This window comes from Staphylococcus arlettae (assembly GCF_025560845.1).
Lineage (GTDB): Bacteria > Bacillota > Bacilli > Staphylococcales > Staphylococcaceae > Staphylococcus > Staphylococcus arlettae.
This window is the reverse complement of record NZ_CP094803.1, coordinates 346,029-403,699: the sequence shown is the minus strand read 5'-3', so window position 1 is coordinate 403,699 and position 57,671 is coordinate 346,029. Positions and strand designations below refer to the sequence as shown.

Sequence of the window (57,671 nt, the reverse complement as noted above, 5' to 3'; positions counted from 1 at the left end):
AATGGATACGTTGGATTTATAACTACTCAAAAAAGACTGGTCTCTATGCCCAGTCTTTTTTATTACATTATTTTTCTTGCATAATTTTGTACATACTACGTTCAACACTGTTGGCGTAGATACCTCCAAATTTCAACAAATGTACCATTAATAAATAGAGCTTATAAAATTCTAAGCGTTGTTCTGCGCCAGAAGCTAAGGGCAATACTTGTTGATATGTTTCATAAAAATCCTGATTAAACGCACCAAATACCATAGTAATACCAATATCAAACTCTCTATCACCATATAATGGTGCAGGATCAAATAATGCTGGTGAACCATCTGTTAAAAACATGTGATTGCCCCCCCACAAATCACCATGCAAAAGTGATGGTTCACTGTGATGGTCTGCTAAACTTTGATTGATAATGGCTCTGACTTTGTCATATTGTTCAATATCAGTTGTTTGCCACATCCCTTTCTCTACTAACGCTGCTTTAAGTGGGTCTAAACGTTGCTTCACAAAAATATCACGCCATTGTGTAGACCAAGTATTATCAAAAGAAATATCTCCTCCTTGATACGGTAAATCAAAACCAAATTGACCATCTGGTTGTTTATTTTGATGCATTTTGGCTACTAATCTGGCCAACTCGCTTTGTTGGCCTTCCATTCCTTCTTCCAGAAAACTTAATACTAAATAAGCATCACCTGTTATTTGACCATAATCAATGACCACCGGAGCCTGAATACCAGCTGCTTCAAACTGTTTAAGTCCAGCTATTTCTGCCGCATAAAAGTCTGCACTGCTATTACGTTGTACAAGTAAAAAGTATTGTTCAGTCCTAGTATCAACTTTGTATGCCTCATTGACATCACCACCACTCATAGGTGTCACTGACTCTATATCTGTTATCTTCAACTGTTCTATCCAGTGTTTATCCATCGTACCCCAACTTTCTTTAAAATTACATATATTGATGTTCAATATGCTTTTTGGATTATCAATCTATATAAATGTATTTCACGTTTAACCTTTATTTAAATCATTACTCTATTGTAAAATAATAATAACTTTATTTATTCATCGTAATACTAACATTCTATTTTTCAACATTAATCTTAATCTATTGGAGCGTATATCATGTACAAACTACTAAAACCACTTATCTTTAACATTGATCCAGAACAAGCACATGGCATGACCATCAATGCTTTAAAATTCATCCAAAAACATACTAAATTATTAGCAGCAGTCAAAAGCTGTTTTGATTATCAACACGATTCTCTTCAGCAACACATTGCTGGTGTAAACTTTAGTAATCCTATTGGTTTAGCTGCGGGCTTTGATAAGTCATGTGAAGTCCCTAAAGTCTTAGAAATGGCCGGATTTGGTGCATTGGAATTAGGTGGCATTACACCTAAACCCCAACCTGGTAATCCTAAACCACGTATGTATCGCTTAATTGATGACCAAGCCATAATCAATCGCATGGGCTTTAATAATATTGGTATGAATAAAGCATTAAGTAACTTACGTAAATATGCGTATCACAGTCCCATTGGTATCAATATAGGCGTAAACAAAACAACACCTTATGAGGAACGCTATCAAGATTATTTAAAAGTAATTGATACTTTTAAATTTGATGCTACTTTTTTCACTGTGAATATCAGTTCACCAAACACAGCAAACTTGCAAAACTTTCACGATAAAGATGAGTTTACTGTGCTGTGTAATACATTAACAAAATTTCAAACTACACAGAACATTAAACAGCCTATTTTCATAAAACTAACGTCAGATATTTCAACATCCGAATTAGCACAAATTTTACCAATAATCGTTGATACGTTTGACGGTATCATCTTGGCTAACACTACACAACGACGTGAAGCACTTGCTTCTGTCAACCAAAAAGAAACTGGCGGTTTAAGTGGCAAACCCCTATTTGAACGTAATTTAGCATTGATTAAATGGACTTACCAACAGACGAACGGTGATTTTCCTATTATTGGCACTGGTGGCATCTTTACTGCTGATGATGTTATTCGAATGATGCGAAATGGCGCATCACTCGTGCAAATTTATAGTTCTCTTATTTTTGAAGGTCCGACACTTACTAAAAAAATGAATAAAGCTGTAGCTAACTATTTAAAGCAAAATGACTATCATAACATTCAAGAACTTGTTGGTTTAGATGCACAGTAAGCGCCCCCGTACACTTGAGATAACTCCTACCTCAAGTGTACTTTTTTTAAAGTTATTGTTATATAATTCATGAAACTATTATGCATATACAAAAAGTGGTAAAATGACTTTATATTGATACTTTTATTCTCACAAACTATTTTTACGATGCCACCTAACGTTAGTTAGCAGACCTCTCCTTTATAACTACGTAAATTTGATAAGCAGGAGTGATTTTAATGGAGATTTTAAGAAAAACTACTGAAGATAATAAACCAACATTTCATGTTCGCACAAATTTGGGCTTAATAATTAAAGTTAAAGCAGCACCTGAAATGGATGAAACAGAAATTGCTCAATTACTCGAATACGTTGCCAATGATATGGATAACAAATTAAAAAGTAACATCGAATAACTTAAGCCTCACAAGCAGAGTAACTACCCGTCAATACCACATGCCTTTTTCTATACTATTTTCCAATGTAGATAATTGTTAGATAAACTTTATATCCTGTATGATTTCAAATTTGAAACATTAGAATCTTTTTAATAGGGTATTAACAAGTAAAAGGAGGCAATGACTATGTATAATAATATTTTATTAGCATATGACTTTGACAACTCATTTACAAATGTGCCAAAAGAAATTGAAAGCTTAGCTGCAGGAAGAGACAATGTTTCTGTAACGATATACAATGTAATATCCGAAGCGGAATTACAAAGTTCGGTACGTTACAATAATAAACACTTAGAGGATATTGCCGAAGAAAAAGAGCAGCAATTACACCCATTTATCGATGAGTTAGAAGCTACCGGTGTTAATGTTAACGTAAAATTCAGTTCTGGGCCTATTAAACAAACTCTACTAAAAGAAATTAAAGATTCTGCCTATGACATTATTGTAATGAGTAATAAACGAGATAGAGCGAATTTAGGTAATGTACTTGGCAATGTCACACATAAAATTGCTAACAGCGCAGAGATACCTGTATTAATAATTAAATAACATAAAAAAACTCAATTTTTACAGATCTCCTTCCTATTAATATTGGAAGTTAGCATCTGTAATCATTGAGTTTTTCACTATCAACTAATCTTGGGCTTGAAGATACTGTTCAATCACTTGTAACACACCAGAATCATCATTCGATGGTGCACGGTATTGTGCAACTCTTGCTAACTCAGGGCTACACGATGCCATAGCATAACTGTGTGGTGTCAGTTGCAACATCTCTATGTCATTGTTAGCATCACCGAAAGCTAATAATTCATGGTTCGCTATTCCCCAGTCGTCGAGCAAAGTTTGTATTGCTTTACCTTTATTCACTGATGGTACTAGTAAATCCACGCTATCATTACCGCTTGTTACTGCTCTGACAATATCTGAATACCGTTGTTGTAAATCCTCAGTAATCGTAGTTACTAAATTTGTATCTTGAATGCGCATAGCGACTTTAATAAATGTATCATCAACTACTTCACTAAAATTATCCACAAATGTAATATTTTTATAGTATAACTGTGCATAATCTATAAAGGTTTGATTTGTGCCTTTCAGCATATATGCTGTTTTAATTCCACCTAATATAATATTTTCAATATGGTAAGTTTGTTGTAAATACTTTACTACATTATGTATATCACTATCGACAAAAGCCTCTTTAGCCAAGAGTTCGTTGTTAAAATAAGTTAATGCACCATTTTCAGCGACATACACAATTTTTTGATCTTTACCTGGGAAAAATGAACGCAATTGCTCATATTGATTTCCACTTGCAACAATAAATTTTATTTGTTGCTTTTCCATTTGTTTATATAATTGTTCAAAATAAGCCAGATCATATGTATGATCCGACTTAAAAAAAGTGCCGTCTTTATCGACTGCTATTGCTTTAATCAAGTTTAATCCCTCTTTCCTGAATTATTCAATTGCTGTCATCTCTTTAGCTCATCGCAATAACATTAAAGCGGTGGCCGTCCGGATCACTAAATAGTCCTCCATAATAACCTTCTAATTTAGTTCCTCGTTGCAACACTGTGCCATTTGCTTGGTTTACTAGCGTTAATAGGTCATCAACTTCCGCTTCCGTTGCTACTGATAGTGAAATTAAAGCTCCATCTATCTTTGGAATATTATCAAGACTCGCAGCTTTTTTAAATTGTTGCTGCTCTATTAACATAATAATTTTTCCATCTGCTGTTTCTATGCCTAACATCTTTGCTTGCATTGCTTCATTGTGTTTAATAGTAAAGCCTAGTGCTTGGTAAAATCCTTCACTCACTGATAAATCTGCTACAGCTAAATTCAACCAATTTGATGTAATATTCATAAAAACACCATCCTTTTATCACTTAAATACCCTAAAATAATCATGCAAATCGATTTTTATTACTTTGAAAATAGGGACTAAATGCACACTAAATTAACTTTTTCATGATGATTGGTTGTACCTATAGCTGAACTAAATTACTGACTATCATTCGTAATACGGGCTAAATGCTGAATTTGGCTTAAATTAACTTTTTGAATAAGTTGATTATAACTATTCATCGCAGCTACAGTTTGCTCAGCACCTTCAGCTGTCAAATATATATACATGGCACGTTGGTCTTCTACACATTCTTGTCTATAAACAAAAGCAGGAGTCATTTTTTCTAGTCTGACAATCAACCGAGACATGGCACTTTGACTTAAATCTACTACTTTAATTAAATCATTAATTTTATATTTCTTACCTTTACTGTTATAGATTTCATACAACACATAAAATTCTCTTAGACTTATATCAAATTGTTCTTTTAATACATTTTCGATCATAGTGTCGATATAACGTACGTACTTTGTAATTTCCATCCAGTTATCTATCTTTGTGCTAGCTTGCATAGTTATACCTCCTCTCTCTTAGATTACACGTGTATTTTAGTTCACATTTCTAACATCACTTGTGAATTCATATAATAATTAACTATAACATTATAATAACTTTTATTTATATTTCCAACTGCTATTGTTTTTCATTATAAGGTGCACAAGAAAATTTCACAATTTTCAGTATTGCACAACTTTAAATTTTTAAGTTATAATAACTTATATTCAATAAATGAGGTGGTTTTCTGAGTTTTTATAAATTTATACGAAATTTTACTGGTGATAATACGCCACTAGGAGAACTAGCAGATTTGGTATCTACAGATGCTGATTTTCCAATAAACGTGCAATCAAAAAGTGAAATTTTAGTATATTTTAGCACTTCGCCTTATTATAACAATAAGCATTTAGAAATTGTAAAAAGAGCCTTCTCTATTTACTTTCAAACTGCTAAATCTTAATAGGCAAATCACCATTTAAAGTCTAGAACGTTAAATTCGTTCTAGACTTTAGTTGACTGATATCAATTATTATTAAAATTTACCTATAATAAAACTACTGGCTGTAATAGATGCCAGTAGTTTTTAATATCTTTACTATTTCTTGCTTCGCCACTCTACATCATAAACAGCAAGCAATTGCTGTGTGTATGGATGTCTTTCTGCACTAAACAAATATTTTTTGTGAAAATCATCTACAATTTCGCCATCACGCATGACCACTATGCGTTCTACAGTAGCGGTAATAAACGCCATATCATGAGAAATTATAACCATTCCATGCTGAGTTTCTTCATACTAATTTAATAGTACATTGCTCATTTGTTGTTCTAGTAATACATCTAAATTTGAAGTAATTTCATCACAAATTAATATTTCAGGTTGCAACATTAATGTGCGTAAAATATTAAAGCGTTGTAATTGTCCCCCACTTAATTGATAAGGTTTTGCTTGTAATAACTCTGGGTCTAAATTCAATTGTGTCATTAAATGTTGTAACGTCAAATCAATATTACTATTAATAGATTTATAATATTTTTTAGGTTCTGCAAGTGATTGTGCCAGTGTTAAGTGGGTATTGAAACTTTCAATAGCGTGTTGAAAAATCGGCAACATCGTCAAATTATGTGCATTATACTGTCCCTTGGTTGGCAGTATTAGCCTTAGTAATATATGCGCCAGAGTCGTTTTGCCTGAACCACTTGCGAAACAATATGACTGTCGAGTTGGTATTACTTTATTAGCTACTCATGGATTAAGCATACGTGTGTTATCAAATAAAACAAATATCATTGAACATTTGTTTTCACAGGTACAGTCTTATGTAGTAGAACGAATGTTCCATCGATCTACACCATTCTTAAGAAAGTATTAAGGTGCTACTCATAAAAAGGTTCAAAGCAATTGCTTTGAACCTTTTTATTGTTTAAATTGTCTGTAATAACATAATCACACTCAAGGTCAAAATTACTAATGTTGCTAGATAAATACTTAATTTTTCAGCCTTTGTTGCTGATTTTTCTTCTTTAGAAAACAAACTAAATAACGAGCCATCTCTACCGATTAGCAATGCAATAGAATAACTAAGTAAGACAAGAGATATAATAAATAAAATAATTGCAATTATTACCATCGTTAGATTACCTCCTTGATGTTATTAATAACTAATTTATCATGGATTTATCATTCAAACGACCAATACCCCTTATATTATAGCCACAGGTTGATTTTCTCTTTATCATCATGAGATGATAGTACTTAATATAATAAATTATTTATTTTTTTAGAACGTACACATTGGAGGTATATCACATGACAGTCAATTATATTTACCGAAACACTGTTCAACCATCATGGATTGACCATAACAATCACATGCACGATGCACAATATTATGCTGTATTTAGCGATAGCGTGGTAGCATTCTTTGAAGCGATGGATTTTTCAGTTAGTCGTCGTAAGGATCAAAATATAACTATTTTTAGCTTAGAAGCTCATATAACATTTCTTAAAGAATTAGTCTTAGATGAGTCTTTTTATGTCCAACCACATATTTATGATTATGATGCTAAACGCGTTCATCTATTTTTATCTATGTACAACGCACTAGACGAACCGATTGCTACATACGAAATTATCATGATGGCTGTCAATTATCAAACACGTAAAAGCACGATCTTCCCCGAAGATATTTTAACGACTATTCAACAACAATATGAAACGCAAGCTGCTTTCACTCCACCAAAACAATTAGGTCATGTTATTCAAATACCACGAAAATAAACAAAAGAGTGAGACAGCAATCTAATGTTATTAACAAGATTGTGTCACCTCTCCAAAAGATAACTAACATTGAAAAAAGCAGGATTGACGTACATTTTCAATATAGTCATCTACCTACAATATAAAATTAGGCTGGGTTGAATCAATCATCCCCAGCCTTTTTACTTACTATACCTTTAAACTATAATACAAACTGTCTTTTACAAAAGTCGCAAATTCATCAAATGCTTTATCTCGTGATTTATTGGCGTCAATAATCATCGGCAAATTCAAGTTGAACGTCTGTGCAACTATAGTCCGTATAGCATATTCTTTGTTCACGTCTCTCATATAACCTTGATCAATCAACTTTTGCAATAATGGGGTTAATTGAGCGAGCAAATTTTCAGTAAACAAATTTATGACTATTGTTTGTAACTGTACACTAGTCAGTGCTTCATTGAGTAATACTTTAATTAACACTCTATTGTCATAAATAAATTGTGAACGATTATCGACGAACTTATCGATAAATGTTTTCAAATCATTAGTCAATGTAAGTTCTGTTTTGAACTCGGTAAGCGCTACAGGAATAACATTATTTTTTAAAATAGGTATTAATCCAGCATATAGTAGTGTTTGCTTATTTTTGAAATGTTTAAAAACTGTCCCTTCTGCAACTTGTGCATGCTGCGCAATATCTTTAGTAGTTGTTTTATCATAGCCCTGCTCGCTAAATAATATAACTGCACTTTGCAACACTCTTTTTTGACGTTCACTCAGATGTTCAAGCCGAGGCATAATTGACTCTACTATTGCTTTTAAACTGTTCATGACTATTCACCCTAAACTTTTCTATAACGTTTCATGCCTATGATATTTAATACGAGTAATATAAGGAAAAATGCTAATAATACAAGCAAATTTAAGTATACGTCTTCTAGTACAAATCCTTTAATCATGACATCTTGCATCGTTTGTCCTGCATAGTAAAGTGGCATAATATGAGCAATATAACCTAATATTTTACTCATAGATTCTATAGGAATCAGACCCGCAAACAGTACTTGTGGCACAATAACGAGTGGAATAAATTGAATCATTTGGAATTCTGATGCTGCAAATGTTGATAATAAAATACCAAAGGTTAATGCTACAAGTGCTGTAAGTATAGTTGTTAAAAGAACGACCAAAATTGATCCTTCTACTATAATATTCAGTACATATACTGCAAAAAGTACGACAATTACCGTTTGAATTATACTAAAGATACCGTAACCAATAATATAACCAAATATAATTTGACTACGCTTGATGGGTGAAGCTAGCAGTCGTTCTAATGTGCCTGATGTACGTTCTTTTAATAAACCAATGCCCGAAATTAAAAAAGTAAAGAAAAACACAAAGAATGCAATTAATATCGGATTAATCATATCAAAGTATGTTGAACTTGCTGAACCATATAAGTAATCTGTCTTCATTTCATACGGTTGTACGTTATTTTGAGAGCTTTGACTAGCATCAGTAGCTCCTGCTTGTTGCTGTACATTTGCTAATGCATCTTGCAACTCCTTCGCATTATTTTTCATTTGTGTCATGTTTTGATTAATCAACCACTTTTGATTTAGTGAAGCCAACACTCCCGACTGTGTAGGATTATCATTCGCATATGTAACATGTAGTTGATTGTCTTCAACAGTAGCAAAACCAGTTAAATCGCCCGATTTTATTTTATTAGCAATATCCTTATTATTATCATAATAGCGAATATCTATTCCTTCTTTTTCTACTGCATTAATAAATGTTTTTGGTGCCTCAGCTACACCTAACTTAACACCATTCGAATTATCCGATACGGAAAAAATATAATATAACAATGATAAAATAAGTAACGGTGCAATGATCAATAATGCAAGTGTCCGTTTATCTCTTAGTGTTTGCTTTACAATACGCTTTGCAATGTGTAATGCATTCATCATTATTCCTCCATATTTAAAAATACGCCTTCAATCGTATCTGTATGATATTGTTGTTTGATTTCTTCCGGAGTGCCGGTTGTGATGATACGGCCATGATTCATTAGTACTAACCTGTCGCATTTTGTCGCCTCATCTAATACATGTGTGGTAACTATGATGCTTTTCCCTTGTTCTTTGGCTAGATTTAAATCATGCCATACTGCTTGTCTAAGTTTTGGATCTATGCCTACAGTTGGTTCATCTAAAATTAACACCGCTGGGTCTTGTAAAAAACTAATAGCTAAGGATAAGCGTCTCTTCATCCCGCCTGAATAATGTTTCACCTTTTTATTTAAGGCGTCCTCAAGGTTGACCATTTCACTACAAATTTTCACACGTTCACGAATATGTTTTCGTTTTTTAATATAAATACCTGCAAAAAATTTTAAATTTTCTTTACCTGTCAAATCTTCATATAGTGCATCACTTTGTGCCATATAACCGATATCTTTCAATACCTTCCTATTGGGAATCGACTTTTCATTTATAGTAACCCATCCTGTATCAGTATGCTCCATGCCAAGTATACATTGAATCAACGTCGTTTTTCCTGTACCTGAAGGACCAATTAATCCTACAATTTCACCAGGTTCAAAATTAACATTAATATCTTCTAACACTTGTTGTTTCTTAAAAGCCTTACTCACATTGTTTACTTCAATCAATTAAACTACCCCCTAAAAGTGAGTGAATACTCATTTCTCAGTTACACATTACATTTTTTTAGTAATTAAGTCAAAGGTAATCTTATTTTGACTTAATACTGAGCTGTTGTTATCATTAAGTAGAACGGTCATTCTATCCAAAGGTGTGAAATATGATGTCACAAAAGAAGCAAGATATTTTAACAGCTGCAGAACGTTTATTTTATGATTATGGCTTTAGAGGCGTTGGTTTAAAACAAATCATTCAAGAAGCCAATGTTGCTACAATGACATTATATAATCATTTTGATTCGAAGGATAAATTGGTAGAAGCTGTATTACAACAACGTGAATCTCGCTATTGGCAATATCTTGATAGTCATGTAGCACGTAATCCACAGTACCCATTTTTATCCGCTGTAGAAGCGCATTGTCAGTGGTTAAATGATTATTCCTCTCAAGGCGATATGTTTATTCGAGCGATTGAAGATTATGCAGATCAAGATAACAAAATTGAAAATATTGCTCGTGGCCATAAACAACGTCTACTCAATTATTTGGAAAATTTAGCAACTGAAGCTGGTATTACGAATGGTGAAGACTTAGCAATTCAATTCACGCTTTTATTAGAGGGGACGACTTCTATGACTGCGCTTATTAATGCTAAAAGAGCGACTGCCCAGGCTTTGAGTATGGCACGGATGTTGCTCAATGAAGCATATAAATAATCATTATTTCGAGGTATATGCTGTAATCAGGTGTACCTCGTTTCTTAAAATCTTACATAGAATGAACGTTCTATCTAATATTAATTTAATTATAAGGAGGTAATAACCTGCACTTTTCTAAATTAGTTTTTCCAGGTATAGCCATGATTGCCACTACATATGGACTAGGGCGTTTTAGTTTCGGCTTATTTTTACCTTCCATCACTGAAGATATCGGTATGTCAACATCACAAGCCGGCATCATTTCATCTTTATTTTATTTAGCTTATTGTTTTACGATTATATATGCTACTTTACAAACAGCTACTATTGGTCCTAAACGTATGATTATGCTTGCTGGATTATCTGTTATTGTTGGTTTATTTACTATTGGTATAGCGCCAAATGCGTTAATACTATCTTTAGGTGTCCTTTTTGCTGGTGCTAGTACTGGCCTTGTTTCACCACCTTATGGTTATACTATTTCTTTATGGATTCGTATGACCGATCAAGGTAAAGCCAATACTTGGATCAATTCCGGTACAAGCTTTGGACTAATGTTTACAGGATTAACTGCAATGGTAGTATTTTTAGATTGGCGCGCAACTTATTTTATATATGGTGTTATTGCTGTTGTTGTTTTATTATGGAATTTCAAAAATATTCCACCATTACAACATAGTTTAAATATTTCAACAGGTTCATTTAATATACGTGATATCACATATAGTAAGCGCATTATCCTAGCTTCTTTACTTTTAGGTTTTGCTACAGCACCTTTTTGGACCTTTTCAAAATCCTTTATAGAACAGACAGGTCATTATACAGATTTAGAACTTTCTATATTTTGGATACTTATTGGACTTTTTGGTATTATCGGAGGAGTTTCAGGCGCTATGATTGATAAACGAGGTATACATTTCGCTTATAATTTAGGCGTTATTATGCTTGCTACTTCTTCCTTATTATTAGCATTTACACCTAATATTTGGTTATTGGCCTTTATTTCTTCAGGCTTATTTGGATTTAGTTATATTTATTTAACAGGTGTATTGTTAGTGTGGGGAATTAAAATTTTCGCCAAAAATGCTTCATTAGGTATAGGCATACCTTTTTTATTATTAGCAGTTGGCCAAGTTATAGGGTCATCATTAGCAGGTATCGTCATTGATACCGTAAACTTTCAAAATACATTTATTATATTCAGTATCACTGGCTATTTAGCGTTATTACTATATCCACAAATTAAGGTTAAAGCTAAGCCACAACCTAAAGGCAAATATAACAAGTTACAACAAAGCAATAAGGAAATACTCGACTACTATGAACAGCATAATTAAATACTACTAACTAAATCTACTCTCCATAACTGACTTCCACTACATTTATGATTTGCGTTTTAATGTATTCCAATTTTAATTGCTACTATCATTCACCTAAGTGGCCAACCATAGTTCCGCTTAGGTGAATTCATTTTAATTGAACATGGCTCTTTACTTTATTGTAGTTAAACACTATTACTAGTTAAGTTATAACTCTAACCTTGTTTTTAAAATTTTTCATATTTAATCCCTATCTTTTTAGTATGTTTTATTGATTTATAATTATATTATGTGTATAGTGTGAATTATCAGAATATTTTAAAATTAAGGAGCTTCGTTATGACTAATAATAAATGGAATTTAGATACTTTATCAATTCATGCAGGACAAGAAGTCGATGACTTTTCAAAATCAAGAGCTGTACCTATTTATCAAACTTCAAGTTATGTTTTTGATGATACAAACCACGCTCAAGCTTTATTTTCATTAGCAGAACCAGGTAATATTTATACTCGCATTATGAACCCAACTCAAAATGTCTTTGAAGAACGTATAACGGCATTAGAAGGAGGCGTAGGTGCCCTTGCAACTTCTTCTGGCCAAGCTGCTATTCACCTAGCTTTACTCAACATTGTAGAAAGCGGCGATGAAATTGTTGCTTCTTCAAACTTATACGGTGGAACTTATAATTTATTAAATGTCACTTTTAAGAAGTTAGGTATTACTGTGCATTTCGTTGATCCAAGCAATCCTGAAAACTTTGCACAAGCAATCACAGAAAAAACTAAAGCCGTCTATGCTGAAACTATTGGTAACCCACGCATAGATGTTTTAGATATTGAAGCAGTAGCTCAAGTTGCACATAACAATAACATTCCATTAATTGTTGATAATACTTTCCCTACCCCTTACTTATTACGTCCATTTGAATATGGTGCAGACATTATTGTTCATTCTGCGACTAAATTTATTGGAGGTCACGGCACATCAATAGGCGGTGTTATTGTTGATAGTGGTAAGTTTAACTGGGACAATGGTAAATTCCCTGGCTTAGTAGAACCTGATGCAAGTTATCATGGCATCTCCTATGCTCATGATGTAGGTGCAGCAGCATATATTACTAAAGCACGTGTACAATTATTACGTGATTTAGGTTCTGCCGTTTCGCCATTTAATGTACATGAATTTTTACTAGGCTTAGAAACTTTACACTTACGTTTAGAGCGTCATTCTCAAAATGCATTACAAGTGGCAGAATATTTAGAACAACATCCAAAAGTAAAATGGGTCAATTATCCAGGCTTAACAAGTAATGCTTATTACGATCTTGGTCAAAAATATTTACCAAACGGACAAGGTGCGATACTAACATTTGGTATTGACGGCACAGTTGCTGAGATTGCACAATTTGTTGATGGCTTATCATTATTTTCTCATCTCGCAAATGTTGGGGACTCAAAGTCTCTAGTAATTCATCCAGCTAGTACTACTCATCAGCAATTATCTGACGAAGAACGATTAGCTTCAGGTGTTACAAACGATCTTGTGCGTTTATCTGTTGGAACTGAAAATATCCATGATATTTTAACTGATTTGGAAAACGCCTTAAAAGAAGTTTAATTACTGTTAGATGACTCATTTTACTAAGAGGCTGGGACAATTTTGATTCGTCCTAGTCTCTTTTCATATTGGTATTAGCTAACTATATTGAAAATGCACTACAACTCATTTTTTCAACGCTAGTCATCCTTGCCTGGGTGAGACGACGAAATCATTTTTTCAAAATCAGATTTCTGTCCCATTCCCTTTAGTGTGACGGCACATTGGCTTCAGACAACCAGAAGACTACCCGCAACACATTATAATTTTTTCACTTCAGGCAACCATTTCTTTTTGAATTTATACAAAACCACTGCCATAATAATGTTAATATCTATTGGCTAGGAGGACAGACTATTGAACAGTGAACGCGATAAAATCACCATGACTGTCATTTTACTTGCGGGTAAAATACTACTCTCATCAGGCGCTGAAGTATCGCGCGTAGAAGATACCATGCGTCGTATGGCTATCAGTATGGGTTATTATAACAGTCAAGGGTACGTCATTAATGTTTTTATTAATTTTTCCTTAAGTGAAGATCACGATACACGTATCGTCAGAATCAATAAAAACATTACTAATTTATTGAAAATTTTTCAGGTCAATACTATCTCTAGACAACTCTCTAGTAACACACTGTCTATTTACGAAGCGCATCGTTTACTACAAAATATTGATCGCACCTCTTTAAGTAGTCCGCTTTGGCAAAAAGTAATCGCTGCAGGTATAATTTCTCTCAGTTTTTTATATTTACTTAATGGCGAGTGGATTAACGTACCTATTACACTACTTGCAGGAGCTATTGGTTATTTAATAGTTGAATATATGCAAAGTAAATCATTGACTATGTTTATACCAGAGTTTGTAGGTTCATTCATTTTAGGCTCAATCGTTATTTTAGGTTCTCAGATGATACATACGTACGAGTCGTTAGGACCGACAATGATCGCCTCGGTTATGCCTATTGTGCCTGGTGTAGTCATTACTACAGCAATACAAGATTTGTTTAGTCGTCATATGTTAATGTTTACTGCAAAATTTTTAGAAGCACTTGTAATCGCCTTTGCTATAGGCTCAGGTATTGCAATTGCCTATTTAATCTATTAAGGAGGCCACAAAATTATGATACTATTTTCCTGTCTATTTAGCTTTATGGCTTCTTACTTCTTTGCATTAATATATGATGCTCCAAAAAAATTATTTATACCTGCTGGATTAGCTGGTGCTTGTGGCTATATGGTACATTTTATCTTTAATTTAAGTTTTCAAATGGATACCATTTATACGAGTTTATTAGGTAGTTTGTCCTTAGGTTTAATCAGTCACATATTAAGTCGCTTATTAAAAGCACCTGTTGTGATCTTTATGATTCCCGGCATCATTCCACTTGTACCTGGAAGTCTAGCATTCAGAGCAACTCAAGAGCTAGTAACTTTGAACTTTACAGATGCTGGTAATACGTTTATACGCGCTATTTTAATTGCTGGTTCAATTGCACTTGGTCTGCTAATATCCGATCAATTGTCTAAAACTTTAAACATTAGAAAATATTGGCACATTAAGAAAAACCGCCTGTAATTATCAATATAAAAAGCACAAGTATTATTTGCATAAATACTTGTGCTTTTTATATATTACGTGACATCATACAAACCAGTTAATACATTTGCTTCTAATTTGCTTACTTCTACATTGATAGGTTTATTGGTATTTAAAATGTGTGCTTGCGCATACGTAGTAATGCATTCTTCGTAAGGTAAGGGACTTTGTGTAACCCCACCACCTAAAACAATAGTATACACATTAAAAATATTGTAAATATTAGTGCATAATTGCGCTGTCATTTGCATTATTTCTTCCATCATCGCAGTAATTTCATCATTGTCATTGTTTAAATATAACTTTATAGCTTCTTGGGTCGATACTTCACGCTCTAAAATGGTACTCGCTTTACGACTAATAGCCAAGCCTGAAATTTCGTTTTCCACACAGCCATATTGCTGGCACACCGGACATTGATAGTCACTATTACTTTTGATCATTGTATGTCCAATTTCCCCCATATTACCATCGCTTCCAGCTAATACTTCTCCATTATAGACTAGTGCCATCCCTACACCTGTACTAATTGTTAAATATACAAATGAAGATGTTGTTTCAGGCAACGCTCTTTTTTCAGCACGTATTGCGGCATCAGTGTCGTTTACAAAAGCTGGTTTGAATTCACTACGTGTTGTTATATATGCGCCAGCATCAAAATTTTTATACGCTTGTAGGTTAGGAGGATTTAAAAATATCCCTTGGTGATAATCACACGGACCAGGCATCGCAATATTTAACGTTTGTTGCTCAATTTGTTGATATTTTTGTAGCAATGCTTGTGCATGCTCAAGTATTTGGTCAAATTCTGCCTCAGGACTCTCTGTTATTGTTGGGAAAGTCTGCTGATCTACAACGGTCATGTGTACATCAATGACGCCTACAATAGTTTTTGTTCCTCCGATATCTACGGCTATTCTATACATTTCTTTCTCCCCCTTTAACACTAAACATAACTAACGATCATACTAAAGTTTCCTGTAAAATAAATATCTTGATCTTCAGTAGTTAGAATAAAATGTGCGCCTTTTTCCAAATCAAAGTGTTGTTGTCCTATATACAGTACACCTTCGCCCTCTATTACTGACACTAAATAATAAGGTTGCTGTTTATCAAATGCTAATTGTTGATGTATATCCCATTTTTCTACAGTAAAAAATGTCGTCGCTACTAGTTGTTGATACGTATATTGCTCGTATTGTTCTTTCGGTAACCTCGTCTGCGGAATTTGACGGTCGACATCAATCACAGCTTTACTTTGTTCTAAGTGTAATTCGCGCTGCTTGCCATTACTATCAGTACGTTCATAATCATAAATTCTATATGTAGTATCAGAAGATTGTTGTGTTTCTAAAATCATAATACCTTTACCAATTGCATGCACTGTCCCTGAAGGAACATAGAAGAAATCACCTTTTGTTACTTTAATATGATGAAACAATGTTTCAAAATCACCTTGGTCTAACATTTGATTTAATTCATCTTGGTTGTCTGCGTTAACACCATAGATAATTTCAGCATCAGGTGCGGCATCTAGAATATACCAACATTCTGTTTTACCATTTTCCCCTTCATATTTTTGTGCATAATTATCATCAGGATGTACTTGGACTGACAATTTATCATTGGCATCAAGAATTTTCGTCAATAAAGGAAAATTCTGTTGTCCACTAGCCCCAAATAATGACGGTGCTTGTTCCCATACTTGGTCTAATGTATATCCTTGATAAGGTCCATTCGTAATTACATTGGGACCATTGGGATGCGCTGAAATCGCCCAACATTCACCAGTGTGGTCAAAAGGAATATTATAATTAAAGTTCTTTAACTGTGTGCCTCCCCATATGCGTTCTTGAAATACAGGCTGTAAAAATAAAACCATACTATCCCACCCATTGCTTATATTAGTTTTAGTTACCGATAGATTTTCAACAATTGTTCAATAATTTTAATGTCTGCTGATTATGAGCAACTAAACACATTGACTTAATGTGCCTTTCTACGAATAGTCAAGAAACCTATCTATACTAATGATATTAATTGTAGCTACAATTAATATCATTAGCAAGTAAGCTCCGTTTAGAGTTAATTTGACCAACATGGTCAAAAGTTCTATACTTAGAGTAAAATTACCACTTAACATAATGGAAGTGATTCTTTGCATCAAGCCTTTTACAAACTAGATTCCAAAAAACAACGACAAATTATTAACGCTGCTTTAAATGAATTTGCGCAAAAAGAACCTCATGACGCTTCAACTAATGCTATCGTCAGTGCTGCCAACATTAGCAAAGGAACATTATTTTATTACTTTAAAAATAAACAAAGTTTGTATCATTATTTAATTGACTATGCTTTAGAGTTTGTTCGTGAAGAGTATCTTAATAAAGTTGATATGTCACAGCAAGATATTTTCAACAGAATTCAAGCTATGATGATAATAAAAATGAAAATGTTAAAAAGTCATCCTACTATTATTAATTTTTTAAGTTTACCTATCCTTGCAACTACGCACAACGAACTTAGCGACGACTTAGTAACCAAAATTAAACAATTAGAACAACAAAGTTATGATGTAATGACTGAAAATATTGATTATAGTTATTTCAAAAATGACGTAAATCCAACCCACGCCTTACAGTTAATTCAGTTTATGATTACGGGTTACAGTGAATCCGTCAAACAGCACCTTACTGTCGACGATATTACTAATAATAACTACACATACTATTTTCATGAATTCGAAGTATATTTAGCGGAAATGCGCAAATTATTTTATAAATAAATGAGGTGTCACAAATGACTGTACTTAATATCACTAACTTAACCAAACGCTTTGGCAAGTTTAAAGCATTAGACGGTATAGATTTAAAATTACAACCAGGAGAAATTTTTGGTTTTATTGGACCTAACGGTGCTGGTAAATCAACAACATTACAAATCATTTTAGGTGTACTTACACCTAGTTCCGGTAATATTGAAATCTTTGGCAAAGATGCTCTAACAGAAGTAGTGACCATACATGAACATTTGGCTTTTGTTCCCGGTGATGTCAATTTATGGCCTAATTTAACTGGAGGAGAAGTTATAGATTTCTTTTTAAGTTTGCATAAGCATGCCAACTACGCGAAAAAAGAGCGTCTCATTGAGCAATTCGATTTAGATATTAGTAAAAAGTGTGGCACATATTCCAAAGGAAATCGTCAAAAAGTAGCATTAATTGCCGCATTAAGTATCGATGCTGAACTCTATATCTTCGACGAGCCAACATCTGGGTTAGACCCGTTAATGGAAGATGTATTCCAATCATGTATTAAAGAAATTAAAGCTAATAATGGTACTGTATTATTATCTAGTCATATTTTAAGTGAAGTTGAAAAACTATGTGATCGTGTCGCCATTATTCGGAAAGGCAAAATAATAGAAAATGGTACTTTAGCTGAGTTACGCCACTTAACACGTATGAACTTCATCGTTGAAACATCACATAATTTACATGATCTTCCTAATATAGCAGGTGTGCATAATATACAACAATCTGGTTCACGTTATTCGTTTGATGTTGATTCAAATAAGTTAACGCCTCTTATTCAATATTTGAGTCAATTTACTTTGACATATTTAGAAAGTAAGCCACCAACGTTAGAAGACTTATTCCGCAGACATTATGGTGACACAATAGAAGAAGGTGAGTAGTCATGCGCCAATATTTCAACAAAACATTACACTTAACACTGTTTTATTTCAAACGTAATTTAGTAACTAATGCACTATGGGTCATTAGCATCGCATTATTAACATTAATTATTCCACCTGCTTTTAAAGCGATGTACCCAACACAACGCGAATTAAATACTGTCATTCCCATGCTAGATAATCCTGCAGTAAAAACAATGTTAGGCCCGATAAAATTAGATGACGTTAATATAGCTACTGTTTTTGCGCATGAAATGCTTTTATTTACAGCAATTGTAGTAGCAATAATGAACATTTTATTTGTTGGACAACAAACACGAGGTGATGAAGAGCGAGGACGCCTCATATTATTAAACGCCTTACCTATAGGTAAACACGCTCAAATAATGAGTGTTATGTTAAATATTATAATATTAAACCTTGCTCTATTTATACCTATAGGTAGTGGTTTACTAGTTATGTCAGGAGATGGCTTTTCAACAATCGGCTCTTTACTTTATGCACTGAATTTAAGCGCAATTGGAGTGCTATTTGGTTTTCTTACATTAGTTGTAGCCCAACTTGCAACAACCGTCAGTGGGACTACTGGTATTACAATTGGCATTTTAATGTTGTCCTATTTTATAAGAGCCATTGGCGATGGTTTAGATAATGATTTGTCTTTGATGTCACCACTGGGCTGGTTGTCGAGAACATTTCCGTACGCTGAAAATAATTGGAGGCCACTCGTTTTCATAATGATACTAGTACTTATTTGTTTACCAAGCGCAATGATATTAAAAATCAAACGAGACATTAACTCAGGTTATTTACCCGAAAAATCTGGTCACACTCATCTTAAACGTTACATGAAATCACCATTGGGTTTACAGATGCGTTTACAACGTACTCTACTCGTCTCCTTTGCATGTGGACTGTTTTTACTTGGTTTATCATATGGCTCAATCTTTGGTACTTTAGATACTTTTTTTGAAGACAATCCATTATTAAAACAAATGCTAAACGGCAAAGGCGATAATTATGCAGAACAATTTTTGCCAACATTAATGGTAGTCATGGCTATGGTTGCGACAATACCAACGCTAATTTCATTGTTTAGATTCAAAACCGATAACCAACATGGATACACCCTTATGCTATTAGCCAATCCAATGACGCGTCTTACTTATTTTAGTTCTTATATTATTTTAAGTATTATTAACGCCATTATCATGATTTTTTTAGCAAGCTTAGGACTGTATATAGGGCAATATTTTGTCATGGCTCAACCCTTATCTTTATTCTCAGTCATAACTTCAGGTGTCATTTATATTCCTGCTATTTTAACTTTTGTAGCTTTAGGTATTTTAGTATTAGGTGTCTCCAACAACTTAACATCAATTGTTTATGGCTATCTTGCTTATTGTTTTGTAGTCGTCTATTTAGGTAATTTGCTTAATGTGCGAGAATGGCTGAAAAATTTAACACCTTTTCATCATATTCCACAAATACCGATAGATGATTTTACAGTACTACCCTTACTTATTTTAATCATTTTAACAGTATTCATAACTGTTTGTGGTCTCTTACTATTTCAACGTAAAGATTTATAAACGTTGTCAAAGTGCATAGAACTGCCAATATCACTAAAAAACGTAGTATAACACGAACCACTTATGCTACGTTTCTTTTTGTTTCACATGGAACAGTGACGCAGCACTACTCCTTATATTCACCTTACACATTTTAGTAGAAAGAGGATATTTTTAGAGAATTCATCACAATTTTTATTGAAGTTCGTTACATCTTAATTTTTTGGGGTAGAAAGAATATAATTCCAATAACTGATGTGAATCGTTATTCACATGCAAACACTAGTGTCATCCAGTAAAAATACATATTTTAGGAGTGTTTTTTATGCGTATTTTAGTATTAGGTGCAGGCGGCATTGGCGGATATTTCGGAGGTAGGTTAGCTGAACAAGGCAAAGATGTTACCTTTTTAGTCCGTCCCAAACGTAAAGCATCGCTTGAAAAAAATGGTTTAGTACTTAATAGTGTCAATGGTAATTATGCTTTTCAACCAAAATTAATAACGGCACAACAAGATGTAGCACCTTTTGATATTGTCTTATTGTCTTCTAAAGCCTATCATTTAGAGCAATCTATAGAAGATTTGCGACCTTTTGTTGGACCAAACACTGTCATTATCCCTTTACTCAATGGTATTGCTCATATTGCCACACTCCAACAAGCTTTTGGGCACGACCGTGTTATGGGTGGATTATGTATCATTGAAACAACGTTAGATCCATTAGGTGAAGTTAGTCATACAAGTGATTTTGACCAACTTATTTTCGGTGAACTTGATGGAGAAATGTCAGAACGCGCGCAACACATTGCCGATGCTTTTGCTGATACGAAAGCAAAATTTATGTTAAGTGAACACATCAAACGTGATATGTGGCATAAATATTTGATGATTACTGTACTATCCAGTGTCACTACCTTAATGCATGCACCAATTGGCCCTATACGTGATAGTGAAGGTGGTAAACCTTATATCGAGGCAATGTATCAAGAAGTGGCCAACATTATGCGCGCACATCAAGCACCTATCTCAGATGATATAGTAAAAAATTATATGAAATCGTTAGATAATTTATCTTATCACTTTAAAACATCCATGCAACGTGATATGGAACGTGGGTTAAACATTGAAGGCCAACATATTCAAGGCTATATTTTATCATTGGCTAATCAATATGATTTTCCTGCACCATTATTAACATCTGTATACCAAAATCTAAATGTCTATAATGAAATGCTCTCATAGATTAGCATAATATCTATAAAACTATAGTACAATTATCGACATAAAGCTTCATTTTTTCTATTTCTTGAGTTGTTTGACTCATTGATTGATTCAACATAATAACTACCACTGATAATTTATAAATTATAGTATTGTCAGTGATTTGACCGACTAAAGGCTAATGCAGTGCCCGCGGAAAGCGTACATAAAAAGAGATACTCATGTGAGTATCTCTTTTTTATTATGCCTCTTTTTGATTAGTACGTTTTTGAATCAACATTGAAATTACTGCTAAAATGACAATCAACACAACAATGCCAATTACACCTAAATATTTGGCTACATTCCCAAAAATTATACCTACCGCTAAAAAGTCAGTATCTGAGAATGTTGTGGCTGCACCACCTAAGTCACCTAAGAAAGGTAAGAACAATAATGGTAAGAACGTAATGAGCAAGCCATTTAGTGCTGAACCTGCTACCGCGCCTCGAATACCGCCACGTGCATTACCAAATACACCTGATGTTGCTCCTAAAAAGAAGTGTGCAACAACGCCTGGTAAAATAACTACACCACCAAATAAAAACAAGACAAACATTCCTATTACACCAACAATGAAACTTACAAAAAAGCCAATTAACACGGCATTTTGTGCGTATGGAAAGACGATTGGACAATCTAATGCTGGTTTTGTATTAGGTACAAGTTTCTCTGAAATACCTTTAAATGCTGGTACAATTTCAGCTAAAATTAAACGTACTCCAGTTAAAATAATAAATACCCCGGCTGCAAATGTAACACCTTGTATTAATGAAAATACAATGAAGTTTTGCCCATCACTAATATCTGAATGTACAAATGCTGGTCCAGCAAATAGTGAAGCTATAAAATAAAGTAAGGTCATCGTAATTGAAATACTAATCGTACTTTCTCTTAAGAAACCAAGACTTTTCGGAAAGTTAATGTCTTCAGTTGATTTTGATTTTCCTTTAAATAACTTACCGACTTCACCTGCAGCCCAATAACTAAGTGTCCCAAAATGTCCTAAAGCTACTTGATTATTACCGGTAATTTTTTGCATCGTTGGATGCGCTAAGGCTGGTAATATGGCCATAATTAAACCTAAAATAATCGCACCAATCACAACTGTTAATGTACCTGTAATTTTGCCGACAGATAATAAAATTGCTAAAAATGCTGCCATATAAAACGTATGGTGCCCAGTTAAAAATATATACTTCAAATTGGTAAAGCGTGCAATTAATATGTTCACAATCATTCCAAACACCATAATCAATGCTGCTGTCGTACCATATTTTTCTAACGCAATAGAGATAATTGCTTCATTATTTGGTACTACCCCTTGCACGCCAAAAGCGTGTTGGAATATTTTTCCAAAAGGTTCTAATGATTGTGTGACTACACTAGCTCCAGCACTTAACACTAAAAAGCCTAATACAGTTTTAATTGTTCCTGATGTAACATCAACTGCTGATTTCTTTTGTACGATCAGACCAATTAATGCAATCATTGCAACAAGAATAGCAGGTTGACTTAATACATCTACAATAAAATCTAATATTGCTTGCATAACATCCCCTCCAATCAATGGTTTATAATTTACCTAGTTCTTGCAATTTATCATTTAATTTAGTTTGTAGTTCTTCTTTATCTAAAATATTGTCTAAAACCAGTACGTCACCTAAATTTTTAGTGTTTTCTTCTAAGTCACGACCACAAATAAATAATTCGGCCATATCTGGGCTCGCAGTCATAACGTCACTATGCTCAACAGTAATATCTGTAGGTGCATTTAAATTTTTCAAAGCCTCTTGTGCATTCATTTCCACCATAAAGCTGCTACCTAATCCATGACCACATACTACTAAAATTTTCATTTTCATCATTCTCCTTTTAATATATTAATAATCTCTGTATTATTTTGTGCTGATAGTAATTCTTCGACTGTTTGCTTATCGCCTAAAATTTGTGCTAATTGTTTTAATATTTCTAAATGTGCTGTATTATCGACAGCACTTAGTACAAAAACTAACGACGCAAAATGTCCTTCTTCTGAAAAGTTAATATGCTGATTAAGTTTTAGTAAACTCAATCCAACTTTATGCACATGTGAATCGGGTCGTGCATGCGCAATTGCAATTTCAGGCGCAATCACAATATAGGGCCCTAATGATTCCACACTGTTAATCATTGCCGTAATATAAGGTTGGTCAAAATAGCGTTGATTTAACAATGGTTGTGCTGCAATATCTATAGCTTCAGACCAATGCTCCACATGATCTTTAATTTGCACTTTATCTGACGTTAAAATCTCTAAGGCCATTTAGCAATATCCTCCTTAATACTAATTTGCTTGATAGCTTCAATAATTTGTGGCTTATCTCCTTGTAATAAATGTGTTCTCGTAGTTTCATCCATAATTAATTCGCTTAGTTGTCGCAAGGCATTCAAATGTATTTGCGGTTGCTCGGTGGCTAACGTAATAATTACGTTTACCGGATCATACTGTTCATGGTCAAACTTAATACCTTCTGCAAAGTGGACGATACTAAATCCGACACCTTGGCGTACATGTTTATGTTGCGCATGTATTAACGCAATATGTGGACTAATAACCATATACGGACCAAACGCATCTAATTGATTGATAATATCTTGACCGTAATTTATATCTACAATTGATTTGGCAACTAATATGTCTACTGCTTGTTGAATTGCACTATTTCTAGTTACTTTTGGCTGATGAGTGATGATGTGCTCTTTAGGTAAGACATCCTGCAAATCAGGACCTAACATTTTGACATCATTGACATATTTTTCTCTTGAGGCATTAATAATTTCGTTCAATTGCATGCGATCTTCTTGAGTTAAAAATGGACTAACTCTAACTATCGGAACAGATAATTGTGTCACCTCTACTGTCGAAATCACATAATCTATACGCTCATTGCGTAGCTGTGAATCATCGATTTCGTATACTGAGTATGCATCAATTACCTCTAACTCTGGATATATATTTTTAAGCTTACTTTTTAATAATTGCGATGTCCCGATGCCAGAACCACATAACAACACTACTTTAATTGCTGGCTTTGTACTTGATGATAAGCGCTCAATTGCGGAAGCAAAATGAATAGTAATATAAGACAACTCATCCGCTTCAAATTCAATATTATATGCTTGTTCAATCAACCAGACATGATGTTTTAAAGCTTGAATAATATTCGCGTATTGCTGAGTAATTTCATCATTCAAAGGATTTTTATGAGTCAATTTAAATTTCATCCTATGAATGGCAGGTCGCAAATGAACGACTAAACCATCGAGTAATTTATTATCGGATAATAAATTAACCCCTAGTTCACCACTCATAAGTTCGACTAATTGATGCGTTAATATTTCTAATTCATCAGCATCTTCAAAGACATCATTTTCTGCGACACTTTTGGCCCCAAGTAAATGTAATGTAATAAATGCAGATTCACTAGGTGGAAATTCAACTAAAAATGCGGACTCTAATTTGTTGGTCAATGCTCTAGCAATACGAAACTGTTCAGTTTGTATTAACTTGTCATATTCTATTGTTGGTATTTCAAAGACATCTTTACTACGTGTGCGATGAATGGCAATTAAGATATGATAAATCAATCCATCAATCGCACTTTGAACCAAATGATAATTATTTTCTGACAATGTAGAAATGACTATTAACCGAATTTGTTTTAATTCATCATTAGAAAATAATTGATTCCCCATATAATGCGTATGGGTTTGAAAATATTCATGGACCCGCGCCGCGTATGCTTTTCGAAAGTTGCGTTCTTCCCCTTCAATGACAAAACCTTTATTCTTTTTATATACGAGTGATAATCCATTATTTTCCACCCAATTTTGAACTACCTTTAAATCTTCGACTATCGTTCTCCTAGACACTGAGACCATTGCCGCAAATGTTTGTGAGGATGTAGGTTCAGATGATTCAAATAATTTTAAAGTAATGTAAAGTATGCGTTCACTTTTATCATAATGAAGTGTCGGTCGCACAGCAGATTGAGTTAATTTAGCATTAGTCACATTCAATTTCGTCATTTTTACACCCTTGGACTTGTTCCGTTCAATCTTCAAGTCTAAGTCTGATGCTGAAGCTTCAATCATTTCTAAATCATATTGAATTGTACGATTCGTCACTTTTAATTGTGCTGCTAAATCATGAATTGCTATAAAAGATGCTTGTGCCACCACATAATCTACAATTTTACGTTGCCTCATACTTAACAATTCAATTGCCTCCTCACATATTTATTGTAACCGTTTTCTTAAGGGTGTAGATGTGTAATCTCATTCGCCATCTAATCCGAAAGAGTGCACATCTATAATTAAATATTATTCTAATAAAAAAGGAATAAGATAGTAATCAAATGTTAACATTTGATTAACTATACTTATCCCTTAAGAATCATTATTTAATATTGAACTTTCTACTCTACATCTCTAATGACATTTAAAAATCTTTGTAATTGTGTTGTTTGTGGATGGTTAATGATTTGATCTGGTGCACCTTGCTCCCCAATAACTCCATCATGAATAAAGGCGATTTTATTAGACACTTCTTTAGCAAACTGCATTTCATGTGTAACAATCACCATAGTCATACCTTCTTGCGCTAAATCCTTAATAACTTTTAAGACATCATTTACGAGCTCAGGATCTAGCGCAGAAGTTGGTTCATCAAACAACATAACTTTAGGATTCATCGCTAATGCACGAGCGATTGCGACACGTTGCTGTTGCCCACCAGATAATGCTAATGGTCGTTGGTCTTTTACTTCAGTTAATCCCACTTTTTCCAATAGCACAAGCGCTTGTTGTTCCGCTTCTGGTTTTTTTAATTTTTTTACAGTCACTAAACCTTCCATGACATTTTCAATTGCTGTTTTATGTGGAAATAAATTATAACTTTGGAATACCATACCTGATTTTTGACGTACCGCAATTTGTGATTTTTTGTCGTCATTTTTATAAGTTATCCCATCGACATACGCTGTTCCCTCAGACGGTAACTCTAAGGCGTTGATCATCCGTAGTAAAGTTGTTTTACCAGAACCTGAACGTCCAATCAGTGTTACCACTTCTCCTTGTTCCACCGATAAATCAATACCATTTATGACTGATTTAGTCCCGAATGCTTTATGAATGTTATTCAATTCAATCATGTACGATACCCTCTTTCTAGGTAAGATTCATAGTAGTTTTGTACGATTGAAATGATAAAACATACAACCCAGTACAAAATAGCAACTAAAATATAAATAGTTAAATATTCATATGTTGTAGATGCAACTTCTTGAGCCTTCCTGAACATTTCAGCAACTAGGATAAATCCTAATAAAGACGTATCTTTGATTAAACTTAAAAATGTATTACCTAAAGCTGGTACTGACACACGAATGGCTTGAGGTAAAATAATGCGTTGAACTGTCTGTCTATAATTCATTCCTATAGAATATGCCGCTTCCGTTTGGCCTTTTGGAATAGATATAATGCCTCCTCGAATTATTTCTGAGGCATAAGCACCTACATTTAAGGATAGTCCTATAATTGCTGCTACAACAGGTGCTAAAGTCCATTGATTCTCTGAATTGTTCGTAATTAACCTACCTAACTCCGGAATTCCATAAAAGATAATAAATAATTGTACAATCATTGGCGTTCCACGAATAATTGAAATGTAAAAACGTGCAATACCTCTCAACACACGACTTGTGGATATTCTCATCAATGCAGTAAATAATGCAATGATTAACCCTAATACAAATGTTACTAAAGTTATTGGAATCGAATATTTCACAAGACCTTCCAGCATAGGTGAAAATGCTTGCCCTGCTGCGTTTAATGCATGTTGTTGTTCATCATTAAGGTTTAGAAACATCTTCGCCAAACCATTTCTTACTTATTTTCGATAGTTCGCCATTATCTTTTAATTTTTTAACAGCTTTATTCACTTCTTTGATTGTTTTGTCATCTTCTTTTTTACTAAATGTAAATGCAGACTGACTCTTTTCTGCATCTCCTTCAATTGCTTTCACTTTTGCATTTGGTTTTTGTTTTTTATAGTCTAAATATGAAATATTATCATTAAACGTACCTTCAACACGTTTAGATTGTAATAAATCCATAGCTTGGTTAAAACCATCTACTTTCGTAATTTCAGCACCTTTAGATTTCGCTAATTTTCCATAATTTGATGTAAATGTTTGTGCTAACTTTTTACCTTTAACGTCATCAAAAGATTTAATCTTTTTATTATTTTCATTTACAACCAACACACCATGTGAATATGTGTATGGCTCAGAAAATTTATATTTCTCTTTACGTTCTTTGTTAATACCTACTTGGTTTGCTATAACATTAAAACGCCCTGAATCCAAACCAGCAAACATTGAGTCCCATTGTGTTTCTTTAAATTTAACTTTATAACCCATTTCTTTTGCAACTGCTTTTGTCACATCAATATCGTACCCAGTTAATTTATCATTCTTATCGTGAAATGAGAAAGGTGCATATGTTCCTTCTGTACCTACGACAAATGTTTTATCCTCACTTACGGTTTTCGTATCACTTTTCTTATCAGATGATTCATTGCCACAAGCTGTTAACGTAACCGCAATAATCACTGCAACTAGACTATAAAAAATCTTCTTCATCACAAAACCTCCATCCTTATTATTCTAATCGGAATAAAGATAGTTTAGACCCATACCCACAATTAGTCAACTACTCAGTATTCATTTATTCATTTATTTTACAATCGCCTGTGACTTAATATCAGCAACACAGTGAGACGCAAATGTTAGAGAGGTGTTATTTCCGCAATAAGAACGCACTATCAAATGATTCTCACATTGTATAGTGCGTTTAAAATAAAAACTATGATTGTTGTATCGTTTGATATAGTTCTATAATATTTTTGCTAAGTCATTAAAAGAAGCAATGCAAGCTGTATCAATTACCTTAAATAACCTTACCTTATTAATTGATGCACCAAAATTTATTTACACGGCCTATTTTTAATAATGATATTACATCGCAAATACTAGAAGAATATAACCATCACAAACATCTGTATGATAAAAGTAATGACATTAATTTCGAAATTGTTCCTTATCACGAATTAAACGGAGCTAGAGGTGCTGCAACCTTGGCAATACATCATTACCTTATTTGGTCTCACCGCTAGCTCCTTTATTTTAAGATGTCGTAGGTATATTGGTATCGTAATCAACTTCAAATCCCATATCTTGAATCATGTCAAAATCAAGCTGATTAGGTTGTCCACCTGTTATTAAATAGTCACCTACAAATATTGAATTAGCTACTAACAATGCTGTAGGTTGCAATGATTTTAAATTCACCTCGCGACCACCAGCTATACGAATTTCTTTAGTTGGATTAATTAAACGAAACATCGCTAAAATTCTTAGACATTTCAATGGGGTTAACTCATCCATTTCTCCAAATTTAGTACCTTTAATAGGATGTAAAAAATTAATTGGAATACTATCGGCATCGATTTGTTTTAGTGCAAAAGCCATATCAATACGATCTTGATGGCTCTCCCCCATACCACAAATCACACCTGAACATGGCGAAATTTGATTTTTCTTCATAAGTTCGACTGTTTGTACACGTTGTTCATACGTATGGGTAGAGACCACTTCGCTGTGATAATGCTCACTAGTATTTAAGTTGTGATTATAACGATCAACTCCCGCAGCTTTTAAACGTTCTGCTTGTTCCTCATTTGCTAAGCCGAGACACGCACAAATTTTTAATTGCGGATGTTTTTCCTTAATACTTTCAACGGTATGTGCAATATGATCCACTTCTTTATTACTCGGCCCTCTACCACTCATTACGATACAGTATGTCCCAATTTGATGATTATTGGCAGCTTCTGCACCTCGTTCTATTTCTTCCTGTGACACTAGCGCATAACGTTGTTTTTGTTTCATATCTCGTGATTGTCCGCAGTAACCACAGTCTTCTGGGCATATACCACTTTTGGCATTTAATATCATATTTAATTTCACTTTCTTACCATAAAAATGCTGACGTAATTTGTATGCTTCATGAACCAAATCCATTGTATCTATTGCGTCATCTTGGTATAGTTCATAAGCTTCAGCAGCAGTTATGTGTTGACCTGCTAATATTTTATGTGCTAATTCCATACTATCCCCCCTAAATATGAGAATAGTATATCATAAATGTTAACCATTTAATTTATAAAGTTAACATTTAATTTAAATAGTTTTTCAACATGAACTCAATTAACTCATTCTGCTATAGCTTTAATTATGATTTAAGTATGCATTTTCACTACGAGACGTGCAGCTTCCCCACGGTCTAAACGATCAAAACCTTCATTAATATCATCCAATGTTATGACATCTGTTAATAAAGTATCCACTGGTAAACGTTGTTGATTATATAAGGGAGTGGGACAGAAATCTGATTTTGAAAAAATGATTTCGTCGTCCCACCCCGGCAAGGATGACTAGCGTTGAAAAAAGCTCGGTTTGAAGCGAATTTTCAATGCAGTCAGCTACTGCCAATATGAAAAGAGACTAGGACGAATCAATGTTGTCCCAGCCTCTTTCGCTATATTTTATACATTTAACTGAATATTAGATTGAGTTACTACTTAAAAAATGTCACCTAAAGTCACAGACAAAATTGACTTAATAGAATGCAACCTGTTTTCGGCTTGGTCAAAAACAACTGAATGATCGCCTCTAAATACTTGGTCAGTAATTTCCATTTCGGAAATGCCAAATTGCTCATATATTTTTTGACCTACTTCTGTATTTAGATCGTGAAAGGCAGGTAAACAATGCAATACGATAACATCTGGATTCATTGTAGTTGTTAGCATTTTTTCGTTTACTTGATATGGCAATAATTGTTCTATACGTGACTGATATACAGATTGGTCATCGCCCATAGAAAACCACACATCTGTATAAATCGCATCCGTTTGAAAAACAGCTTGTTGCACATCCTCAGTAATTAATATTTTGCTACCTGACTTATTAGCATGGTACTGCGCTAATTCTTGTATTTTAATATCTGGTTGCAACGTTTTAGGTGCTGCAATGTGAACATTTATTCCTAAAATTGCACCTGTCACTAATAAATCTTGAGCTACATTATTCTGTGCATCGCCAATGTAAGTTAAAGTTTTGTCTTCGAATGTGCCCCACGTTTCTTTTAATGTGAAGAAATCCGCTATCATTTGCGTTGGATGCCATTCGTTTGTAAGACCGTTCCACACTGGTACTCCTGCATGGTTAGCCAATGTTTCAACATCTTGTTGATAATAACCTCTAAATTCAATGCCATCATACATTCTACCTAATACTTTAGCAGTGTCTTCAGTAGATTCTTTAACACCTAAATGAATATCACCTTGACCAAAATATTCAGCAGTTGCTCCTAAATCACATGCAGCAACACTAAAAGCAGCACGTGTTCGCGTCGAAGGTTTTTCAAATAATAACGCCAAATTTTTTCCTTTTAAATAAGGGTGTGGGATACCTCTGTTTTTCTTTTCTTTCAATTCACCTGTAAAGTCAATCAAAGTTAACAATTCATCCGCAGTAAAATCTGACGTTTTTAAAAAACTTTGTCCTTTAAAACTTTGCAATTTGTTTAATTCTGTTGTGTACGCCCCAACTAGATCACTCTCCAATATCCTAAGATTATATTTAATACTAAACGGGATAGCGTGAAAAATCAAGTATAAATATACTAAAATTTGCATATATTTAATATAACAATTAATCCATTACTAGTTTAAAATATTGCAAATAACATCAAAATACTGTAATAAAAGCTTTTATAAATAACGACACCAACTATAATAGAGTTAATTTACACGTTTTTATATACATCTTTAATCAGACTTTTTCTAATTCATTACATTTCAATTATCTTGCTAAAAAATAGTACACAAAAAAAAGTGACGTGATTCCTAAATAGTTATTGTGGAATCACGTCACTGTTATTGTTTTATTTACTATGTCTCAAACTTGTCATTAAGATATTTCTTCTTTTAGTTGTTTGCCTCCGGATCTTTCTTCTGGTGTTTTGAGGAAGCGAGTCATAATAGCACTTGCAGCATATAATCCAAATAATAAATACATCATACCTTGTACACCTATAGCATCGTAAAATAATGCTACTAAACCAGGTCCAACAAATACACATAGTCCTGCGCCTAAGTTTAAAATAGCCATCGCAGGTCCTTTATCACCATCTCCAACTAAAGATGGTACAAGTGCTGAAATAGGTACAAAGCCGGCTAAACACATTCCCCATAAAAATCCAACTAGTCCAACTATAAAGACATTACCTGTGAACATTTCTGGTATAAAATATAAACCTAATGTGAAAATGGCACAACCAATTCCTCCGATATAGGAAATGGTATTTTTCCAACCAATATTATCACTTAATGCCCCAAAAATAAGATTAAAAATAATATTTGCGACAAATATAGTTCCCCAAATATTTAACCATGTCGTCGTTTCAATACCTTTAGTCGATAAATATATAGGTAAAAATAGTGGAAATGCATACTGTGCAGCTTGATTAATAATACGCACGATACATGCTACTGCAACTCGCGGTTCTCTTATTAGAATAGTAATTCCTGCAAGCATTTCTGATATATGTGCTTTTGCTCCGCCTTCTCTTTCTTCTAAATTAAATTCATCTTTATTCACGAAAACAGCTAAGAATGTACCAATTAAAACCCAAATAATCGCTGTCCATAATGTAGCAAAGTGACCAAATACGTTAATTGCAAATGATGAATAGTATGCACCTAGTACACTTAACCCACCTGTAAATACAAACCAAAACCAACCTACAGCAGCACCTAAGCGTTTTTGTGGTGAACGATATGCTACCCAAACTAAAAATGAATATGCAAATAATGGATAACCAAACCCTCTAATTGCATAAGATGGTATCATAAGTTCATAATTTAATGCAGGTATTGCAAACCCTACAAATATCGCATGACCAATAATATAAAGTCCTGTTCCTAACAGCATTACTTTCCGTGGACCAAAACTTTCTACTAACACTCCAGATAGCCAAGAACCAATAGCAATTGTAACACCATATGATGTCGTTAATATCGCGGTTTGATGAACTGATAATCCTTGATCTACTAAATATGGACTAATCCATGCAAGCTCTAATCCATCACCCATCATAAAAATTAATACACCGATATACCCCCATAATAGTGTCGGTGGCATTCCCACCTTCGCCAATTTGTTATTCATACTAACACATCCCTTTATTGTATATTATTCATTTACGTAGTGTTGGAACGCACTATGCAATTCCACACCAGTAACGTCATTCGTTACTCTCACTATAAATTAAGCAACCTAAAAGAAAACGTTTTCATTTGTTAGTGTAATTCTATTGCATTTTTTCTTATAATGCAAATTTATTTTCATTTATTTTCGTTTATTTTCACTTTCTCTTTGTTTTACTATTCACTTAGCATAAAACTATACCATTTAGACATTATAAAGAGAGTGGGACAGAAATTTGATTTTGAAAAAATGATTTTGTCGTCCCACCCCGGCAAGGATGACTAGCGTTAAAAAAAAGCTCGGTTTGAAGCGCATTTTCAATGCAGTCAGCTACTGCCCATATGAAAAAGAGACTAAGACAATCAATATCCTCCCAGTATCATCACAACATAAAAACCATTGTTGTTAATTTATATAGTCGGTCTTTGTGCCCGACTCTGGAAGAAAGTACGCACAAAAATACTGCCAACAAAGTTAAAAACTTTGTCGGCAGTCTGAGAACACTATATTTATACAGATAGTACTTCCATCAAATTAATTACTTTATTGATTTTTCAAATTGACTGTACAATTGTTGGGCCTCATTATCATCAGACAACCCATAGACATTCATTCTACCATCTTGAAATAAAGTACATTGCACGTGGTCATAAGAGAAAATTTTGGCAAATGGATTTGCTTTAATAAACTGACCTGGTAAATACTGAGCATTTTTAAAAGCAGATGCTTCAAACCTAAACAAGTAAGTATTACCACACAACGCTTCAATACGCTGTTGCATTGGTTTATTCAATAGTTCATATTGTTGGTTTTTACAAACAGGACAATTGTGGTCTCTCAATGTTGTAACATTAATACCTTGATGATTAAGTTTAAATGTATCTACCGTCAGTAATTTACCAGAAAACCCAACACCAGCAGCATAGCGCACTAATTCACTCACTTCCAAACTCGCCACCTGTGTCACTACAGTTGGTAAAACACCATTAACGGCACAACTTTCTGCTGTGTCAGGGATAGTATTTAATAAACATTTTAAGCACGGTCCTTGAAAATCAATACCATAAACCGTCCCTTTACTTCCTACGGCAGCACCATAAATCCATGGTATTTGATGCTTATGACATGCCTCATTAATCAGATACCTAATACGAAAGTGGTCCATACCATCAATTACAACATGTGGATTAGTATCTTGTAATATCCCTTCTATATTCGTAGTAGTCAGTTCACAGTCATAGGACTCAACAGTAACTGAGCTATTGATACGCTGTAAGTGGCGTTCAAGTGCCACAACCTTTGGCAACACTTGTTCAGCATCTTGTTCATTATACAAAGTTTGACGGTGTAAATTAGACAACTCTACAATATCCATATCAATAATAGTTAACTTGCCAATACCCATACGTGCCAACATTTCCGCAACATGACTACCTAAGGCACCCACACCAACTATCATCACATGCAGCGCCATTAATTGTCGTTGCCCTGTTTCACCAAATTGTGGAAAACGCAGTTGTCTTTCATAACGTTCAATCATAAAAAGCCAATACCTTCTGTAGGACTAGAAGCTTGCGCTGTATAACGTATTGGAATACGTCCCGCTTCATAACTTAAACGACCAGCTGCTATCCCATAACGCATCGCTTCAGCCATTTTCACCGGATCTGTAGCACTTGAAATAGCTGTATTAAGCAAAATAGCATCTGCACCAAGTTCCATAGCATGGCATGCATCTTTTGCCGAACCAATACCAGCATCAACAATTACCGGCACTGTTACTTTTTCAATAATATAACGTAAATTTAAAGGATTATTAATACCTCTCCCCGTACCAATAGGTGAAGCCAGAGGCATAACTGCATGAACCCCTAACTCAACTAATCGTTTGGCTAACACTACATCATTAGAGATATAAGGACATACAATATAACCTTTATCCAATAAAATTTTACAAGCTTCATATGTTTCAAGTGGATCCGGTAATAATGTGTCATCATCCCCTATCACTTCTACTTTAATCATGTCACAAACACCTGCATGCTGGGCAATTTCAGCAATACGTACTGCTTCGGCTGCAGTATGTGCACCAGCAGTGTTAGGAAATGTAATATATTTTGATAAATTTACGTTAGCTAATGGATTAGGTAATTCCTTATCATATAAATTCATTCTTCTTACTGCAAACGTTAATACTTCAGTTTCAGAAGCTGTAATCGCTGCTGACTGTATTTGTTCATTATCAAATTTCCCAGTACCTAATAATAAGCGTGACTTCAATTTAAATGGACCTATTTCTAACATATTTAACCGCCTCCTACGAATTCTAATAGTTCTAATCGGTCTGATGATTTCACCATCTGATTGTGAAACTGTGCTTGTTGTATTAATTGTTGATTGTGTTCAACGACAACTCTATTCTCATCTATTTCTAATTCCTTGAGTATTGCAACAATGGATAATTCTTGTTCAAAATGAAATGTATCGCCATTAATAATAACTTCCACTCGTACAACCTCCTAATTTAAAATCATTTAAAATTTCAGGTTTCACACCACTTTTCAACCACAACGCAATGAGTTCACCTACTACCGGAGACAACAAAATACCATTGCGATAATGTCCAGTAATGACAAATAAGCCCTGTTGTATCTCATCCATGACCGGCTTTTCTTGATTGGTATACGGTCTGACACCAGACCAATGCTTTATAATAGTAGCATTCCCCAATGCTGGCACGTATGTTAGTGCTTGGTGTAACAAGCACTGCATTCCTCCGGCAGTAACATTTACGGAATAATCATTAAAATAACTAGTCGCACCAATTAAATAACGCTGTTTCATTTTAGGTACTATATAACAGCCATCAGTAAAAAATAATGTAGTAGCTAATTGTATATCCCGTGATTCGAATAACATCACTTCACCTTTGACACCAGTAGGTTCATGGGCTTTCAGCTGACCATTCAACAAATAATGACTCCATGCTCCACCAGCTACGATTACTTTTTGAGCTGCAAATTTACCTTTATTAGTACAAACACTATAACCTTCATGGCCTGCTTGGATGTCGGTGACTTCTGTAGAAAATATACGTTCTATATGACGTTTGTGTAATGAAGCTAATAATGCTTTTGTATAACGATTAGCATTGATTTGATGATCATCTGGAATATGAAATGCTGTATTTGTTGGAAAAGAAATATCATAGTTTCTATATTGTTGTATGTCTTTATTTGTCAGTAATCGCACTTGCGGATTATGTTGCTGTAAAAATTCATATTGCTCTAGCACTTGATGACTATGTTGTGCTTCAGCCGCTATTTTCAACAATCCACTTTGTCTATATTCAATATCGATACCAACCTCTTCAGCTATACTATGTGCTAATGGTTCAAAATATTGCTGAGACTTTAACGCTAAACGATATAAAGCACTATCACTATTAAATTCATTTTGTGCACCGAGCATACCACCTGCTTTATAAGAGGCATGTTTTCCCGGTATATCACGATCTATAACTGCTATACGATAAGCTTCGCTATTCAAAGCACGTGCAATGGACATCCCCATTACACCTGAGCCAATAATTAGTACATCATACATGATTACGCCACACCTCACTCAAAGTTTTTAATGTTAACTGTGAAGCTTCGAGAAATAAGTTAATACCACTTATACCATAGAACTCAGTTGATAATTGTTGAGCCGTATTTTCATTAATACCTCCGAGCGCTACTACTGGTATCGGTAATGCTAAAACTGCTTGAATCTCTTTGTTCTTTCTAGGGATTTGACCTGGTTTAGAGCTTGTAGGAAATATATGGCCAAACAATATATAATCAACATGATGTTGCAAGGCAAATTGTGCACTATCGACATTGTGTGTCGACACACTTACCACTACATTAGGAAACTTTTTCTTAATCGTCTGTATTTCTCTTGCTCGTTCTGAGAAATGAATCGCGCTTAATCCACATTGTTCTAATACATAAATATCGCTATGTATAGCTATTTTAGAACGGGAAATTCCATACGTTATAGCTAATTGTATCCATCCAATTAACTCAGTAGATGTCATAGGCGTACGCACTATCAAATAGTCTATATATGGCATCACTCGTTGATAATGTACGATATCAGCATGTGTTAAATGTTTATACTGTGTAATAGCAACTAACAAAAAAGACACCTCAATAAAAAAAACGTTATTTTTCTGGGTAGAAAAATAACGTCTATATCACAAAAGTTAGTCATGTTATCAACGCCACTTTCCTACGCCAGTATCAACTGGATCAGGTTCCAGGAATCCCAAAGTTCACTACTTTAGTCTCAGCCTTTTCAAAGGCACTTCCAGTGGTCTCTAATCTATATAATTTTAATATTACTGTTTCAACAATGCATTGTTATTGTTAATTTAACCTAATCATTAATAAAATGCAAATCCATTTATCGTTGCTTATTGCTCCTAATGCGTTATTTCATTGTCTCGTGCTTCACTTATCATTAGTAATTGTTCCGTTAGTGATTGGCTTTGTGTATAAACTTGACGATAAATATCAAAATATCGCTTATACTGCTGATGATTGACACTATCAGGATGAAATTCTTTGTCATAAGTTACAAAAACACGACTACATGCTTCCATACTATCAAACCAGTTAACACCTGTTGCTGCAATAATAGCTGCTCCCATACTCGGACCTTCTTCATGACTTAATTTGCGCATAGACGCATTAAAAATATCTGCTTGTAACTGCAACCAAAAATCACTTTTAGCTCCACCTCCAGTAGCAGTAATATGTGTTAAAGACTTGCCATTTTCTCGTAAATATAATATTGACTCATACAAGGAATAGCTAATCCCCTCAATCACTGCACGTGCCATGTCACTACGTGTATGCAAACTACTAAGTCCAATCCAACTCCCCCTAATATACGCATCACCATGAGGTGTACGTTCGCCTGAAAGATATGGTGTAAATAATAAACCGTTAGCACCTATAGATGATTGTTGAGCTAGTAACAAAATATCATCAAAGCTAAGCTCTGGTGCTAGTGTTTTTTGGAACCATGCCAAACTATCTCCTGCAGCTAAAGTTACCCCCATAATGTAGGATACATGCGGTAAAGCATGTTGAAATAAGTGCATATTTTGACCATAGCTTGCAGCATTCGCTTCACAAGTCAAAATCACACCAGAGGTTCCAATACTACATAACGTATCATGAGGCTTAACTACACCTGAACCTAATGCAGCACAGGCGTTATCACCACCCCCTGCAAATACTTGAATATTAGTATTCAAACCGAGAGACTTTGCTACATCCGGCTTTACATTACCTACATATGATTCTGCTGAAGTTAGATCCGGAAAGATCTGAGCATCTATGCCAAACAAGGCTCCAGTATCATATGACCATTGTTGCGTTTTCGGGTCTAATAATAAAGTGCTTGAAGCATCAGACACTTCCATAGACAATACTCCAGTTAATTTAAAACGAACATAGTCTTTAGGTAATAAAAACTTATAAGTTCGTTCCCAATTGCTAGGTTCATATTGTTTTACCCACATCATTTTAGTTAAAGTAAAGCCTTCTAGCACAGGATTACCTAGCACATATTGTCCTAAGCGTTTTTTGATAATTTCACACTGCTCAGTCGTTCGTGTATCATTCCATAAAATGGCTGGTCTAATTGCTTCACCATATTGATCGACAAGGACTAAACCATGCATTTGTCCTGAAAACGACATTCCTTCTACTTGTACTACTCTCATACTTTCCATCTCACTAATGGTCTGCAATGTATCTTTAGTGGCTTGCACCCATTCATCTGGGTGTTGTTCACTAAATCCTGCTTGTGGGTGTAGCGTTGTAATTGGCTTATTGGCACTGGCTAACACTTGTCCTTGTTGGTTAACCACAATTGTTTTAACTGCACTCGTACCGATATCTACACCGAGTACTACTTTTTCCATGTAACCTCTAACCTTTCTTTTGTAAATTGACATTGTCGTCACCTAAATTAATACAGTAATCTCCACTATTTGGCAACTGCTTAAATTTCACTACTTGTTACTTCTTTTTTACTATTATAGTTGCGCTAAAAATGAATTTAAGACCTCCCGGAGTCTAATTCAATTTAGACTATCAGTGCTAACAAGGACTTCACCCTTACAACTAAAATTTTCAAATCATCATTTATCGAGGTTCATAATAAACTGTTGTAAAAACTTTTAATCCGTTTTCATTTTGTATAATTATATTAATAAATCTTTCATTAAGTCTTTTTGCTTATCAAACAATTGTTATAGCTGTATAATTTATATAGTTTGTCAAAGGAGTGATATATCATGAGTACATTTTCAACTGATGAAAAAGTACAAATATTATCTGATATTGTAGCTATGAATACAGTTAATGATAATGAAATTGAAGTATGTGAATACTTCCAAAAATTATTTCAACAACACGGCATTACATCAACGATTGAAAAAGTGGATGAACGTCGTGCCAATTTAATTGCTGAAATCGGTGAAACAGGACCTGTTATTGGTATTTCAGGTCATATGGATGTAGTTTCCGAAGGTGATCGTAGTCAATGGAGCTATGAACCATTCCAATTGACGGAAAATGATGGTTTCCTTTATGGTCGTGGTGCTGCAGATATGAAATCAGGTTTAGCTGCACTTGCCATTGCCCTAATAGAAATCAACAATAGCAATACTTTAAACTACGGGAAAATTAGATTTCTAGCGACTTCGGGTGAAGAAATGGAACAACTCGGTTCTCAAAGTTTATATGAACAAGGTTATATGGATGATGTAGAAGCTTTAATCATCGCTGAACCATGTCAAAACATGTTAGTTTATGCACATAAAGGCTCTATGGATTATCGTATTACATCACATGGTGTGTCTGCACATAGTTCCTTACCTATCTTAGGTAAAAATGCTATTAAACCATTAATTGAATTTATTCAAGATATCGATACTACATCAACACAAATAGCTAAAGAAGTTAAAGGCACAGCATTTGATTTTTCTAATATGATTTCTAAATTTAGTCAACAGTTACCACAAGCCATACAAGCAGCTCAAGTAGAAGAAGTATTAAGTGGACTTGTTGTAAGTAATACATTGATTAAAGGTGGCGTACAAGTAAACTCTATCCCAGAATCTGCTGAAGCTGAGTTTAACATTCGAACTATACCAGAATATGACAATAATCAAGTTAAACAATTATTCAACAATACTTTAGCAAAACATAATGAATCAGGCGCTAACTTGGTCAGTGATTTATACCTTGATTTAGATCCAGTATTAACCACAGGCAAAAATAATTTGATTGATACTGCTAAAAACATCGGAGATCGTGTGTTTGATACAGATTTACAAGCTGAACCAACTGTAGCTGTCACAGATGCCTCCAATTTATTAAAAAGTAAAGATGAATCATTCCCATTGCTAGTATTTGGCCCTGGTGAAAATCCACATCAATTAGATGAATGTGTAAGCAAAGACAAGTATTTAACATTCATTGACTTTTACATCGAATTATTAACAACTTATAGTCAAAAATAAATGCTCCCCAAACAAGCGCTCACTAAATTGGAGCGCTTGTTTTCTATATCAATAGTTAAGATTTTCTCACGTTAATGCTTCTTAACAAATAAAAGAAACTGGGACAATTGATTCGTCTCAGTCTCTTTTCATGTTAATGTATTGTTGTTCCAACGGTATCACCTTTGTGCACTTTTTCCACAATGTGTGTTTCCGAACCTGCTGCAATAACTACTTTTTGACAGCCGTGTTGAATTGCTAATACAGCATCTTGAACCTTTGGAATCATCCCACCATAGATTTCTTTTTGTTCAATATATTTTTGAATATCTTTAGCATTGAGTGACGCCTGTACTTTTTCGTCAATAAGCACCCCTGGAATGTCGCTTAAAATATAAATTGGCGCTTCTAAAACTTCGGCTATTTTATATGCTAAAGTATCTGCATTAATGTTGTACTGTTGTTTTGTACCTTGTTTCAATCCTATTGAAGCAATAACTGGAATAAATTCTGATGCTAGCACATTCAATGCAGCAGTATTAATATTGATCGGTTCACCAACAAAGCCATATTGTTGATGTAAAGGTTCAATATCAAACAATTGGGCATCTATACCATTAAGTCCAAGTGCACCTTGTCCTTGTACATTAAATTTACTTACTAATTCAGGATTCACTTTCCCAATTAGTGTCTGACTCGTTATGCTTAATACTTGTTCAGAAGTTACGCGTAACCCATCTTTAAATTCAGGTGCTACATCATTATGAGCTAAAGCTGTATTAATAAAAGGTCCTCCACCGTGTACGATTATTGGCTGATAACCTTGTTGTTTTAACCTATAAATATCTTGGATAATTGAATCATCTAAATTCGTTAATGTACTACCGCCTATTTTAATTACAATATAACTCATTTCATCATCCTCACGTTCTATATGACGCATTTATGCGCACATAATCATAAGTCAAATCACAACCGTAAGCAACAGCGTTACCATGACCATCTCCTACTTTAGCTTCAATGACAATATCATCTTGCTCAAGCTTTGCTTTCATCGTAACTTCATCAAAGGCTACTGACATTCCTTGATGAACAACGTCTGTATCACACAATGAAACATAAGTGTCATCTGGTTCAAATTGATCAGAAGCATAACCCATAGCTGCAACAATACGTCCAAAGTTGGCATCTTCACCATGTATTGCTGTTTTTACTAAATTAGATGACACGATACTTTTCGCTATTTTACGTGCATCGATATCGTCAACGGCTCCATTTACTTTGGCTGTAACTAACTTCGTTGCACCTTCACCATCTTTAGCAATTTCTTTTGCAAGATATTGGCAAACATAATGCATTGCTTCTTGGAATTCTTGCCAATCTGGGTGTTCAGTAGTTAATGGAGCGTGATTCGCTTGGCCATTAGCCATACACAGCACCATATCATTTGTACTTGTATCGCCATCAACGGTAATCATATTAAAAGAATCATCAATCGTCATTTTTAAACTTTGGCTTAATGTTTCACCATCAATATTAGCATCAGTAGTTACAAAACCTAACATAGTGGCCATGTTAGGATGAATCATACCTGAGCCTTTGGCTGTTCCGCCAATAGTAACGGTTGTGCCATCAATTTCTACTTGAACAGCTAAATTTTTAGTACATTTATCTGTAGTTAAAATAGCTTCATTAAAATACTCACTATTATTATATTGTTCTTTTAATACATTCTGTGTTCCATGATAAATTTTATCCATAGGTAAAAATTCACCTATCACGCCTGTGGAAGCAACTCCAACATTGGTCGGTAAAATTTTCAATTGTTCTGCCACCCATTGTTGCGTATCTTTAGCATCTTTCAGCCCTTGTTCACCTGTACAGGCATTGGCATTAGCAGAATTAACTACGATGGCTTGTAATGTTTGATTTTGAGCTATGCTTTCTTGTGTCACGATCAAAGGCGCAGCTTTAAAACGATTTAACGTATACACACCAGCAGCTTGCGCTTCTGTAGTAGAAAAAATCCATCCAAAATCATTGTTATGTTTTCTTAATCCTGTGTGCATGCCACCAGCAATAAATCCTAGAGGTGAGCTGACATCACCTTCAAAATCTACACTTAATTTACTTTTTACTTGTACATTATTATAGTCTTCCATCCCATCTCTCCCATCTATGGATATACTGGCAATTGATTCAATCCTGTAGCTGAATCAAGGCCAAAAAGTTTGTTTAAATTTTGAATTGCTTGACCACTGGCACCTTTTACTAAATTATCGATGACTGACACGATAATTGCTTGGTTACTTTCTTCATTGACATACACACCTATATCACAATAATTACTACCTGCTACCTCTTTTGTTTTTGGAAATTCACCAATGTCTCTGATACGTACAAATGGTGCGTCTGAATAATAACGTTGAAATTGTGCATGTAATGATTCGGTAGTAGTATGTTCTTTTAATTGAACATAAATCGTAGATAAAATTCCTCGTGTCATCGGCACTAAATGTAGGGTAAACGTTACCGCTATTTTTTCATCGGCAAGCTGTGTTAAATATTGTTCAATTTCCGGCTTATGCTTATGTTTTCCTATAGCATAAGCACTGAAGTTTTCATTCATTTCTGAAAAGTGAACATGTTGGGCAAGTGATCTTCCAGCACCGGAAACACCTGTCTTAGCATCTATGATAATAGAATCATTATGGATTATTTGGCTATCTACTAATGGATGTAACGCTAATAAAGTAGCCGTAGGGAAGCAACCAGGATTGGCAATCAATTGTGTATTTGTAGCGTCAACTGAAGACCATTCTGCAATGCTGTATTGCGCTGTATCCAAAGCTGATTGTGGTGCTGCTGTTTCTCCATAAAATTGTTCGTACACAGCTCTATCTTTCAATCTAAAATCACCTGATAAATCTATGACTTTAATGTTTTGCGCTAAAAACTTTGGCGCTAAGTGTTTGCTAATGTTTGATGGCGTAGCAAAAAACACAACATCACATGTAATATTTTCATTTTCTAAAGACTCAAAACGATAGGGTAAATGGTTTAAGTGAGGAAAGGTTCCAGATACGAGTTCTCCTGCCTTAGAATGTGAAAAAATATATTTAATTTTTACACTGGGATGATGTGCTAGCAACCTTATAAGTTCTACCGCACCGTATCCACTTCCGCCTACTATACCAACTTCAATCATTTAGTTCAGTCCTTTCAGAATATTCCGTCTTTTAAGTTCGTTTATTTTTGTAATACTTCAGTTATGACATCGATAACTTTAGTAATTTCTGTCTCATCAATGACTAATGGAGGAGAAATTCTAATAATATTACCTTGTGTTTCTTTGCATAACACACCTTTTTTAATCATCTCTAAACAATAAGGTTGTGCATTTTCTGTCAATTCGATACCGATAAACAATCCTCTGCCTCTCACGTCAGCGATAACATCACTATCAATCAACTGTAAGTTGTTCAGTAACTGTTGACCTAACGTCGCTGAATTTTCAATAAGTTTTTCTTCTATTAATACATCTAAAGCTGCAGTAGACACTGCACATGCCAGTGGATTACCACCAAAAGTCGAACCATGCGTTCCAGGTGTTAACACATTCATCACTGTCTCATCTGCTAAGACTGCTGAGATGGGGTATAATCCTCCACCCAATGACTTACCGAGCAAGTATATATCAGCTGTTACACCTTCCCACTCCGTTGCAAACATTTTACCTGTACGACCTAGACCAACTTGAATTTCATCTGCAATAAATAAAATATTATGTTCATCACAAAGTTCACGTACTTGAGCAATAAAGTTATCAGATGGAATATTCACACCACCTTCTCCTTGAATAGGCTCTAAAATAATTGCAGATGTATGTTCATTAATTACTGATTTTAGCTGTGCTACATCACCGAAATCAATGTAATGCATGTTATCTAATAAAGGTCCAAAACCTTGCTTATAACTTTCTTGCGATGATAAAGACAATGCTCCTAATGTTCTGCCATGGAAATTACCGTTCATTGCAATAATCTCACTGCGTCCTTCTGGCACACCTTTAACATCTTCGCCCCATTTACGTGCAATTTTTATCGCAGTTTCTACTGCTTCAGCACCTGTATTCATGGGTAATACTTTATCTTTATTAGCTAATGTACAAATTTTTTCTTCCCAAACACCTAAATTGTCACTATATAAAGCACGAGAGACCATCGTTATCTGTTCGCTTTGTTCTTGAAATGCTTTGATGATTTTGGGATGGCAGTGCCCATGGTTAACAACTGAAAATCCTGAAATACAATCAATGTACTCATTGTTTTCAATATCCCAAACTTTCGCACCTTTACCTTTGGATAGAACTAGATTCATTGGACTATAATTGATCGAACTATACTTATCTGTATGTGTAATTACATCGTTCTTTAAATCGTTCATCAAAACCCTCTTTCTTTATATTTATTCTTAAAAACGAATTAATATTCGTTATCATACACCTCGACTGTTAATAAGTCAAATTAAATTACAGCTTCTTTTCTGTTATTAATCCTGCTACTCACTATTATCAAATGTTTACCATTTGTCATTATTGCAGCTTCTTTTTAACTTTTGTGATAGATTTAATATTTCAAAAAAACATGGCAACTGCAATTTTTTAAAAGATTCCTATACTATCCAACCATACAATGGGTTGTGCCACACATAATTTTCTAAATATTGTTAATATTCTGAAAAAATAAGTATAACATACTCTCAAACTATTACAACTGTTGTTAACGTAAAATTACATTCAAATTTACATACACAATTTATGCAAGTTTCAAGATAATAATAAATCCGACAAATGAACATATGCTATTTGCCGGATTTATACATGAGTTATTTCATACTTCTATTAATATTTACTTTGAGGTTGTTGAGTCTAGTTGTTGTTCTGCTTTTAATTGTGCAGTCATATTTTTATTAAATTTTTTTGCACGTTTAAAATAGATGCTTTCAAAGTAACTCGTCGTACCTAATTTATAGAAGATTAAAGCTACGATTATAATAACTACAAAATCATATGGATAATGTATTAAGTTTAATCCTTTAAATTCCTTACTACCTATAAACGATAAGAAGGCTAAAGTAATTAAATACACAATAATCCATAAACTACCACCGATTTGTTTTTTCGTGTTTTTCCAATTCATTTTGTATTCATAAAAGAAATAAATTGGTAAACCTAATATAATAATGAAAATAACTTGAGCTGTAGTTGGCCACATCGCCCAATAAATTGCTAATGAAGCTAAGACGAATGAAAATGGTGCCATAAATTTCAACATGGTTGCTCTAAATGGTCTATGCATTTGCGGCGCCATTTTACGTAATGAAATAACCGTCGTAGGTCCAGTTAAATACGCGACTAATGTTGCAGTTGAAATTACACTGGCTAATACTGCCCAATCACGGAATAAAGTTACCATAATCATACTTATAACAGCATTGAATATTATTGCAACACGTGGAATTTTGTACTTTTCATTCATCTGTCCTAAGAATTTCGGTATATGTCCATTTTTTTCCATTGCACGTAACACACGACCTGTAACGGCCACAAATGATACACCAGTACCAAATGGTGAAACCACTGCTTCAATATAAAGTAAAATAGCTAGCCAATTCAATCCAAGTAAAATAGCCATATCAGCAAATGGTGAGTTGAAATTAATACCTGCCCAACCATTGCCGTGGAGCATATCGCTTGGCATTGATGTAATAAAGGTACTTTGCAACACTATGTAAAGCACTGCACTTAATGTTAATGAAATGGCAATTCCTCTAGCAATATTCTTTTCTGGTTTCTCTATCTCAGAACCCATATTAATGATAGTTTGAAATGCATTAAATGAGAAAATAATTCCAGAAGCTGTTGTAGCTGCAAATATTGGCCCACTGCCATAAGGCATAAATGTACCAACTGAGTGCCCATAATTGCCAGTATCGAAGCCAGAAATCATTAACATGATAATTGTTAATAATGGGACACCTAATTTAAACACCGAAATCAGACTAGTGAATGAGGTTAATAATTTAACAGACCAATAATTTAATAATGAAAATATGATGATAATAACGAAGACAGCCAATAAGCCAATATTACTTATTGAGCCTCCTTCCATTAAATTGCCCATAAACTTAGCCCAATCCCAAGGCCATGAACTCATATACTGTACTGCAGAGACTGCTTCAATCGGGATAATTGTTACAAGGGATACCCAATTGGCCCAAGCTGCAATAAAACCAAGCAAAGAACCATGTGTATATTGTGCATAGTTACTCATACCACCGGATTGAGGGAACATCGTGCCAATTTCAATATAGTTATACGCTATTGAGCCAATAACCGCAAAACCGATAATCCACGAAATAATTGCTGCGGGACCAGCAATAGAAGATGCTTCCCACGCACCAAATAACCAACCAGAACCAATAAGTGATCCTAAGCCTAGTAGTACGAGTTGCGCTAAATTAATCTTATTACTCTTATTCTGTTTTTCCATACAAACTCCTATAACATTTTTTGTCTTTTATACTCATCTTTATTCTTGTTATACACAATATACATTTTATTGTATAGTCGATCATTATACACTTATTTAAAAACCAGTCAAACTGCTAAAAATATATAACAATAATTGTATAAATATACTTTATACAGCTAATTGATGCATAATCGTTTTTTTGAATTAACTTCGTTTATGCTATACGTACAGTCAATAAATCGGCACTTGCTTATGTAACTTATTTATTCATAAATTTTATAATTTCTATGCTTTCCACTGAACAATACTTTGTCTCATACAGCCCTTTATAACAACATTTAACCGTTTACATAATCATATAAATTATAAATTTGGTACATTTTTCTCTATAATAATATTTTTTACACTTTGCGAGTGATATATGCATTTTTTCTCACGAAATTAGCCTTTATTTTGTACGATTTAATGTAACAAAAATACGCTGCCGTAAAATACTACATGCTACGAATAAGCATAAAAAAGAAGAGCAGAGCAATCTTATTTTCAAAAGATTACTCTGCTACCCCATATTTATCTACTTTTTAATATGCTAAGCCATTACTGAGGCTTATCTTCTTCTGTCCACCATAGTGCATCTTTAGGATTCTTAATAACTTCTTCATACTCTGACTGACTTTCTACATTCGGATATGCACCACGTAATGATTTATTTGACGTTGACTTGAACATAAAGCCAAAGATTAATAAACCAATAACATTAATAGCTACTAAGTAATAAGATGGTGCAATTTGTTGGCCAGTTGTTTCCACTAAAGTTGATAAAATGAATGGCGTTAGGCCACCAAAAATAGCAGCACCAATATTATATACCAATGATAATGTTCGCAATCTTACTTTAGTATGGAACATACTTGGTAACACTGAAGGCATAACACCTTCAAACGTTGACATAAACAGTGCAATAATAAAGAGACCTATAATTACAACTGGAATGGATGGTATAGTCATTAGCCAAAATGCCAAAATTGAAAATAAGCTAAATCCTGCAAGTCCAAACATCGTTGTACGTTTATTGCCCACTTTATCACTATACCAACCAAAGAAAAAGACTGCTGGTATCATGAGTGCCATGGTTATCGTACTTAATATAGATCCCATCGTACCACCTAGATTAATTGTGGTATTTAAAAATGATGGCATATATGACAGCACCATGTAGTTAGCAACATTTAAAAATGCTACACCAGTAAAGCACACAATAACGTCTTTCCAATAATATTTGAAGATATCTAAATAAGAATATTCTAATTCTTCTTGTTCTTCTAACGTAGATTCATATGCCGGACTCTCATCCAAACTACTACGCAGAATAATACCGACAATACCTAGTGGAGCTGCAATAATAAACGGTATTCTCCAACCCCAATCAGCCATTTGTTGGTCTGATAATAAAGCATACATTGTACCAGCTAATATTGCTGCCAAAATATTACCTGCCAAGGTACCGATTTCTAAGCCACTTCCTAATTTACCGCGAGTACTATCAGGTGAAGACTCAGCAATAAAAGTCATGGCGCCTGCATACTCTCCTCCTGTTGAAAAGGATTGTATCATTCTAACTACAAGTAACAAAATAGGTGCCCAAATGCCTATTTGATCTTGTGTTGGTAACAGACCTAACATCAACGTAGATGCGGCCATTAATAAAATTGTAGTAGATAATACAATTTTTCTACCATATTTATCTCCAAGGTGGCTGAAGAAAATACCACCTATTGGTCTTACTATAAAAGCAAATGCAAATACTGCAAAAGTTGAAATGATTTGCATTTCTTGAGGTAAATTACCAAAAAAGTTTGCACTAAGTATGACTGCCAACTGGGCATACAAACCAAAGTCAAACCACTCTATTGCATTACCAATCCCCGTGGCAACGACTGTTTTTTTGGCTTTACTTGAATCAACGTGATTCACGTTTTCCTTTTTGAATTTCACACAAAAACACCCCTTATTTGTATCTACCTTTACAAATAACCTATTCAGATAAATATAAACACCAAATTAGAAATTTTAATTTTACACACTTTTGCTAAATTAAAATATCTTTCGTTATTTATGCACTTAAAGTTAATACTAAGTTGCTAAAACACTAATCATAAATAAGTTCATTAAAGGGTTAAGCAACTTAATTCACTTTTTTTTAGCGTGGTATAATAAAGTAGTTATATTTAACTTGGAGGTGCAAACATATGAAACAACTTTATTTTAATCATGACGGTGGCGTGGATGATTTAATTTCATTATTCTTATTATTACAAATGGAAAACATTAATCTTATTGGTGTAAGTGCAATTGGCGCAGATAGTTATGTAGAACCTGCAACGAGTGCATCCCAAAAAATTATCAATCGCTTTTCAACTACACAGATAGATGTTGCCGCTTCTAAAGAACGTGGCAAAAACCCATTCCCTAAAGATTGGCGTATGCATGCCTTTTTTATGGATGCTTTACCTATTTTAAATGAACCTACCGCTTCACAGTCTACAATACTTGATACCGACGCCTATCAAGATATTATTGACAAAGTAAGTCAATCTTCTGAGCCTGTAACCTTATTATTTACTGGACCATTAACTGATTTAGCTAAAGCTTTAGCAGTAAATCCAACTATAGAACACAATATTGCACGTTTAGTATGGATGGGAGGCACATTCTTATCAAAAGGTAATGTTGAAGAGCCGGAACATGATGGCAGTGCCGAATGGAATGCTTTTTGGGACCCTGAGGCTGTAGCTGCAGTATTTAATACTACTATTTCAATTGATATGGTTGCGCTTGAAAGTACCAATCAAGTACCGTTAACACCTGCTATTCGACAACAATGGGCCGACGAACGTCATCATATCGGGGTTGATTTCTTAGGAGTTAGTTACGCAGCAGTTCCACCACTAACACATTTCCAAACAAACTCTACTTACTTTTTATGGGATGTATTAACAACTGCTTATATTGGTAAACCTGAATTAGTACATCAATACACTGTGAAAGCCGCTGTTATCACTGATGGTCCTAGCCAAGGTAAAATTTACCAAGATGAAACTAACGGTCGAGAAGTAGACGTTGTTACTCATGTTGATCATGATGACTTTTTCTTATATATTACTGATTTAGCTAAAAAAGTTACACACTAACTTACAACACACATAGGAAGCGCTACAAAGACCTAGTGTTATTAAAAATTTTGTCGTCTCAATCTCTTGCTTTAAACATAAACGAACCTTAGGCTACTCTCACCTAAGGTTCGTTTAATATTGAAAGTTTTTTGGCCAATTACAGAAGAAAGCCCACTAGCCAAAGACACTAGCCTAAGGCAACGCCTACGGAAGTCTGTACAAAAAATCTGCCAATAAAACCGAAAACTTTGTCTGTATCCTCTTGTTTTATTGTCAGTAAACAGACCTTAAACATTAGTACTCCAAAAGATTTTTCTATATATTAGCAGTAATTTGAGCCGACTCCTGCGGGAATAGCACTAGCTGAAGACTACAGGTTGAAGCAGTGCCCGCGGAAAGCGTGCACAAAAACTGCTAACAAAATCGGTTTTCACTACATCCACTGAAATGATTCCTAGACACCTCTCGCTCACCTTTATACTGTCAATAACTTGTTGGAGTTAAAAACTGTTCATCTATAATCGAACGTGTATGTTGTTGTAAATGCGCTACAGACATATCACTATCTTCTTTAAACTGTACAGAATGTTTATCTGCTAACTTAGTTGGATATCGATGTAACGGATATACAGCAAAATTATATCTGCTATCGCTATTGCCAGGGTCTACAATTTCATTATGAATGACTAATGATTTCCACCGTACATCCTCAATCGACACCCCTTTAGGACTTTTGTTAATATCAAAATTCACACTTCCACCAAGGATATTTTTCTCGTCACCTGTTTCTTGGCCATTAAGAAAATTTCCCAGTGAATAGGCTACCAAAGTACGCTGACCATGCTTTCCTTCAACCCATTCCATTGGTTGTATAACGTGAGGATGCATACCTAAAACAACATCAACACCTTCATCTGCAAACAATTGTGCATAATACCGTTGCTTGTTACTAGGCTTACTTTTGCCTTCTTTGCCCCAATGCGCGGATACAATAATTACATCACTTAATTTACGCGCTTTAGCAATATCACGTTTAATCACCGCTTCATCGAAATAATTAATATGATAAGGCGCTTTACGCTTTAGACCATTCGTACCATATGTATAACTCAGCATAGCAACTTTAATACCTTTAACTTTTTTAATTGGAATATTATTACGATCTTCGGACGACTTAAATGTACCAGTGTACATTGTACGATGACGCTTCCATAAATCAATTTGATGTTCCAATCCAGCTACTCCTTGATCTAAAGCATGATTATTAGCCCCATTAATAAGATTAAAACCACTTGCTACTACATTTTGTGCTAACTGGCTTGGTGTATTAAAACGTTTAAAACCTGAAAATGCTTTATCATCTCCACCCATAGGAGATTCTTGATTAATATACGCTATATCTGCTGATTGAATATACTGTTCTACTGGTTTATACATTTCACTAAAATCAAACGTACCATCTTGTTGACGCGCATCATTATAAACTACAGGATGGATTAAGTTGTCACCTACTGCCACAACAGAGGTATGTTTGTCCAAATATTTCAGTTCATTTAACGTTGTATAACCAACACACAAAAATAAAATAATCACTAAACTGAACGTTAGTCTATATTTCTTCATTTTATTATCCCCTTATATATGTGTGATTATAATAATGAATTAAAAAAAGTAATCATAAAAACATAAGTTTGTTTAATATGATTACTTTTATTATATTATTCTAGAATCGTTTGACTCTCTTTTTCATGCAACATTTGAGTTATTTGATTATATTCATTCATCACAGCTACTTTAGGAACATGTGACTGGAGTTCTTCTTCATTCAGAGCAACATAGGTCATAATAATTACAACATCATCCACTTCAACCAAACGTGACGCAGCACCATTCAAACAAATCTTGCCACTACCTCGTTCACCTTCAATAACATACGTTTCAAAACGCGCACCGTTATTATTATTTACAATCGCTACTTTTTCATTAGGTAAAATATCCACAGCTTCTAGTATATCTTTATCAATCGTAATGCTGCCTACATAATTCAAATTAGATTCTGTCACTCTGGCTCTGTGAATTTTAGCATTCATCATTGTTCTAATCATTAAGATACCTCTCCTATTATAATATTATCGATCAAGCGTGCTGTAGAAAATTTCACTGCTAAAGAAATAAAAATACGTCCTGATATGTACTTTTGTTCCTTTAATTCTGGATAACTGTATACAGCAACTTCTTCTACATTACCACTCGTATGAGAGGTCAAACATTGTGTCACACCTTTTATGAGCACGTCACTGCGACGTTCACCTTCATCATATAATTGCTTAGCATAGCACAAACTTTTGTATAAATGTACTGCTTCTTCACGTTCTTGAGTAGTAAGATAAATATTGCGTGAACTTTTAGCTAAACCATCTGCTTCCCTAATAATATCAACACCTACAATACGAATATTATGATTAAAGTCTGCTACCATTTTTTCAACAATAGCTAATTGTTGGGCATCTTTTTTGCCGAAGTAAGCAACATCTGGTTGAATAATATTAAATAATTTATTTACCACTGTAACGACACCATCAAAATGACCTGGTCGTTGTGCACCTTCTAACACTGTAGCAAGTCTACCTACTTTTAACGCTACACCTAATTCAGCTGGATACATATCATCAACTGATGGATAAAACACATAATCCACACCTACAGTCTCTACTAAACTGACATCTTGTTCAATTTGCCTTGGATATGCATCAAAATCTTCATCAGGCCCAAACTGTAAAGGATTTACAAATACACTCGCAACAGTGATATCTTGCTCTCTCACAGATTGTTGCATCATGGTTAAATGACCATCATGTAGTGCACCCATTGTAGGTACAAAACCTATAGATTTATTTGATTTTCTTAATTGTAGCATTAACGATTGCATCTCTTGAATATTTGAAATAACTTGTGTCATTGTTCTACTCCTCGTCCCAAACTTTCTTTTTGTACGTATGTTCAACTGATGGAAATTCATGCTTTTTCACTTCTGTATGGTATTGTTGCAATGCTTCAACACCTATAGCAAAATCACCATATTGTTTGACGAATTTAGCATGTCGGTCTACACCATAATTTAAAACATCGTGATAGACCAATACTTGCCCATCTGTACCAACACCTGCACCAATACCGATCACCGGAATAGTCAAAGTCTTACTAATTTTACGTGCTAAGTCACTAGGCACAGCTTCTAACACAAGCATAATTGCGCCAGCTTGTTCCATGCGTTGTGCATCAGCTACTAACTGTTGTGCTGCTTCAGTCGAAGCACCTTGCATTTTATAACCCATAATACCGACACTTTGTGGTGTTAACCCAAGATGGGGTACGACTGGGATGCCTAATGCTTTACAACGTATAATAAATGATTCAATATGTGCACCTTCAGCTTTAATCGCATGTGCCCCACTTTGTTGATATAAACGAACTGCATTAGCTATATCTTGGTCTGGATTACTGCCCACCGTCCCAAAAGGCATATCAACAACGATAAACGTATTCGGTGCGCCTCGCTTCACAGCTTTACTATGATGTATCATATCGTCTAAAGTAACTTGAACTGTACTGTCATAACCAAGCACTGTCATACCTAAAGAATCACCGACTAATATCGTATCAATATGCGCTGCTTCTACTTGTTTGGCACTTGGATAGTCATAGGCAGTGAGCATAGATATCTTTTCCTTATTTTGTTTCATTGTTAATAAATCACTTATAGTTTTAACCATCATTTAACCCCATTTGTTATAATATTAGCAATAGTATATAAAAATCATACCCAAAAAGGAAGTAGTAAGATATGACAAAATTTGCTGTAATTGGACCAGGTGCTGTAGGTTGTACTATCGCTTATGAACTCAAAAAATCTTTTTCTACTGTAAGTTTATTAGGACGTCAACATAAGACGATCAATTATTACCCGGGAGATAATAATGTAGCACAACCGCTAAATGTCACACCATTAACCGAAGCTAAAGGTAAGGTTGATGTTGTATTTGTTGCTGTCAAAACGTATCAATTAGATTCTGTAATGCCTCATATACAACGGATTTGCTCCTCTAATACACTTGTAATTTTAGCGCAAAATGGTTACGTCAATACAGATAGTTTACAGCTACCGCATATCTATCAAGCAGTAGTCTATATTAGTGGCCAAAAGCAGCACGATAACGTGTTGCACTATCGAGATGAAATACTTCATATTCAAAAAGATTCACATACACAAGCACTTGCACGACAACTTCAACATACACAACTCACTTTAGTTTTAGAAGACGATATCACTACTAAAATTTGGTATAAATTGCTTGTTAATTTGGGTATTAATACAGTTACTGCGTTAACACAAACACCTGCCAAAGTATTACAAACTGAAGAGGCTAAACAATTATGTCGTGACTTATTACTTGAAGGTGTACAAGTTGCTAAAGCTGAAGGCATTCAGTTACCTCAAACTATTGTTGATGACATCTTTTCTATTTATAATGGTTATCCTGATGAAATGGGTACAAGTATGTATTATGACTATTTACACTCACGTCCTATAGAAGTAGAAGCCATACAAGGTTTTATCTTTCATAAGGGAATTAAACACAATTTAGCAATACCTACAATTCGTACAACTTATAAATTACTTCATACCTATCAACAACATGTTAAGTTATAAAACATAAAACTATTTATATTAACAATTTACATTGTCACTTATAAAAATGGGTTCGAATCCAACCATTTCTATAGACATACAAAAAAGAACTTGGAACATTATTCACGTTCCAAGTTCTTTTTACTGTACAATTATTTTTATAGTTTTGGCGCTATTATTTAATAGTTCCTGCATCTTTATCACTTACACCATGTTGATAATAATCAATATACTCAGGTGCTAATAATTCTTTGCCACGAATAATATCTGCTGCTTTTTCTGCCATCATCAATACTGGCGCATGGATATTACCATTTGTTGTACGTGGCATGGCTGATGCGTCCACAACACGTAAGTTTTCCATACCATGTACTTTCATTGTCTCAGGATCAACTACTGACATTGGATCTGATGCTGGGCCCATCTTCGCACTACATGAAGGGTGTAATGCTGTTTCACCATCACGTTTAACCCAGTCAATAATTTCTTCTGGTGTTTGTACTTCTGGCCCAGGTGAAATTTCACCACCATTATATTTATCCATAGCTGATTGATTTAAAATGTTACGCGCAACTTGAATTGCTTCTACCCATTCACGCTTATCTTCTTCTGTTGATAGGTAATTAAAGATAAATTCTGGTTTTTCAAATGGATCTTTTGACTTAATTTTTAAATGTCCACGTGAGTTAGAGTACATTGGTCCTACGTGTACTTGATAGCCGTGTGCAACTGGTGCTTTTTGACCATCATATCTTACAGCTATTGGTAAGAAGTGGAACATTAAGTTTGGATAATCTACTTCGTCATTCGAACGTACAAAACCGCCACCTTCAAAGTGGTTAGATGCTGCTGCACCTTTACGTGCAAATAACCATTGCATACCAATCCAAGGCATTTTTAGTTTATTTAAACTTGGTTGTAATGAAATTGGTTCCTTACTCTTATGTTGTACGTAAACTTCTAAATGGTCTTCAAAGTTTTCGCCTACACCTGGTAAATCAATACGAGGTTCAATATCCATAGATTTTAAGAACTCTGCATCACCAATTCCAGATAATTGTAATAATTGTGGTGTATTGATGGCACCACCTGATAAAATAACTTCTTTTGCATTTATCGTTTGTTCTTTGCCATTACGTTTAAAGGTAACGCCAGAAACTTTATTATTACTTTCAAAGTTAATTTTCGTAACAAATGCACGTGTTAACACATCTAAGTTTTTACGACGCATTGCAGGGTGTAAGTATGCTCTTGAAGCTGACACACGACGGCCATTACTTACGTTACTATCGAAAGGTCCAAAACCTTCTTGACGGTAACCATTCACATCTGGTGTCTTATTATAGCCCGCTTCTACACCAGCGTCGAAAAATGATTGGAATAATGGGTTATCTGCTGGTCCACGTCTTAATTTTATCGGACCATGATGACCACGATATTGATCGTCTTTTGTTGCACCAAATGTATTTTCTAATCGTTTGAAATATGGTAAGACGTGTGCAAAGTCCCAGCCTTCCATACCTTCTGGTTCTGCCCACTTTTCATAATCAAGTGGATTACCGCGTTGATAAATCATACCGTTAATAGAACTTGAACCGCCTAACACTTTACCTCGGGCATGTCCTACTTTACGACCATCCATAAATGGTTCTGCATTTGTTTCATAAATCCAGTCATATAGTTTATTACCTGCTGGATACATTAACGCTGCTGGCATTTGAATTAATAAATCCCAAAAATAGTCACTACGTCCTGCTTCTAACACTAATACATTTTTCGATTTATCTTCACTTAAACGTGCGCCTAGTACTGATCCAGCACTACCGCCACCAATAATTATATAATCATAAGATTGTTTCATGTGTGTAAAAACCTCCTAAGTTTGTCTTAATTGTGTGCTTATTTACCAAACCAATTCACTGGTTCTGGATTTGTATTACGTAATATATGTTTTTCTTCTTGATATTCTGCTAGTCCTGCTTTACCTAACTCTCTACCAATACCTGATTGTTTGTAGCCACCCCAAGGTGCTTGTGCAAAATATGGATGGAAATCATTAATCCATACCGTACCCATTTTCAACTTACTAGCAACGCGTTCTGCTTTACCTACATCATTCGTAAAGACGCCACCAGCTAAGCCATAAATAGAATCATTAGCTAATTGGATCGCTTCTGCTTCTGTATCAAAACCTTCAATTGTCACTACAGGGCCAAAGACTTCTTCTTGCACGATGCGCATTGATGTATCACAGTTCGTGATTACAGTTGGTTCAAAGAAGAAACCGTCTTGTAAATCTTCACGCTCTGGACGTTTACCACCAATCGCAATCGTTGCGTTCTCGTCTTTTGCAATTTCCATGTAGTTTTCAATTTTCGTTCTATGTTCTGCAGAAATGACTGGTCCCATTTCTGTTGTTTCATCAAAGCCATTACCTAATTTGATATTTTTTACACGTTCGATTAGTGCTGCTTCAAATTTATCTTTGATATCGTTATGCACAATAATTCTAGAACCTGCGGAACATACTTGTCCTGCGTGGAAATAACCACCATTTAAAGCTTGATCCACTGCTAAATCAAAATCAGCATCGTCAAAGATGACGT

General features: G+C 34.4%; 59 protein-coding genes and 1 riboswitch (2 of these 60 cut by a window edge). Of the genes, 19 read left to right on the top strand and 40 right to left on the bottom strand.

Annotated features, from left to right (window positions below):
- Positions 1-22 carry the 3' portion of a DUF896 domain-containing protein gene (locus MUA37_RS01825; protein WP_002508821.1) on the top strand. Its footprint begins 209 nt before the window's first position, so only the last 22 of its 231 coding nucleotides appear in the window; its start codon lies off the left edge, out of view; it ends in the stop codon at positions 20-22.
- Between the two features lie 45 nt (positions 23-67).
- Here the strand turns inward: MUA37_RS01825 and MUA37_RS01820 are convergent, their stop codons facing one another.
- Positions 68-928: a fructosamine kinase family protein gene (locus tag MUA37_RS01820; RefSeq protein WP_142019343.1), complete on the bottom strand. Its 861-nt coding sequence runs from the start codon at positions 926-928 to the stop codon at positions 68-70.
- Between the two features lie 198 nt (positions 929-1,126).
- Here MUA37_RS01820 and MUA37_RS01815 point away from each other — a divergent pair, with 198 nt between their 5' ends.
- The 3 genes from MUA37_RS01815 (at position 1,127) to MUA37_RS01805 (ending at position 3,180) form a co-directional block, all read left to right on the top strand.
- Complete coding sequence (locus tag MUA37_RS01815; protein WP_262624780.1) at positions 1,127-2,194, top strand: quinone-dependent dihydroorotate dehydrogenase; 1,068 nt, start codon at positions 1,127-1,129, stop codon at positions 2,192-2,194.
- A gap of 218 nt (positions 2,195-2,412) precedes the next feature.
- The gene (locus tag MUA37_RS01810; RefSeq protein WP_002508824.1) at positions 2,413-2,589 is read left to right on the top strand and encodes a hypothetical protein; all 177 of its coding nucleotides are present in this window, start codon (positions 2,413-2,415) and stop codon (positions 2,587-2,589) included.
- A gap of 168 nt (positions 2,590-2,757) precedes the next feature.
- A complete protein-coding gene (locus MUA37_RS01805; RefSeq protein WP_262624779.1) occupies positions 2,758-3,180 on the top strand; it encodes a universal stress protein in 423 nt (140 codons plus the stop codon).
- Between the two features lie 84 nt (positions 3,181-3,264).
- Here MUA37_RS01805 and MUA37_RS01800 read toward each other — a convergent pair whose 3' ends face one another.
- The 3 genes from MUA37_RS01800 to MUA37_RS01790 form a co-directional block, all read right to left on the bottom strand.
- Positions 3,265-4,074, bottom strand: coding sequence for a Cof-type HAD-IIB family hydrolase (locus MUA37_RS01800; protein WP_262624778.1), 810 nt, complete (start codon positions 4,072-4,074; stop codon positions 3,265-3,267).
- A 43-nt stretch (positions 4,075-4,117) separates the two neighbouring features.
- The gene (locus MUA37_RS01795) at positions 4,118-4,504 is read right to left on the bottom strand and encodes a VOC family protein (protein ID WP_103388194.1); all 387 of its coding nucleotides are present in this window, start codon (positions 4,502-4,504) and stop codon (positions 4,118-4,120) included.
- A 137-nt stretch (positions 4,505-4,641) separates the two neighbouring features.
- A complete protein-coding gene (locus MUA37_RS01790; RefSeq protein ID WP_002508828.1) occupies positions 4,642-5,058 on the bottom strand; it encodes a transcriptional regulator, SarA/Rot family in 417 nt (138 codons plus the stop codon).
- A gap of 230 nt (positions 5,059-5,288) precedes the next feature.
- Between MUA37_RS01790 and MUA37_RS01785 the strand changes: the two genes are divergently transcribed.
- Positions 5,289-5,504, top strand: a complete 216-nt coding sequence (locus MUA37_RS01785; protein WP_262624921.1) for a sterile alpha motif-like domain-containing protein — start codon at positions 5,289-5,291, stop codon at positions 5,502-5,504.
- Between the two features lie 135 nt (positions 5,505-5,639).
- Here the strand turns inward: MUA37_RS01785 and MUA37_RS01780 are convergent, their stop codons facing one another.
- Positions 5,640-5,819 carry a hypothetical protein gene (locus tag MUA37_RS01780; RefSeq protein WP_135024606.1) on the bottom strand — a complete coding sequence of 60 codons (180 nt, stop codon included), beginning with the start codon at positions 5,817-5,819 and terminating at the stop codon, positions 5,640-5,642.
- Between the two features lie 21 nt (positions 5,820-5,840).
- Positions 5,841-6,197, bottom strand: a complete 357-nt coding sequence (locus MUA37_RS01775; protein ID WP_262624920.1) for an ATP-binding cassette domain-containing protein — start codon at positions 6,195-6,197, stop codon at positions 5,841-5,843.
- Between the two features lie 34 nt (positions 6,198-6,231).
- Here MUA37_RS01775 and MUA37_RS01770 point away from each other — a divergent pair, with 34 nt between their 5' ends.
- Complete coding sequence (locus MUA37_RS01770; protein ID WP_133173731.1) at positions 6,232-6,417, top strand: hypothetical protein; 186 nt, start codon at positions 6,232-6,234, stop codon at positions 6,415-6,417.
- Between the two features lie 51 nt (positions 6,418-6,468).
- Here the strand turns inward: MUA37_RS01770 and MUA37_RS01765 are convergent, their stop codons facing one another.
- The gene (locus MUA37_RS01765) at positions 6,469-6,675 is read right to left on the bottom strand and encodes a hypothetical protein (protein WP_002508830.1); all 207 of its coding nucleotides are present in this window, start codon (positions 6,673-6,675) and stop codon (positions 6,469-6,471) included.
- A gap of 179 nt (positions 6,676-6,854) precedes the next feature.
- Here MUA37_RS01765 and MUA37_RS01760 point away from each other — a divergent pair, with 179 nt between their 5' ends.
- Complete coding sequence (locus MUA37_RS01760; protein WP_002508831.1) at positions 6,855-7,325, top strand: thioesterase family protein; 471 nt, start codon at positions 6,855-6,857, stop codon at positions 7,323-7,325.
- A 168-nt stretch (positions 7,326-7,493) separates the two neighbouring features.
- On the opposite strand, the gene MUA37_RS01755 is transcribed toward MUA37_RS01760, so the two are convergent.
- From MUA37_RS01755 to MUA37_RS01745, 3 genes are read right to left on the bottom strand one after another with little or no spacing between them, the layout of a single operon-like run.
- Positions 7,494-8,138 carry a TetR/AcrR family transcriptional regulator gene (locus MUA37_RS01755; protein WP_021459633.1) on the bottom strand — a complete coding sequence of 215 codons (645 nt, stop codon included), beginning with the start codon at positions 8,136-8,138 and terminating at the stop codon, positions 7,494-7,496.
- Positions 8,139-8,149: 11 nt separating this feature from the next.
- Positions 8,150-9,280, bottom strand: coding sequence for an ABC transporter permease (locus tag MUA37_RS01750; RefSeq protein WP_021459634.1), 1,131 nt, complete (start codon positions 9,278-9,280; stop codon positions 8,150-8,152).
- A gap of 2 nt (positions 9,281-9,282) precedes the next feature.
- Positions 9,283-9,987, bottom strand: coding sequence for an ABC transporter ATP-binding protein (locus tag MUA37_RS01745; RefSeq protein ID WP_103388199.1), 705 nt, complete (start codon positions 9,985-9,987; stop codon positions 9,283-9,285).
- 155 nt (positions 9,988-10,142) lie between these two features.
- Here MUA37_RS01745 and MUA37_RS01740 point away from each other — a divergent pair, with 155 nt between their 5' ends.
- From MUA37_RS01740 to MUA37_RS01720, 5 genes are all read left to right on the top strand, one after another.
- Positions 10,143-10,694, top strand: a complete 552-nt coding sequence (locus MUA37_RS01740) for a TetR/AcrR family transcriptional regulator (RefSeq protein ID WP_002508836.1) — start codon at positions 10,143-10,145, stop codon at positions 10,692-10,694.
- Between the two features lie 107 nt (positions 10,695-10,801).
- Positions 10,802-12,013, top strand: a complete 1,212-nt coding sequence (locus tag MUA37_RS01735; RefSeq protein ID WP_262624919.1) for an MFS transporter — start codon at positions 10,802-10,804, stop codon at positions 12,011-12,013.
- A 321-nt stretch (positions 12,014-12,334) separates the two neighbouring features.
- Positions 12,335-13,615 carry a homocysteine synthase gene (locus tag MUA37_RS01730; protein WP_262624777.1) on the top strand — a complete coding sequence of 427 codons (1,281 nt, stop codon included), beginning with the start codon at positions 12,335-12,337 and terminating at the stop codon, positions 13,613-13,615.
- A 336-nt stretch (positions 13,616-13,951) separates the two neighbouring features.
- Positions 13,952-14,704, top strand: a complete 753-nt coding sequence (locus tag MUA37_RS01725; protein ID WP_002508839.1) for a threonine/serine exporter family protein — start codon at positions 13,952-13,954, stop codon at positions 14,702-14,704.
- A 15-nt stretch (positions 14,705-14,719) separates the two neighbouring features.
- Positions 14,720-15,175: a threonine/serine exporter family protein gene (locus MUA37_RS01720; RefSeq protein WP_002508840.1), complete on the top strand. Its 456-nt coding sequence runs from the start codon at positions 14,720-14,722 to the stop codon at positions 15,173-15,175.
- Between the two features lie 56 nt (positions 15,176-15,231).
- Here the strand turns inward: MUA37_RS01720 and MUA37_RS01715 are convergent, their stop codons facing one another.
- Positions 15,232-16,122: an ROK family protein gene (locus tag MUA37_RS01715; RefSeq protein ID WP_232198701.1), complete on the bottom strand. Its 891-nt coding sequence runs from the start codon at positions 16,120-16,122 to the stop codon at positions 15,232-15,234.
- Between the two features lie 20 nt (positions 16,123-16,142).
- Positions 16,143-17,078 (bottom strand): mannose-6-phosphate isomerase, class I, encoded by a 936-nt coding sequence (gene manA, locus MUA37_RS01710; RefSeq protein ID WP_262624776.1) that lies wholly within the window; start codon positions 17,076-17,078, stop codon positions 16,143-16,145.
- A 276-nt stretch (positions 17,079-17,354) separates the two neighbouring features.
- Here manA and MUA37_RS01705 point away from each other — a divergent pair, with 276 nt between their 5' ends.
- The 4 genes from MUA37_RS01705 to panE all read left to right on the top strand — a co-directional run bounded on the left by MUA37_RS01705 (position 17,355) and on the right by panE (position 21,706).
- Complete coding sequence (locus MUA37_RS01705; protein WP_262624774.1) at positions 17,355-17,981, top strand: TetR/AcrR family transcriptional regulator; 627 nt, start codon at positions 17,355-17,357, stop codon at positions 17,979-17,981.
- 14 nt (positions 17,982-17,995) lie between these two features.
- The gene (locus MUA37_RS01700; protein WP_002508844.1) at positions 17,996-18,892 is read left to right on the top strand and encodes an ABC transporter ATP-binding protein; all 897 of its coding nucleotides are present in this window, start codon (positions 17,996-17,998) and stop codon (positions 18,890-18,892) included.
- Between the two features lie 2 nt (positions 18,893-18,894).
- Complete coding sequence (locus MUA37_RS01695; protein WP_262624773.1) at positions 18,895-20,484, top strand: ABC transporter permease; 1,590 nt, start codon at positions 18,895-18,897, stop codon at positions 20,482-20,484.
- 304 nt (positions 20,485-20,788) lie between these two features.
- The gene (gene panE, locus MUA37_RS01690; RefSeq protein WP_002508846.1) at positions 20,789-21,706 is read left to right on the top strand and encodes a 2-dehydropantoate 2-reductase; all 918 of its coding nucleotides are present in this window, start codon (positions 20,789-20,791) and stop codon (positions 21,704-21,706) included.
- Between the two features lie 220 nt (positions 21,707-21,926).
- Here the strand turns inward: panE and MUA37_RS01685 are convergent, their stop codons facing one another.
- From MUA37_RS01685 to xylB, 16 genes are all read right to left on the bottom strand, one after another.
- A complete protein-coding gene (locus MUA37_RS01685) occupies positions 21,927-23,276 on the bottom strand; it encodes a PTS ascorbate transporter subunit IIC (RefSeq protein WP_262624772.1) in 1,350 nt (449 codons plus the stop codon).
- A 22-nt stretch (positions 23,277-23,298) separates the two neighbouring features.
- Positions 23,299-23,583, bottom strand: a complete 285-nt coding sequence (locus MUA37_RS01680) for a PTS sugar transporter subunit IIB (RefSeq protein ID WP_002508848.1) — start codon at positions 23,581-23,583, stop codon at positions 23,299-23,301.
- A 5-nt stretch (positions 23,584-23,588) separates the two neighbouring features.
- Entirely contained in the window at positions 23,589-24,029 is a 441-nt protein-coding gene (locus tag MUA37_RS01675) for a PTS sugar transporter subunit IIA (RefSeq protein ID WP_142019331.1), read from the bottom strand.
- Positions 24,020-25,975, bottom strand: coding sequence for a BglG family transcription antiterminator (locus MUA37_RS01670; RefSeq protein ID WP_316965047.1), 1,956 nt, complete (start codon positions 25,973-25,975; stop codon positions 24,020-24,022). Before MUA37_RS01670 ends, MUA37_RS01675 begins: the two co-directional genes overlap by 10 nt.
- Positions 25,976-26,184: 209 nt before the next feature.
- The gene (locus MUA37_RS01665; protein WP_262624770.1) at positions 26,185-26,919 is read right to left on the bottom strand and encodes an amino acid ABC transporter ATP-binding protein; all 735 of its coding nucleotides are present in this window, start codon (positions 26,917-26,919) and stop codon (positions 26,185-26,187) included.
- Positions 26,916-27,635, bottom strand: a complete 720-nt coding sequence (locus MUA37_RS01660) for an amino acid ABC transporter permease (RefSeq protein WP_002508854.1) — start codon at positions 27,633-27,635, stop codon at positions 26,916-26,918. Before MUA37_RS01660 ends, MUA37_RS01665 begins: the two co-directional genes overlap by 4 nt.
- The gene (locus tag MUA37_RS01655; protein ID WP_262624769.1) at positions 27,619-28,410 is read right to left on the bottom strand and encodes an amino acid ABC transporter substrate-binding protein; all 792 of its coding nucleotides are present in this window, start codon (positions 28,408-28,410) and stop codon (positions 27,619-27,621) included. Before MUA37_RS01655 ends, MUA37_RS01660 begins: the two co-directional genes overlap by 17 nt.
- A gap of 543 nt (positions 28,411-28,953) precedes the next feature.
- Entirely contained in the window at positions 28,954-29,937 is a 984-nt protein-coding gene (gene bioB, locus MUA37_RS01650; protein ID WP_107373770.1) for a biotin synthase BioB, read from the bottom strand.
- A 473-nt stretch (positions 29,938-30,410) separates the two neighbouring features.
- On the bottom strand, positions 30,411-31,412 hold the full coding sequence (gene argF / locus MUA37_RS01640) for an ornithine carbamoyltransferase (RefSeq protein WP_002508858.1): 1,002 nt from the start codon (positions 31,410-31,412) through the stop codon (positions 30,411-30,413).
- A 391-nt stretch (positions 31,413-31,803) separates the two neighbouring features.
- Complete coding sequence (locus MUA37_RS01635; RefSeq protein WP_262615495.1) at positions 31,804-33,063, bottom strand: MFS transporter; 1,260 nt, start codon at positions 33,061-33,063, stop codon at positions 31,804-31,806.
- Positions 33,064-33,640: 577 nt separating this feature from the next.
- Positions 33,641-34,639, bottom strand: coding sequence for a ThiF family adenylyltransferase (locus tag MUA37_RS01630; protein ID WP_232198710.1), 999 nt, complete (start codon positions 34,637-34,639; stop codon positions 33,641-33,643).
- Entirely contained in the window at positions 34,639-35,406 is a 768-nt protein-coding gene (locus MUA37_RS01625) for a thiazole synthase (protein ID WP_002508861.1), read from the bottom strand. Before MUA37_RS01625 ends, MUA37_RS01630 begins: the two co-directional genes overlap by 1 nt.
- A 2-nt stretch (positions 35,407-35,408) precedes the next feature.
- Positions 35,409-35,609, bottom strand: a complete 201-nt coding sequence (gene thiS, locus MUA37_RS01620; protein ID WP_002508862.1) for a sulfur carrier protein ThiS — start codon at positions 35,607-35,609, stop codon at positions 35,409-35,411.
- The gene (gene thiO / locus MUA37_RS01615; protein ID WP_002508863.1) at positions 35,593-36,708 is read right to left on the bottom strand and encodes a glycine oxidase ThiO; all 1,116 of its coding nucleotides are present in this window, start codon (positions 36,706-36,708) and stop codon (positions 35,593-35,595) included. Before thiO ends, thiS begins: the two co-directional genes overlap by 17 nt.
- Positions 36,701-37,285, bottom strand: a complete 585-nt coding sequence (locus MUA37_RS01610) for a thiamine phosphate synthase (RefSeq protein ID WP_262615492.1) — start codon at positions 37,283-37,285, stop codon at positions 36,701-36,703. The genes thiO and MUA37_RS01610 overlap by 8 nt, the downstream gene beginning before the upstream one ends.
- 72 nt (positions 37,286-37,357) lie before the next feature.
- Positions 37,358-37,467, bottom strand: a riboswitch (TPP riboswitch).
- Between the two features lie 103 nt (positions 37,468-37,570).
- Positions 37,571-39,082, bottom strand: coding sequence for a xylulokinase (gene xylB / locus MUA37_RS01605; RefSeq protein WP_142019322.1), 1,512 nt, complete (start codon positions 39,080-39,082; stop codon positions 37,571-37,573).
- 375 nt (positions 39,083-39,457) lie between these two features.
- Between xylB and MUA37_RS01600 the strand changes: the two genes are divergently transcribed.
- Positions 39,458-40,687: an ArgE/DapE family deacylase gene (locus MUA37_RS01600; protein WP_142019321.1), complete on the top strand. Its 1,230-nt coding sequence runs from the start codon at positions 39,458-39,460 to the stop codon at positions 40,685-40,687.
- 133 nt (positions 40,688-40,820) lie between these two features.
- Here MUA37_RS01600 and argB read toward each other — a convergent pair whose 3' ends face one another.
- The 6 genes from argB to MUA37_RS01570 form a co-directional block, all read right to left on the bottom strand.
- Positions 40,821-41,579, bottom strand: a complete 759-nt coding sequence (gene argB, locus MUA37_RS01595; RefSeq protein ID WP_031266779.1) for an acetylglutamate kinase — start codon at positions 41,577-41,579, stop codon at positions 40,821-40,823.
- Positions 41,580-41,589: 10 nt separating this feature from the next.
- On the bottom strand, positions 41,590-42,828 hold the full coding sequence (gene argJ / locus MUA37_RS01590; protein WP_262615490.1) for a bifunctional glutamate N-acetyltransferase/amino-acid acetyltransferase ArgJ: 1,239 nt from the start codon (positions 42,826-42,828) through the stop codon (positions 41,590-41,592).
- A gap of 14 nt (positions 42,829-42,842) precedes the next feature.
- A complete protein-coding gene (argC, locus tag MUA37_RS01585; RefSeq protein ID WP_262624768.1) occupies positions 42,843-43,874 on the bottom strand; it encodes an N-acetyl-gamma-glutamyl-phosphate reductase in 1,032 nt (343 codons plus the stop codon).
- Between the two features lie 41 nt (positions 43,875-43,915).
- The gene (rocD, locus tag MUA37_RS01580; RefSeq protein WP_142019319.1) at positions 43,916-45,112 is read right to left on the bottom strand and encodes an ornithine--oxo-acid transaminase; all 1,197 of its coding nucleotides are present in this window, start codon (positions 45,110-45,112) and stop codon (positions 43,916-43,918) included.
- A gap of 464 nt (positions 45,113-45,576) precedes the next feature.
- Positions 45,577-47,220 (bottom strand): APC family permease, encoded by a 1,644-nt coding sequence (locus MUA37_RS01575; protein ID WP_262624767.1) that lies wholly within the window; start codon positions 47,218-47,220, stop codon positions 45,577-45,579.
- 579 nt (positions 47,221-47,799) lie between these two features.
- Positions 47,800-49,197 (bottom strand): MFS transporter, encoded by a 1,398-nt coding sequence (locus tag MUA37_RS01570; RefSeq protein ID WP_021459660.1) that lies wholly within the window; start codon positions 49,195-49,197, stop codon positions 47,800-47,802.
- A 254-nt stretch (positions 49,198-49,451) separates the two neighbouring features.
- On the opposite strand from MUA37_RS01570, the gene MUA37_RS01565 reads away from it, so the two are divergent.
- Positions 49,452-50,393 (top strand): nucleoside hydrolase, encoded by a 942-nt coding sequence (locus tag MUA37_RS01565; protein WP_021459661.1) that lies wholly within the window; start codon positions 49,452-49,454, stop codon positions 50,391-50,393.
- A 465-nt stretch (positions 50,394-50,858) separates the two neighbouring features.
- On the opposite strand, the gene MUA37_RS01560 is transcribed toward MUA37_RS01565, so the two are convergent.
- The 4 genes from MUA37_RS01560 to panB form a co-directional block, all read right to left on the bottom strand.
- Positions 50,859-51,998, bottom strand: coding sequence for a CapA family protein (locus tag MUA37_RS01560; protein WP_167867803.1), 1,140 nt, complete (start codon positions 51,996-51,998; stop codon positions 50,859-50,861).
- A 95-nt stretch (positions 51,999-52,093) separates the two neighbouring features.
- Entirely contained in the window at positions 52,094-52,480 is a 387-nt protein-coding gene (gene panD, locus MUA37_RS01555) for an aspartate 1-decarboxylase (RefSeq protein WP_002508875.1), read from the bottom strand.
- Positions 52,480-53,334 carry a pantoate--beta-alanine ligase gene (panC, locus tag MUA37_RS01550; RefSeq protein WP_021459663.1) on the bottom strand — a complete coding sequence of 285 codons (855 nt, stop codon included), beginning with the start codon at positions 53,332-53,334 and terminating at the stop codon, positions 52,480-52,482. The genes panD and panC overlap by 1 nt, the downstream gene beginning before the upstream one ends.
- 4 nt (positions 53,335-53,338) lie before the next feature.
- Positions 53,339-54,148, bottom strand: a complete 810-nt coding sequence (gene panB / locus MUA37_RS01545) for a 3-methyl-2-oxobutanoate hydroxymethyltransferase (protein ID WP_002508877.1) — start codon at positions 54,146-54,148, stop codon at positions 53,339-53,341.
- 71 nt (positions 54,149-54,219) lie between these two features.
- Here panB and MUA37_RS01540 point away from each other — a divergent pair, with 71 nt between their 5' ends.
- The gene (locus tag MUA37_RS01540; protein WP_021459664.1) at positions 54,220-55,086 is read left to right on the top strand and encodes an oxidoreductase; all 867 of its coding nucleotides are present in this window, start codon (positions 54,220-54,222) and stop codon (positions 55,084-55,086) included.
- A gap of 154 nt (positions 55,087-55,240) precedes the next feature.
- Here MUA37_RS01540 and betA read toward each other — a convergent pair whose 3' ends face one another.
- Both betA and betB read right to left on the bottom strand, forming a co-directional pair.
- Complete coding sequence (betA, locus tag MUA37_RS01535; RefSeq protein ID WP_262624766.1) at positions 55,241-56,926, bottom strand: choline dehydrogenase; 1,686 nt, start codon at positions 56,924-56,926, stop codon at positions 55,241-55,243.
- Positions 56,927-56,964: 38 nt separating this feature from the next.
- A protein-coding gene (gene betB / locus MUA37_RS01530; RefSeq protein WP_204176968.1) for a betaine-aldehyde dehydrogenase crosses the window boundary here: on the bottom strand, positions 56,965-57,671 show its end. Its footprint extends 784 nt past the window's final position; the window shows 707 of its 1,491 coding nt (coding positions 785-1,491); the start codon falls outside the window, past its right edge; its stop codon occupies positions 56,965-56,967.

Excerpts from the sequence above, each read along its gene's own strand:
- MUA37_RS01700 (WP_002508844.1), top strand. The coding sequence starts at position 17,996 with ATGACTGTACTTAATATCACTAACTTAACCAAACGCTTTGGCAAGTTT.
- MUA37_RS01600 (WP_142019321.1), top strand. The coding sequence starts at position 39,458 with ATGAGTACATTTTCAACTGATGAAAAAGTACAAATATTATCTGATATT.
- MUA37_RS01565 (WP_021459661.1), top strand. The coding sequence starts at position 49,452 with ATGAAACAACTTTATTTTAATCATGACGGTGGCGTGGATGATTTAATT.
- MUA37_RS01795 (WP_103388194.1), bottom strand. The coding sequence starts at position 4,504 with ATGAATATTACATCAAATTGGTTGAATTTAGCTGTAGCAGATTTATCA.
- MUA37_RS01765 (WP_002508830.1), bottom strand. The coding sequence starts at position 6,675 with ATGGTAATAATTGCAATTATTTTATTTATTATATCTCTTGTCTTACTT.
- MUA37_RS01720 (WP_002508840.1), top strand. The coding sequence starts at position 14,720 with ATGATACTATTTTCCTGTCTATTTAGCTTTATGGCTTCTTACTTCTTT.
- MUA37_RS01755 (WP_021459633.1), bottom strand. The coding sequence starts at position 8,138 with ATGAACAGTTTAAAAGCAATAGTAGAGTCAATTATGCCTCGGCTTGAA.
- MUA37_RS01780 (WP_135024606.1), bottom strand. The coding sequence starts at position 5,819 with ATGGTTATAATTTCTCATGATATGGCGTTTATTACCGCTACTGTAGAA.
- MUA37_RS01695 (WP_262624773.1), top strand. The coding sequence starts at position 18,895 with ATGCGCCAATATTTCAACAAAACATTACACTTAACACTGTTTTATTTC.
- MUA37_RS01670 (WP_316965047.1), bottom strand. The coding sequence starts at position 25,975 with ATGAGGCAACGTAAAATTGTAGATTATGTGGTGGCACAAGCATCTTTT.
- thiO (WP_002508863.1), bottom strand. The coding sequence starts at position 36,708 with ATGTATGATGTACTAATTATTGGCTCAGGTGTAATGGGGATGTCCATT.
- argC (WP_262624768.1), bottom strand. The coding sequence starts at position 43,874 with ATGATTGAAGTTGGTATAGTAGGCGGAAGTGGATACGGTGCGGTAGAA.
- MUA37_RS01560 (WP_167867803.1), bottom strand. The coding sequence starts at position 51,998 with ATGAAGAAATATAGACTAACGTTCAGTTTAGTGATTATTTTATTTTTG.
- panE (WP_002508846.1), top strand. The coding sequence starts at position 20,789 with ATGCGTATTTTAGTATTAGGTGCAGGCGGCATTGGCGGATATTTCGGA.
- panD (WP_002508875.1), bottom strand. The coding sequence starts at position 52,480 with ATGATTAGAACAATGATGAATGCTAAAATTCACAGAGCCAGAGTGACA.
- argJ (WP_262615490.1), bottom strand. The coding sequence starts at position 42,828 with ATGGAAGACTATAATAATGTACAAGTAAAAAGTAAATTAAGTGTAGAT.
- MUA37_RS01740 (WP_002508836.1), top strand. The coding sequence starts at position 10,143 with ATGTCACAAAAGAAGCAAGATATTTTAACAGCTGCAGAACGTTTATTT.
- MUA37_RS01805 (WP_262624779.1), top strand. The coding sequence starts at position 2,758 with ATGTATAATAATATTTTATTAGCATATGACTTTGACAACTCATTTACA.
- panB (WP_002508877.1), bottom strand. The coding sequence starts at position 54,148 with ATGGTTAAAACTATAAGTGATTTATTAACAATGAAACAAAATAAGGAA.
- MUA37_RS01815 (WP_262624780.1), top strand. The coding sequence starts at position 1,127 with ATGTACAAACTACTAAAACCACTTATCTTTAACATTGATCCAGAACAA.
- panC (WP_021459663.1), bottom strand. The coding sequence starts at position 53,334 with ATGACACAAGTTATTTCAAATATTCAAGAGATGCAATCGTTAATGCTA.
- MUA37_RS01655 (WP_262624769.1), bottom strand. The coding sequence starts at position 28,410 with ATGAAGAAGATTTTTTATAGTCTAGTTGCAGTGATTATTGCGGTTACG.
- manA (WP_262624776.1), bottom strand. The coding sequence starts at position 17,078 with ATGGTTTTATTTTTACAGCCTGTATTTCAAGAACGCATATGGGGAGGC.
- MUA37_RS01760 (WP_002508831.1), top strand. The coding sequence starts at position 6,855 with ATGACAGTCAATTATATTTACCGAAACACTGTTCAACCATCATGGATT.
- bioB (WP_107373770.1), bottom strand. The coding sequence starts at position 29,937 with ATGGAATTAGCACATAAAATATTAGCAGGTCAACACATAACTGCTGCT.
- MUA37_RS01685 (WP_262624772.1), bottom strand. The coding sequence starts at position 23,276 with ATGCAAGCAATATTAGATTTTATTGTAGATGTATTAAGTCAACCTGCT.
- MUA37_RS01810 (WP_002508824.1), top strand. The coding sequence starts at position 2,413 with ATGGAGATTTTAAGAAAAACTACTGAAGATAATAAACCAACATTTCAT.
- MUA37_RS01665 (WP_262624770.1), bottom strand. The coding sequence starts at position 26,919 with ATGATTGAATTGAATAACATTCATAAAGCATTCGGGACTAAATCAGTC.
- MUA37_RS01730 (WP_262624777.1), top strand. The coding sequence starts at position 12,335 with ATGACTAATAATAAATGGAATTTAGATACTTTATCAATTCATGCAGGA.
- MUA37_RS01660 (WP_002508854.1), bottom strand. The coding sequence starts at position 27,635 with ATGTTTCTAAACCTTAATGATGAACAACAACATGCATTAAACGCAGCA.
- argB (WP_031266779.1), bottom strand. The coding sequence starts at position 41,579 with ATGAGTTATATTGTAATTAAAATAGGCGGTAGTACATTAACGAATTTA.
- MUA37_RS01575 (WP_262624767.1), bottom strand. The coding sequence starts at position 47,220 with ATGGAAAAACAGAATAAGAGTAATAAGATTAATTTAGCGCAACTCGTA.
- MUA37_RS01790 (WP_002508828.1), bottom strand. The coding sequence starts at position 5,058 with ATGCAAGCTAGCACAAAGATAGATAACTGGATGGAAATTACAAAGTAC.
- MUA37_RS01635 (WP_262615495.1), bottom strand. The coding sequence starts at position 33,063 with ATGAATAACAAATTGGCGAAGGTGGGAATGCCACCGACACTATTATGG.
- rocD (WP_142019319.1), bottom strand. The coding sequence starts at position 45,112 with ATGAACGATTTAAAGAACGATGTAATTACACATACAGATAAGTATAGT.
- MUA37_RS01625 (WP_002508861.1), bottom strand. The coding sequence starts at position 35,406 with ATGTTAGAAATAGGTCCATTTAAATTGAAGTCACGCTTATTATTAGGT.
- xylB (WP_142019322.1), bottom strand. The coding sequence starts at position 39,082 with ATGGAAAAAGTAGTACTCGGTGTAGATATCGGTACGAGTGCAGTTAAA.
- betA (WP_262624766.1), bottom strand. The coding sequence starts at position 56,926 with ATGAAACAATCTTATGATTATATAATTATTGGTGGCGGTAGTGCTGGA.
- MUA37_RS01715 (WP_232198701.1), bottom strand. The coding sequence starts at position 16,122 with ATGTATAGAATAGCCGTAGATATCGGAGGAACAAAAACTATTGTAGGC.
- MUA37_RS01750 (WP_021459634.1), bottom strand. The coding sequence starts at position 9,280 with ATGAATGCATTACACATTGCAAAGCGTATTGTAAAGCAAACACTAAGA.
- MUA37_RS01675 (WP_142019331.1), bottom strand. The coding sequence starts at position 24,029 with ATGGCCTTAGAGATTTTAACGTCAGATAAAGTGCAAATTAAAGATCAT.
- MUA37_RS01680 (WP_002508848.1), bottom strand. The coding sequence starts at position 23,583 with ATGAAAATTTTAGTAGTATGTGGTCATGGATTAGGTAGCAGCTTTATG.
- MUA37_RS01540 (WP_021459664.1), top strand. The coding sequence starts at position 54,220 with ATGACAAAATTTGCTGTAATTGGACCAGGTGCTGTAGGTTGTACTATC.
- MUA37_RS01820 (WP_142019343.1), bottom strand. The coding sequence starts at position 928 with ATGGATAAACACTGGATAGAACAGTTGAAGATAACAGATATAGAGTCA.